Raw genomic sequence first — 57,671 nt, forward strand, 5'->3', positions numbered from 1 at the left:
TTCCACCGTGCAAAGGTAAAGACCAATACATCCAAAGAAGAAAAAAGAGCCGATAGATTATCAACAAACTATCAACAGCTAAGACGATTATGATACTTTTTTAGTCATAAACAACCTGAGTAGTTACTATTTACATGAAGCTAAAACCAAGTAGTTTATACAATAAGCATTTTGCACAGTGCAAAAATAATGATTTGTATACGTAAAAAGAAACCAATCGGTATGTTTTAAAACACCGAAACCCAATTTAACTTATATTAAAAAACTAGCTAATACAGATTTATATTTCTGATTTCATCCCTATTCTGCGCCATCACATAGCGCATGTTGATAATAAGGATAATATCTATCAGCTTTCGGTTACTCAGGGTAACTCAAGTGGAAAAATCAGTATATTTGTCCTAGTTTGTGCGTAGGAAAAAGAATCGTTCAGGTATCATCTGTGCGGTGGTTGTCAGTAAAGTTCGTGGGCGATCCCGAGAAATATTCGGGACAGCTAAATTTACGGAGGAGCCAACACCCTTTTTAGCAAGTCTCAATTATGGTTGAGCCCTCATATGGTACGGTGTCCAGTTCTACGTTCTCATTTTTGAGCACATTTTAACAAACAAATAAGCTGATAAGATGTAGACTTGAATCACATCTACCACTACATGGACAAGTTATATAGCATGCAGATGGATTTGGCTCAGCAGATCAGTGTGGTGCATACACGGCAAATTTTTGGTACTCAACTTGGTCTTATGTTCTACGATTTAGTCGCCTTTTACTTTGAAGCGGTTATGACTGACGTATTTCGTAAGCCAGATTTTTCCAAAGATGGTAAAACGGAGAGTCTGTCACAGGTTGTGCTCGGGTTACTTGTCAGCGAGGATGGTTATCCTCTCTCATAGTCGTTGTACAATGGTAGCCAGTATGATGGATTTGACATGATTCCAATGATAGATGACTTCAAACAGCGGATACACAAGGCGAGGACTTCATCATCGTTGCTGATTCCGGCTTGATGAACGGGAATGACGTTGCATTGCTGCGAAAGGACAACTATAAGTATGTACTTGGAGCGAGGATAAAGAGCTAGAGTGCAGAGGTGAAGAAATAGATTCTTCAGCAGGACAAAAAAGACGAAGACTACAACGAATACAGGCGTAGCAACGGGGAACGTAATGGGTCATTAGAATTTCGAAAGGATCACTGGAATGCGCCCCATGTTTCATTTTACCGAACGGAGGATAGTAGCACATATGTTTCTGTTTTATACCTATAATGTATATAAGGAGTTAGAGCGCATCATAAATTGAAAGGTATAGACATGAGTGCTGATAGGATACTGGATGTTGTAAGAACAACAACTACTATTGGGGTAAACATGTCGAAGAATGGAAAGGTATATACCAATTCCTGCCGGCAAAGTATCAGGTGGTCAAATCACTTTTCGAAGGCAAAGAGGCAAATGATTCAATTGAATGAGGCATTGAAGAGGTCTTTAAAATACTATTTGGTATTTTACCATTAAAAAAAGAGAGCAATGCAGCAAAATGTAAATGATAAAATATTAATAAATGGTATATTGGCATACAATTTAAACCAAGTAGCTATATAATAAACATCTTGTATGCCGCTAAAATAATGATTTCCGCATCGCAAAAGAGACTGCTTGGTATGCCTTAAACACCGAATGCAAATTTAATTTTTAATAAGAAATAAATCAATAAAGATTTATACTTATACGCTAAGTATTGACTTCACAAAAATGAAATGCATAAAAATTTAAACGAATATTATTTTTGTTTACATACAAAGAATAAAACAAGTGTGTTTTTCAAAAAACAATAATAGCCCTCAAACCGTATAGAACAGAGGGGATACAAAGCAATATGCATAATTATTTCGCAAAAAAAACAGAAAGATGAATGGCTAATGTTTATCTTGCTCTTGATCTTGATCTTACATTCACAATCTACGGTTACACTTTAAATGCTGCTCGTAGTCATAAGCATCCAGCTTCGGAACTGACTTATTGCTCTTATCGTTATAAAACAAGCGCAAAATAAGCACTGGCCAGAACAAGGGAATAAGACACATCAGCACTAAATTCCAATTAATATTGAATGAGCCGTCAGATGACCGTTCTACTTTCTTTTTCTCTCGACGCACCTCTTTCGGTTTCTTCTTGGATTTTTCAGATGTGCTTCCTAAAAAGCGAAGAATGCAATGAAAAGCATACCAAGCACTCGCTACCAAGCAAGCACCAAGTAGATTATCTTTCGCAAAAAACAGATAAGCAACAGCGACCCATGCCAGAATAGCAATGACTTCCTGAAGCTTTTGTAGAAGATAAACGATTCCCGCTACAATAATAATACCTATGATAATACTACTAATGATTTCCATGACTCTTATATCTTATTTCACATGCAATTTATCATGTCTTTTTCCAACAAGTACTCTATGGTACTTCTCTCTTTTTACATAGCTAATCCTTGAAGTGAATGCTTTTACAAATATAACAAATATTATTTATTTTCCAACCGCCTTACCGGTATTAATATCATTAAGTGTGAAATATCTGAGAAATTGATGCCTTTCTCATTCCAACTTTTCCAATGCTTCCATTTTTACATTAAACCGATTTTGTATATCAGCCAACCGACTATTCTGCTCTGTCTTATATTGCTCAAATAGCTCGTTAACAGACTCCCGAATCAGCGAAGCCCTGCTTTTAAGCAGTTCACTGGTGGGAGAAACAAGTTCTTCCTGCATAATTTCAAGAATAGACATCTTCTCATTGAAAAGCCGGTCCAGACTGATGTACGATGCGTAAAACTCCAATGCCTTAATCAAAAAGTCGGAGTTCATGCCTTTTCCATTCTCCAAACGGAAAATATAGGTTTGCGTAACACCTAGTCTTTCTGCCACTTCCGTTTGGCTCAACTTGAATATCTCACGCACCATCTTTAGTCTTTTCCCCAGTTGTTCACTATTCATCTTTTACTTGCATCTTTAGATTAAATACCAACACTCTCATTTAGTTTTCCATTCAGGAAACCGATAAATTCAGTGATACGCTCTTCAATATCATTCTTTGCCGGAATAGGGCTGTAAGCGAGCAATGATAACTCCCGTTCATACACTGGACTTATTTTTTTCCATATTGCTCCGAAATCAGTGAGCAATGGTGCTTCATGTAGCGAATGTTCCTGCCATCCTTCCGGCTGAGTGAACACCTTTTTATCATGTTCAGCCAGTTCTCGTAAATCGGCAACTAAATTATTCCGAGCATAATTCGCACACTCTATATCAGCCAGCAGAAAGTACAGATCATAGAAGTGCCGTATCTTTCCTGCAACCCCTTCCGCCGGGTTCTCCGAAAAAGAGAACCGCAGCAGGGATACTGTCTTTTCACAGAGTGTCCGCCTCTTATCCAATATATTCAATTCAAACGGTTCCAGTCCAAATTCCCGAATATAATTCTCCAATCCGGTAGATTGGAGATATTGAGTGATAAAGCTTTGTATTGGCTTTCTCTCATACGGGTAGGGGTTCGCAAATGAATTCACCTCCACAACAATTCGATTTGCCACCTCTTGGTAATTCGTATTTATCATTGCCGGATATTCGTGCAATGATTTCCGGTATCGTGAACCTTTGCTTGTCACCCCCTCTACATTGACTTCTTTCAATCCATTGGTCATTTGAAATACGATTTTCTTGATAGCCGTCTTAACCTGATTTCCATTCTGCTCTCCTGTAAGGATAGCCACATCGACATCTTCCGAAAATCGGCTAATTAACCCATACCCCTTAGACAAGGAAGTTCCTCCCTTGAAAACGGTCATATCCGCGTATTCGCATTGCGACAACTGTCTCAGCACCAGACTAATCCAATAATCTTTTTCGATATACTGGGTTTGAATATTCAGTTCATTCGATGCGGCACGTATTGCCTGGGAAAACAAATCCTTATTTTCATCAAGTCTCATTTAATCCTCCATTTCTTCATTTGTGGTAACACCGATCCATCTATACCGAACTGAAAATAAGACAGCGGGTTTAAAGAATCATACACACGCTTTACTGATTCCTCCCCCCATAATTTTTCTACCATAGCTCCGAATAGGGCTCTGGTAGCGGGAGGGTAATTCATCAAAAGCTCGACCAATGCTTCCAGTTCATTCTCATACTCTTTGAGAATGAACAATAATCGCCTGCACGACTGGCTTACATCAGCATCGGGAATCTCCTTGATCATCTTGATGGTATCAAGCAATTGCAGGAGGGGAATGTTCTCTTCCGTAATTTCATTGTGCTGCAAGAGGAACATCACGGGAACGATTCCTCGTTGCCGTCTGTTCTTTTTCACTCTTGTGCCAATCTGCACAACATTGGGTACCTGGGTTGTCAGCGCAAACTTATTAAATATAGCGTATCCAGTCACATATCCGATTCTCTTTCCATCCTTCAGCAGTAAATCCTTTACTATCTCTTCCTGACTTGGTTTCAGTTTTCCGAAAACCGACCGGATAGGCTTATAAAACTTACCTCTGGCAAATTTCTCAATATCCCCATGCTGAACCATTCGGTTTAACTCTTTAATCACTGATTCCGAATAATTCATAGGTATATTCAGATCTCGGTATGAAAAAATCATATCCGCCTGCATGACTGAGATCTTGCTTCTAACTTCACCTGTAATAGTCATATTACCTCCTTTTTTTGCAAAGCTACAAACATTCCAGTAATTAAGCCCTATTACTGGAATATTTTTTTGAATTATTCCATTTTACGATTCATCTACTTTGCATTTCCTTGATTAAATACTTCGGCAAGAAGTTGTTTGATATCCCAATCTACTTGAATGAAGTTGGTATATAATATCCGTTCTCGCGCATCTTTGGATGCAAAGGTATAGAATTTAGGTAATGCAACGTAGCCGGATTCCTCTTTTTTGATCTCTTCCATATCAAAATCCGTTTTACAGAAGAATTTGGAGGTCTGAAACTCTTCTGCTTCGAGAATATTCAAGCTGTCCCGCCTGCCGGTTCGTGTCTTGATAAAGTCACGGGCTACCTGTCCACAAATCCAGCCGGTGGCCAAATCCGCAATCTTTGAGGCGGGAATCAGGTTGTCCATATTCTCATTCAGGTTGATAGAGGTTTTATCCCGGTCTATCGTAACGCCTTTCTTCATCTGTACAATCTTGCCGAAGATGTCATTGCTTAACCATTCCAAGGTCTCTTTGCTTCGGGCGGAACCTGACACCACATTACCAACCGTAGTGATAATTTTCTGCATACCCACTTTCCCGTAATCAGCTTCCAATTGCGGTAACTCCTGAAAGCCCAAAGTCACCGCTACCTTGTTGGAACGGGCAGTGCCAATCAATCGGTCTATCTTATGGAAATAGAGCGTAGGCAACTCATCCACAATGATGCTCGTAGGGATATTCTTTCCCTGTCCGGTATTCACCCGGGTGACAAGGCGGTTCAAAATAAGGGCGTTCAACGCACCGATGATGCTCTCCATCTCCGGGTCATTGGCAATCAGCAAGTAGGAGGGGTCATCGGGGTCGGAAACTTTCAAATCGAAGTCATCGCCATCCTTGTGGAACACCCAGTAAGATTCTTTCGTAGCAAGACGCGAAGTATAAACACGCAGTGTACCAATCATACCTTCCAACTGCTCCATTGCCTTGTTCTGCAAAGCAGTTTTGAAAGGAGCCAGCAGCGGAGCAACCTCATTATCTGTTTGCAGCACATCGAAGATGGTTTGGTATCCCTCATTCAAGAACGAAAGGATATGCGGCATATCGGAGTATTTGCCGAGCCAATAGTCCGGTATCACTTCCAAGCCTACAGAGTTGAATACCCGCCCTGTCGGTGCATTCCGTTGCAGGGAAGGATTCCACTTGATTTCGGCACGCAGCTTGTTCCCGCTTTTGTCAAACGGATCTTTCTCATAATTTACAAAGAAATAGATGCAGGCAGCAAGGAAGTTCACCGCCGAAGTCTGGAAGAACTGGTCCGAACCGCCGCCGCCCTCTTTTTTCCCTTTCTGTAAGGATTCAAGCAGTGTTTCCGCCGTCTCGGAAGCAGCGGCCAGATTGTCGATGTATTTCTTTTGAATGGGATTCACCCGTCTGGAATATTCCACATCCACAAAGTTAATCACGTTGAACTTGCATCCTTTGGGCAACTGTCCGTTTCGTTTATTCTTCAAATAATGGTAATAGAGTTTTGTGGCGAGTGTCGGAAACTTATAGTCGTAGACCACCATCGCGAACCCCTTCGCACTGTGTTGCCGGATGAACGGCTCAATAATGGAGAATGTCTTACCCGAACCCGGCGTACCGACCACCCACGTGCCTCGGAAAGGGTTCATCACATTCACCCAACCTTTGCGGAACTTGCCTTTATAATAGAAGCGCATGGGGATGTTGACGGAGTACTCGTTTTCCTGCAAGAGCTTGCACTGTTGGAAAGACTCGTTTTCAAGGTTAAAACGGTCTTTGAGCAATCCTTCCTTCAGGAACTTGGAGATATTATCCAGTGCCACGTGCACCAGCACGGTGCCAATGACGGACACCAGCATGTAAAATAGAACGTTGGCACGGAAGCCGTAGAGGGTGAAACCCCAATCGTGCAGGAACAGCCAGACGGAAGTACCCAGCAACAGGAGTCCGCAAACCAGCGGATAGAACACCTGCCGGCGTCCGTCAAACTCGATATGCTTCTTGTTGCGTGTACCCACGCAGGTAATGCAAATCAAAAAGAAAGTAGCCAGTTTGCAGTAGACGAGGTTTCCGTCTTGGTAAATAAACCATTGCTTGATTCGCTCATGAATGTCGCAGAGCACACCGCCCCAGCTATCCAGTAGTGCTGGGTCGATGGCATACTCAAAAAACTCCAGCAGGACGGAGATATAAATCACCGCCCTGAATATCTTATAGGCTCCTTGCAGCTCCTTACTTTCTTCCATAATTTTGCAGATTAGTAATTAATGGTAATAATTGGTCGGGCTTTTTGGCAAAGGTTCTTCGGTGTTTCCTGTATAGCACCGCTTTTCAGCGAATACAGCCATGCTTTCTCCTTTTCCTGTCCCTTTACTTCCGTCGAAGTCCAGTACCAGCACGCATCCGCTTCATCAGGCAGAGTGTCGCCACCACAAGTTTCAAGAACTGGGTTAATGAGGGACTTCACCGCTTTCAGGTAACGCATTTGGGCGACGGATGGCACGTAGGCACTCTGCCCGTACCGCCACAATTCTACCACCTGTTGCGCCAGCGGAGACGAGGCATCCCGTCCGGAATACAAGGCATAGGTGTTGGTGTTCCCGTCCAACGCCTCGGTATCGGCGGAGGTGTTTTGGGCAATGCCTGTCGTATCGGAAAAAGCCGACGGCTCCAAGTCCCAGAGATAAACAGCGTATCCTTTCCCATCGATGCCCGCATCATAGTTCACGTGAAAGACTACGGCAATGGCTTCCTTGCCACTTGCCCGGTAGTTGTCTAAAGGAAGAATCTCCCCATCCGTACAAAGAATCTGGCACACCGCCAGTGAGTTGTCCGGGTATTCAATATGCCCATCGCAGCCAACCAGCATAGCTGCCAGCAACAGGAACGAAATTACAATCTTGTTCATACGCTCTTATTTGATTGGAAATTTAACACCAAGTACCAGACCGGTTCTGAACAAGTCTTTGCCATTTATCATCAAGTCGCTTTTTACTTGCCAGAACAGCACAAGCCCGCTCCGCATCGCATAGTTCTGCTCATAACCTACGTGGACACCGCCGAGGAACTTATCCCGGTCAGAACCAACGGAAGCACCCAATCGGATACGTCCCACCGAGTTTCGGGTACGGACAACCGCAGGCTTATAAGCCGCCCCAACGCCCCACGCACGATAACTTTTCCAGAAGGATTCGGGGCAAACATGCCCGCATGAAGAGCAATCCTCCCATTTCAGATACACATTCCCGAAATACTCCCACGCATTGTGGTAACGGGTTTCCTGTTCCAGCCCAATGGTCACATCCCACCCGCGCTGGTACAGCAACCCTGTACCGACCTGAACAAACTTATCACCGTCCGAAGCATTGGCCTTTACCGATAACCCAAACAGAACAATCCCTATCATCCATATTTTTTTCATTTTTCTTTCCCTTTAATTATTCCACCTTGAGTAGCGCATCATGAAAACTATCCGCACTCAGCACATCCTCATAATCAATATTGAGCGAAACCGTTCGCCCCGAAATCTGCTTTTCGTTCACCTCGATGCACAGTATCTTATCATTGGGAAAGGTCAGCTTCTTGATCGCAATCACGTTCCGGTATCCGGAGCGGAAAGTGGTCGATTTCTCCAGCATCATCTCCGGATACAACTCGATGGTCTGTGCATTGGTCGCCTTCGTAATCTTCTTGTCCGAGAGTTTCAACCGTATCTCATCAATATCGAAGCGGATATTCGTCCGGTTACTGATAGAAAAATCCAGAAAGAAGTAATCGCCCGCCGTATAGATATTGTTCAGCCGCATCCGTAAACGATTACCCCGTGAACTGACATCCCGGTAACGGGCCGGTGAGTTCCATATCTTCCGGGCAAAAGCATACATATCTTCCGTAGACAGACTTACAGCGGGATTGTGATAAGGCACCGTTTCTGGTTGCCGTATCTCCTTGTCCGTGACTGCCTCCGAGATGCGGGACGTGTAAACCAGCCCGTACTGAGCACGGTAACGTTCGGTCACAATGGTAACGACTCCCAGTATGTCCCCATCCACAGCCGCCTCTTTGGGTTTAAGGCGAATCACGTTGTTAATCGGCTGGTCGCCCACCACCTTGTTGGTCGAAATGTCCACAAAGCGGATATTCTCTCCGGCTGTAACCAGAGTGGTCACCTGTTCGTTGACCGTCAACACTTCCATTTCCATGAAAGTATCTTGCGCAAAGGCGGGAAAGGCAGCCACCATTCCTACCATCGCCACTAAAAGCTTTTTCATCTGATTCTTCATTGATACTGTTTTTTTAATCGTTTTTCTTTTCCCTTCCGTTGACAAGATAGACGAAGCTGCCATACTTCAGCTTTGCCTTGTTCCTCTTGACCGAAGACGAGAGGGCATTGGTCGTTTTCTGGTAGGCATTGTTCAGTGCCTGCATTCCCCACTGTTGAAGCATATTCCCTCCACCGGAATTATTATTCAGGTTCATCGTTCCGCCGATGGCTCCGCTGGCCACGTTCTGCGCAGTTTCGCGAAACTTGCTTGACGGCACGTAAAGCCCCTCCAACCCGTCCGTATCGTACACGGACAGGCTCACCTTCACCAGCTCGTCCGCCACAAGAACACTCTCCACTTTACCCTTAACCCGCTGTGAGCCGAACCCGGAAACGGTGGCGTACAGGTAAGAACCTTTGCTCACTTTGTAGTCGCCGATCATCACATCGTCTAGCAGCCGGAGGCGGACACGGGAACCATCCGTAGCCTTGATGTCCTCGTCGATGATGGCTTTTATCAGGTTGGGCTCCGGCTCGTTTTCGGCAATTGTATTGAAGTAGTCCGAAGTCTTGTTCACCGCCTTCACTACCGTTTTGGCTGCCTCGTTCTCGTCAATTCCTTTGACGGCACCATCGGTCGCATCTATCTTCCGTTCCGCAACAGGGGCGGCTTTCGGAGCAGCTTTTAGGGTTGCTTGCGAAGCAGAGGAACGGGAGTTCACCGTATCGGCACCCGCCGGCTCAAGCCCCTTTTGCCCCTTCAGACGGGCTTCGGCCAATGCCTTGTTCAGCTCCGCCATCGCATCATTCTGCCGTTTCTGGGTGCGGTCAAGCCGTTCTTCGTCGGTAGCAGGGAGGGCAGCTTCCCCGCCGTTCATGCCGTCGCCCTTTTCCGCTCCGCTCCGGATGCGTCCCTGCATCTCCCGCAACCGTTCCAGTTCCTGAGCCTTACGGTCGGTATCCTCATCCAGCAACGCCAGATCTTCATCCGTATATTTGGAAGAATAATCCTCTTTATTTTCCTCAGTTTTTCCTCGCTCAATACTCTCCACCGCACTGTAATCCTCAATACGCCCGTAGGATTTCAACATATTCTCGTAACGGTTACCAATGCCGTCGTCCTTTATCTGGGCTTGCGGTAGGTTGGAATTGAGGTATTCCGTCGTTTCCAGCGAGGTCGCTTCTTTGATCGGTTCGGTGTCGAACAGGTCGAAGATGAAGTAAGCCGTGGCAAGCAACGGAAGAAAAATAATCAGCGGAAGGATGTACTTCGGCTGTTTGAAATTGATCTTGTCTGTCAGCATATCACTCTTTTTTTAGGTTGTTTATTCGTACCAGTTGTTCCAGAAGGAACTTCACCCGCAGGGAGTCTTCATACGTCATCGGCTTGCCCGTACCGGTCAGGGCATCTACCTCGCGTTCGAGCAGTTGCCGTTCTTCCCCGTAAGGGTCACGTCCGGCGGCAGGCTTTTTGATCACTCCTTTCTGCCGAAGCCGGGAATCCTGCCGTTCGATGGCTGTCTGCGTCTCGCCTTGCTGGTTGTAGGCACCGAACATCCGGTACACGTTGTATCCCAGACAGACGACAACGAATCCGAAGACGATGGCAAGGAACGTTCGCGGATGCAGCAACGCAAACCGTTGAGTTTTGCCCGCTACCTTATCCACGCCCAGTGCCTTGGCGGCATCCCGTCCGGCTTTCACTTCGTTTTCGCGCTGCTTTTGGTATTTCGGATCATCCTTGTCAGGCATCTTCTCTCCGAGTATCAGGTTCTTCCATCCCATGTTAGTAGTTGCTTTTGGTTCGTTGTTCGATGTCCTTATTGAGCAGTGTCCGCCAGTTCACGATTAGCAGTCCGTGGGGGTTGTTGTCCGTGCGAGGCACCCGTTTCAGTTGTCCGGCAGTCACCAGTTCACGGGTCAGGATGGTGGTGCGCCGTTCGATGCGTTGCCGTCCGTAGTAGGTGAACTCCAACTTCTCCATGTCCAGCTTGATGCTGTCGCAAAAGATGGAGAAGACAGCCGACGTGCCCATGATGTTGCTGTAAAACCCTTTTTCTTTCAGGGTATTGTACTGGGCAAGCCCGGTTTCGTCCACCAGGTACATTGCCTTCTCCATCGTGTACTTGATGTACTTGTCGTCTGGTGCCAGCGTGAAGAAGTAGTGGTGAAACATCTCCACGTGCGAGCGGGCTTCCACGTCAATCGTTTCGTCCATTGTCGTCCGTGAGACGAGGATGGGCACGGTGCCGTCCAATACGTAGATTTTCTTTTGCGAGTCGATGACCATGTTCGTGGCAGTCACCATCGAACCGATGCAGATGACCACGCAGCCCACGATGACCGAGATGGCGATGATCATCACCAATTTGATTTTGTTTTCCAGATTCTTTATGAGCATATTCTTATATATATAGGTATAGTCGTTTTTAATTCGTTATCGCAGCATCCCGCCCGTGACGGTATTCATTGCCCCGCTGGCAGCCATCTTCGCCTGTTGAGCAACCCCTTCACCAAAGTTTCGGGTAGAGAAAGCGGTGTCCCCCTCCGGTATCATCCACGAAGCAAGGTCGGGCACAAGGTTCAGGCACTTCAACGCAACGATAGAGGCCGCCATCAGGTAACCCGCCGAGAAGAAGCTATTTTGCAGATACGATGCCATCGTATTCTCCGACTGAGTAATGGCGGACAGGTTTTCGTACTGGATGCAGAGCACAATATCAAAAAGCAACAATACGTAGAAACCCACAAAGTAGAGCATCGCCCCATAGAAATGCACGGTCAGGTAACGCGTCAGCCATTTCGCCCAAGAGCTTTCCCATTTGGGCAGCATCGAGAACGCCCACTGGATGGGGCCGAAGATGGTCAACATCCCCAATAGGATTTGTTGGCAGTAGATGGTCGCCCACCAACCGATGCGGAAGGTAATCAGTGCGATAATCATCACGATTTTATCAATACAGACAGTCACGCCACCCACCAGCGAGGTAAACCACAATTGGGAGGCATCCTGTTCCATTTTCGTTACGTTCTCCACCCCGGTCTGCTCCATTGTAGCTTCTACCAGCGAGCTTTCCGTCGTTCCAGTATGGGCAATGTCCGCTTGCGCCTGAAGACGGTTGTACATCGTATCGCGCACATAGATCAGTTGTTGTATCTCCCCGAACTTGTCCGATATTTGTGTCGCCTCGGCTTCGTACAGGTCGTGCGTGTACGAACCGATGCAGTTGGGAATGTACGAGAGAAAGTCCAATACGCACCAGCTTCCGCCCCGTGCCATGCCGGTGTCGGCTGGCGGGTACCACCAGCACATCACAATAGCGATGGCCAACGGACGGAACAGCTTCATGATTTCCAGCGGCTCGTTTTTCACCATCATCTTGTAAGCCATGCTCCCAGCCACAATCAGCGAGAACAGAGCCGCCAATGCCATACTCATCTGTAATATCCACCAGAACGGCCCTTGCGAACCCGTAAAGGTCGCATCGCACAGGAACTCGTTGGTTTGGAAAATCACATCATCAATCTCTTCTTCCAAGAGACCAATGCCAAAATCTGATAATATATTGTCTGCCATTGTTCTGTCAGTTTTGGAGGGGACGGCTACTCGTTCTCATGCCGGATGCTTTCCAGCGCGACATCGCCGCCTTTACAATGTCCGGCTTATTGGCGGTCAGGTTCTGGGTAGCCTGTTGAAGCAGTTCATCCACCTTTTGCGAATTGGACAACCGTACCAAGTAGTTCACCAGCAGTTCGTTTTTCCGTGACACGTCTTCATAAATCCGCAGGTACTCCCGCTTGCGTTGGGCATTGGGCATATACGCATCCTGCGTGGAGCGGATGGCGCAGGAATACACATTATAATACTGCATCCAGTAATCGTGTTCCTCCCCGCTGCCGCCAATCGTGCGCACCCTGCCAATATTCGTCAGGTAGCCGCTCATCTTTTCCGATAGCTTAGGACCTTCCGCTTTCCAAGCCAAGTCGAGCGCACCACCCGAACGGTCTGCCACGTTCAACGCTTCCACAGCCGCCCGCTTCACCAGTGCCGAATCAATCTGTTCCGCCTTGTCCTTCTGGTTGTACAAGTTGATACCCGCTGTGGTACGGAACAGGGTTTTGTTCTTGGATGCCGCACTCTTCCCGTAATTTTCATGGAGCGTGTTGTAATACCAGGCCGGGGATAGCGTTCCCGTTCCGGATTCCATCACCGTCACCTGATTCATCTTAGCATCATCATGTTCGTAAGAGACTTGGACACCTTGTGCCCACCCCGCCGGACTTCCCAGCAGGAGCATTCCACCCAATAATAAGTTTTTCGTTTTCATTGTCAATTCACTTTTATAGTTATACCTGATTTTCGCCATCTGCCGAAGGCATCCTCAATCATTTCTTGTTTGGTTTTCGTCCGGTACACCTTCTCTTTCCAGTAACCGATGCGCAACTGCACATAGTTCCATGTAGCGATGTAAGCCCGGTTCACCAGCCATCTGATTTTATCCAGCGAGGTATTGATGCTCTCCAGTACCACCATCAGGTCGGCGGTAGAGCAAGCAGCCGCACCCGTCACGTAGAGCACAAGGTCGTAAACCGACTTATACAGGTATCCGCACTCTTTCGACAAGTTGCGAATCGCCCGGTAATTGACGGACACCAGCAGCGTGTCCGCCAGTTCGAGCTTGCCCCGCCGGATGACTTTCTCGTTGAACTCATCCAGCAAGTTCCGGTAACCGCCCAGCCGTTCCGATACCTGGTCGTAGGTCGAATAGACATTCAACCCCAGCCGCAAGGACTGGTATATTATATCGATCACGTCAAAAGCCCTCGTGTAGCGGTCAAGGTTGAAGTTCAGCTCCTTGTAATCATTTATCTGGTCTTTGCTGTAATCGTGCAACAGTTGGTTGCCATACTCCAGTGTCGCCCGTGCGATAAGCAGGCTCCGCTGGTTCTTATGGTCACGGATATAGCTTTCCACCGACGTATAATCAAAGGTCAGTTGTGCCTCGGCGCACAGAGGCAGGTACAACAGCAGCCAGAGCAGGAGCGGTCGAATCAGCTTCATCCATCGAATCGGTTTCATTAATCTAATTGGTTTCATCATCATATTTTCCGTTGTAGTGGATAGAATGGCATTGCTCCGCCGCAAACCTCAGCCACCGCTTGCGGCACTTTTCCGCAAGAGTCTGTTTGCGTCCGTTGTCTTCGTTCACGTAGGGCAGGATGTCCTTGAACACATCCAGTATGGACATCTTATAGTTCAGCATCTTGTTCAACGATACCAGATCCGCATAGATTTTCATCAACCGGGTTTCCACTTGCCGGGCAATCGCCAAGCGGTCGGAAGCCCAGAGCAGGTGGTAAGTATCATCCGTCACATCCTCTTCGAGAGGGTCGGACTTGACGTATTCCGTACTCAGCCGGCAGTTCGGGTAGGCGACTGCCAGCTCCGCCAGTTTGCCGTTGACGAGTGCTTTCTTTTCCGCATCCGTCAGTTCGGGGTTCAGGGGTATGTTCTCCACCACCTGTGTATCAGAATAGGTGGCACTGAGTTGCCAACTGATTTTCAGGATGGCACGGTGTATTTTGATACCGAGGAAGTACTTCGGCTTGCGGGCGATGGAGAGGCTGGCACTGAATGTCACCGTCCCCTTAATATTCGGAGCCGAAGCGTATCGGTAGTAGGTATAACCACTCCACCAGCCCTCTCCCTGCCACGTCAGTTTATAAGCCGTCTTGCAGTCGTTCATAATGGCGGGGATGCGGTAATAGTCGTCCGCCTGCACGTCATTGTCCGCTTCTGCCTCCGCTTTGGCTTCTTGCAACTCATCCAACTGTGTTTTCACCTGCGCGAGCTGTCCCCGTTTCTGGGTAATCAATGCACTGTTTTCGTTGATTTGCCGCCTGTACTGTGCTGCTTGCTCTTCCGTCGCCCCCGGAATCAACCCCGAAAGTCTTCGGTTTTCCGCTTCCAGCGCATCAATCTCCGTTTGAAACCCCGCCTGTTGGCGTTGGTACTCCTTCTCCTGTTTGTCCAGTTCGGACAAATCCAGTTGGTCCGATTCCGTCAATGTAGTTTCCATCGCACACGCTTTGGAGTGCTCGTCAAGGGAACCGCCACACTTGCGGCATTTATATTGCGTGGCACCCTCGCCCAACTTGGCGTTGTCCGTACAAGTCATACTAATGATGACACTTTCGCACCCTTTCAACTTGACATCATCCGCCGCCTGGTAGTAGTTCTTGGCATCGCTCTTCAGTTGGTACACGTACCCCTCTTCGTTGTCGTTGTACTCATTCAGCAAGGCTTGCAGTTTCAGTTTGAAAGTTGTCAAATCCATCTTGTAGCTGTCAAAATATTCCTCATACACCTCTTCACTCCGGTGCCAGGACTTCCGGACAATAATCTGGTAAGCATACGCCTTCTGTGTCTGCTTACCGCCTTTCGATATGATATAGCCCAGCAACGATTTCGACATCGTATACGTGTACCCGTCGTTCTGTGCGTTCAGTTGCTCGATGCGCGAACGCGACCATCCGGCATAACGTTCCGAGTTGGACAATACCTGTTCCAACTGCGAACTGCTCGGCCAGAACGAAGGGTCATTCGTTCCGAACCGCGTCCATTGCGAACCGTTGATTACGTTGTTATCGTCCGTCGGCGGGTTATATTCTGCCACCAGTTCCGAACCCGATTCCGTCCGCCCGATGTACCATCGCTGCGTGTAGTACGTCCCTTTTGTTTCATTCAGGTAATCGTCTACCCAACCCGTCAGGTTGTAAGACGAGTAGCTGAACAAGTCGGCAGCGGTAGGATTCTCTCCGAGGTACTGCCTGAAAAGCCCCGCCACCTGTCCGTCACAATCGTGGTAAATGTCGTACACGTTCTTGCCCACCTCCGCTACTGCCAATGCTTTATCCTTAAAGTTTCCATTGAATTGGGAGCTTCCCAGAATATCCATGCTCAGGTTATTGAACCCCGAAGTCGCCAGTTGGGTGCCCAATTCGTAAATTGTGCTCAAGTCCTCTTTCAGGTTCTCTTTCGTAAAATTCCCCGGCACGGATGCCAGGTCATCAAACAACGTGTTCCAATCCACATCCCCGAATTTGGAGAACTGCATGAAAGCCGCCAGCCGAGGGTCTAATTCAAGAAATTGAATATCATTGAAAGACAACCGTCCGTTCGTCACTACCGCCTCGAACTGCATACAGAGCGATTTCACCTCGGAGCAGACCTTTGTCAGGTAGGAACCCCAATACAGGGCCTGATGCGGATAGCGGAGCAGTTTTCCCGAAGCATCCCACAGTTGCGGGAGAATCTTGGAAGCTACCAGCCGGTAGATTCTCCGGTAATAATGGTTCTCCGCCCCGTCACTCCATATCCCAAGGTCGGTTAGTGCTTTTCTATCCATATATTTCGAGGTGAAGATACCTGCCGCCGCCACCTCCGCTACCCCGTATTTACCGAGGATGTCTTTCACCTGCTCGTCGTAGTATCCCTCTGCCACGGCTGCCGCTGCGTATTCAGCGGCCATCGCCGCCACCGTCCGTGTGTCATAATTGATTTTCACGTATGATTGTGCCCGTAAGCACTGCCCCGTAGAAAGGAACAGCACAAACAGCAGCAACGTGAATAGCGGCAGGGGCAGATGATTCAACTTCATGCCAATCGTTTTTCAAGGTTCAGGACTTTTCCTGCTTTGTTCACCACCTGTGCGAACTCCAGCGATTTCTCAATTCCGGAGCGTTCCCAATCCCGGCAATAGGCTTCTAACGCCTCTTGAATCGTTCCGCCCAGTTCTCTCTTGTACAGTTTCAAGGCTTCCTTTTCCGCCCGTTCCGTCGTGTAGGTCATATAGCATTCACGGGGTTCTTCCACCCCGAATACATCTCCCACCGCCCCGCGACGGATATACACCTCACGGAAGAACGAACGCCCTTCCTTGTTCTCCAGCCGATTGATGGTGAATATTTTCTTCACCTCCACATCCGTCAACCCAAGGATCGCTTTAATCTCATTGTACCGCTCCTTGAACTTCGACTGGTCCAGCAGAATCACCACATCTGAATTGTTGATGATGGCCTCCTTCACAATCGCCGAGCCGATAATATCCTGAATCTCCTGCGTGACTACGCCCACCGTCCCCCAGAATTTACGAGCAGTTTTAAACAAATATTGAATGTATTCCGCCATCAGTGGGGAAGCGATAGCCTTCCATGCTTCTTCAATTATCAAGGCTTTACGCTTCTTTTTGATACGTAGTTTCTGTTGGAAAACGTCCATGATAATGAGTGTCACAATGGGGAACAACAAGGCGTGATCCTTGATCGAATCTATCTCGAAAACGATGAACGTTTCATCGAAAAGAGAACCGTCAAAATCCTCGTTCAGTGTCTTCTCGAAATTGCCGCCCCGGTAGAAATCTTTGAGCATGAGACGGAACGAATAAAGCTCAATAGTTACGTTGTTTTCTTTACAGATATCCGGCACACGCTGCATGGCGTACTCGTAAAAACTATTAAACGACAACGAAGTAACTTTCAACTCCCTCCGCCGCTTCTCAATGGATTCAATCTGATCATTGATGGAAGACAAATCTTTCCGTTCCTTCTCCTTGGCATAAATTTCTTCTTCCGAAAGCCTCATGTCCTCCAACGTCAGTTCGCTTTCCGTCTGCATCACTTTCCGCAGAGCAGTGGACGGACTGACTATTTCCCCATTCCCGCCATCTATTCCGTTCTCATCGTCCCCGCTACCTATGCCGAACCCGCCGTTCATGCGGTCACCCATCGCCGCTATTTGTTCCGGCTCAATATATTCCAACCGCTTTTTCCACTGCCCAATCTCCTTGAGTCGTTGATGCCGGGACTTTTCCTCTTCCCTTTCATCCTCCCGATTGCGGATGTCGATACGCAAACTTCGTTGCATATCCTCCCGTTGCTGTTCGGAAAAACCCTCAAAACCATCAAAGTATGCGTCATAATATTCGGCAAGCACCATGCTGATAATCTTGTCCTCTTCCTTGCTTACCTCGCCTTGCGCCCCTTTCCATATCAAGAAAATCAGGTTCTTCAAGAAGCCCATTTTCTCCACGTTACGTTCCTCCTGGTTGATGCGGAACGGGTTCATCGTAATGGGATTTTCGTTGGTGTACGAGATGTACTTCCCACCGAAATACTCGCATAATCCTTCGTAGGAGTGTCCGGTATCTACCATCACAATATCCGTATCCTGCTCGTGCAGTTGCCGCACCACCGAGTTCATGTGAAAGGACTTGCCCGAACCGGAAGGGCCCAGACAGAAGAAGTTGGAATTATCCGTCAGCTTCACTTTCCCCTCCTTGCCGGAGATGTCAATCGCTACCGGAACGCCCTGCCGATCCGTATAATAAATTTTAAGCGCAGCATCCTCGCTGTATTTAGAACGCTCCTTGTACATCATACAAGTGGCAGCATCCGCAAGGGTCAAGAAACGGTCATAATCGGGATTCATCTGGAAACAGTTTCCCGGAAAGGAGTTGACAAACAGTTCCATCTGGTTATAAGCCCGGCGGGACAGATGAATGCCCACCCTTCCGAAGCTGTTTTCCAAATGGTTGGTCGGCTTCTGCATATCCGTTGACCGGGAGCAGCACACCATCAGGTTGAAATGGGTATAGACCAGCGTTTTGTTCTCGCGGGCAACCACATCCTGCACTTGCTTGATGTCTTCCACCGCTATCAGGTTCGACGGGTCGGGCATAGAGGCATGGCGGTTTTTCTTTTTGTCCAGTGCCGCCAGCTCCCGCTTCTGACCTGGAATGTAGATAATCTGGTTATACACCACCGTTTCCGCCTCCGGTACGGAAGCGATGTGCGACATGAAATCGACCGGCATCGAAGTATTGTTCACCGTAATATCCGTATAGGGACGTACCAACTGGGGAAACGACACACTGTCCACATCCACCAGAGAGAACATTTTGAACTTCCGGTCACCCATGCTGATGCACTCTTCATCCGCTTTGTAGTTGCTCACCGAGTAGTTGCCCCGTTTGAAGTGTACGGCAAAGTAACGGTCGACAAAATCACTTGCCTCTTTCTTATTGAGGAAAGCCGCCTGCACCCCGCCATCCTTCAATTGGTCGGCCACCTTGCGGAGCTTCACCAGAAACTCGTTCCATTTTTTCTCATCGTACTGGGTGAACCGCCCTTTCTTCACCTCCTGCGTAATGGTCAGATAAGTATAGACTTCTGTATAGGGACGCCCCTCGAAATAGTCGAAGTAAGAAGCCGAAAGATATTCTCTCTTCTTCCCTTGCTCCGGTTCCATCTCAAAGTTCTGCATACAGAACACATCCTGTTTATGCAGCGCATACCCTTCTCCCAACGTCTGCACCAATGCCGTAAATAGGTTGGAATAGTGATAATAGGCATCAATATCGGCACAATACTGTTCTACCGGATTTTCGATCCGCAAGGTAGCCGAATAATCTCCACCTCTGGTATAAAAAACACCAATCCCGTCATCGGTTTCCTCAATGGAGTAATAGATCTCCCTGAAGAGTTTCTTCCGTTTACTTCCCGTACCGAATACCGCCACGGCAATACTCATGCCGACACACAGCGCAATAAAAAAGAGAATTACATACAACGTCATAATGTGAATATTTTAAAAGAGGTAAAACAGCCGGAGCTTGAGCCGCGCAAACTGCTTGGAGAAAGCCCCGGTCACAATACCGTGGCTAAACTCAAACATATAGAAATTAGAAGCCGAAGACTCGCAGCAGGTGAGGTATTCGCCAACGGGAAGAGTAAATTCCCCCGCAGTGAATGGATTCTCAGAGTAAGGTTGCACCAAGTAGTACAGCGTAGCCAGTTCCGCCACCGAAGGAACGAAAGCCCCCCGCACGGATGACAGTGCCGTAAGCATATCATCATTTTCCCTCTCTTTCGACTTGTCCAAGAGGCTCATGGACAAACTGCATCCGTTCTTGTAACCGAACGCGCAGTTATCCGGATAAAGGAGGGAGGGTTTGTACACCAACCGGCTCTCTTTCTCCACCCCATCCGTTTGGGACGGATTAATGAATCCCTCCTGTTTGGCTCCATCCACAGTCCGGAAAATCTTTCCCGAAGAAAGTCTCCGGGAAGAGAATCGCCACAGTCCGGGTTCATCCTTCAGGGCAACCGCTTTCCCGTGCTTCCCATCCGTCACATAGACAACGGCGATGGATGCGGAGTCGTAAATCTGGCTGATACTGCCGTCGTTCTGCAAGTAATGCCCCACCTTGACAGTATCCAATTTCGCTTCGTCCGAAAAAAGAAACCCGGTACGCTCTTCCACCCAGCTTGACGTGATTTTCAATCCCGTCCCCTCCAGTGCAAGGTTCAGTTGCGTCATCTCTCCCTTTCCTAACCGGGGCAACGTCGTGCGTGCAGTGTACTCCGCAGCATTCATTCCTATCCGTAAGGTTATATCACTCGGCTCATCCACCGGCGGAAGCAGTACATCCACGAACTGGTAATTATTCATGATCCGGTCAAACGGATATACAATCGGTTGGTTTGCCCCCGTAAGGCGCAACCATTGCCCAGTATAGGGCATGTAATCCGCTCTCGTAAAAATCCGTTGCCCCGACACCGACACCTTATGCAGGCGGTCGGTCATCTGGAGGCTTTCCAGCCGCAGCCGCAACAGCGAAGTGGAGTAATTCATCCGGAATCGAACAGAGAATTGATCCGAAAACGTCCGGGACAACTCTTCCCCGTACAGGTATTCCCGATAAGGTGCTTTCAACGATAAAGAATCATTGAGGTTCAGCCCAGCCATGTAAGGATAACACACGTAGAATCGAGAGAGGGAATCTCCCGTAAGGATCTCCCCATTTTCCGGCAAGAACTGTCCTTCCGGATGATACCGGAACGGAACGCCCGTCAGGGACAACTGCTCTTCAAGCGTCGCGTCACTCGGGACGGAGAATACGCCCAGCCGATCCATACGCTTCAAGAATGCCGATGGCATCCCGTCCATAGTGAATCCGAGTACCTTGCGGCTTTTCAGCCAACCGTCACGCACGGACTCCGCCGTACTGATGGTCAGGGGAACTTCATTCTTCTGTTCTTTCATCGAGCAGGATGAAAATAACAGAAGGGAAATTGTAATGTGATACAATAAGTTGTTCATGCTTGGTAATTAACTTAAAAATAGGCTCATTGCACCAACCGGGAATGAGCCTATTGTTGACGTTTTTCTAATCTGTAATAACCCCGTCATCTTTTCAGTGCAGGTTTAATTAAAACTTTACATCTTTTTGAAACTGGCATAGACAAAAATGCCTTTGTCTATCTTTTTGGTATGTAGCCCCCGCTTCTGTTTGAGGAAGATGGTGGAGGTTCCACCTCCGATAGCTATGACCAACACGATAAGACCGGCAACAAAGCCGAGAAGGCAATAAGCCAGGATGAAGCCGATAATGGCAGCACCGGCAGTCCCAGCCGCCCAATAGATGTATCTGCCCTGAATTCCCATAAATTCAAGAGGTCTTTGAAGCCCCTTGAAAATCGGGTATTCGGGATAAGTGGTTTCCTGTTTCTGTTCTGTAGTATTCATTATTAACTCGTTACACCAAAGAACAACGGAAGTGCTTGAGCAGCGGCAACCAAGAAGATACAGGCACCGACAATCATCATGATAGACTTCTTGACATCCTGTTCCTCGTTGTTCATCTTAATATACACACTAATCGCCCCGACCACGGCAACAATGCCGGCAATCGCATAGCAAAGCTTGACCACATAAGGTACATACTTGGCTATTTCTTCGGTCACCGTACTCAAAGCAGTCGTTCCCGCAGAATAATCACCGGCAGTATTTTGGGCTAAAACCGTCACTGTCCCACAAACCAGCAGGCCAACCAAAGTCTGTAGTCTTCGGGAGGTGATAAACGGTTTAAAAAAATCCTGATAATTACTTTTCATTTTTAAATTCATTTTTACTTGTTATATACTCTTCTGCAGTTGAGTTCACGTTGTTAAATCCGGTATCCGAAGAATGCCGGGAAGACAAGGGAGGCGCCAATCAGAAACAGGCAGGCACCGACGACCATCTCGATGGATTTTTTAATACCGTCTTCTCCATTGTTCATTTTGATATAGATTTGTACGGAAGCGATGATGGCAACGATAGAGGCAACGGCATAGATGATGTAAAGCACATAGAGCATCATCGTTACCACATAATCGTGCATCGTAGCCAATGAGTTGGCACCCCAGCTATAATCCACGCCCCCGCATCGGGCGGACAAGGACAACGGCCAGATCAATCCGCACAGGATAGCCATCAGGAGTTTTTTTCTACTGAAAATCATACGGTAGTGACTTGATAGGCATCCAGAAATAAAGAACCTTTCTTATCTGCCGCCAGCAGAAGTTCCTTAAAGAACTCCTTGCTCACGGTAGCACTGCCCTGCGGCTCAATCACCTCCAACTCATTTTGGACTTTCTCAATCACCGCACGGGTAGCAGAGTCCTCGCCGGGATTGAAACCGGCATCGGCATCTGAACTTGATTCAGCTTCACCAACAGAAGCAATACCGTCCTTGGAACCTGCACCGGAACCAAAACCCGAAGGGGGAGCCGTTTTTTTAGTAGTTGGAGCTTCGCAGTTCAGACCGAAAGTCGGAGAGGCAGCAGCCGTTTTCCGTGAAGAGTCAATCAGAAACCCATCGGAGGATTCCTGAACGCCAACAGCAAATTCTTCCTCTTCCAGCATGGAGACATCAAATTCTTCCTCTTCACTCTTGGCTTTACCTTTCTTACCGTAAAGGTCTCTGGAAATCTGTACTCCATAATAAAGAAGGTAAAGGACAACCAGTATCACTGTAAATATTCCGAATGGACTCATAACTATCTATTTTTATTATTTCATTTGATTGGATTGAAAAATCATTTTCGTCAGGTAATCAAAGCAGGGACTCACACAAGCCATTTCACCGGGAGTCAGGAAAAGCGTGTTCCGCCGTTGCAGACACGCCCGCAAGGGAATTCTCGGAGATTTGATACCGCCTACGGATTCGATGTTATTATCCCATTCGTCCCACGCCTTACGGTCTGAAGCCCGCCCGATTCGTGTATCTACCATATTAGGGACATAGATGACAGTACGATGCAATTTAGGAAATGCCTCTTCCAGCATTTTCAAGGCACGACCGTACCGTCCGGTCGTATCAATGGAAAAAGCCTCGTACTGGAACGGCACAATCACGTAGTCCGAAAACAGGATGATGTTCATAAACACATCACTGTCTGCCCCGCCGGGAACATCAAAAAGAACATGGAATCCGGAGTTTTTGAGTGTACGGATGTATTCAGGAAGCTTGTTCGCCTGATTGAACAGGTCAAATTTCAGAACGTCATATTTGGGAGACTCGGAATACTTTTTCAAATCTTCCTCACGGGCATAGAAAAGAGATTGCTGTGGGTCCACATCAATGATTCGCACAGGAATATCCTGTGCTGCCCAATAATTGGCCAGTGCTACACAGAGGCTTGATTTCCCTACGCCACCCTTCTTATTTGAAAAAGTCAGTATCATCTCTTTTCAATTTTCGAGCAAAGGAATAGAGATTATCAGCACAAGAAAAAGGAATACGCCAAAAGGTTTGATTATTTAATCTTTATTTTGCAATATACATTAATCAAACTATTAAATCAAACTTATAAATAAATTATATATCAATGCTATATACAAATACTGTAACATTAATCATACTTCTAACAAAACATCAATATATAATAGAAGAATGAGCGAAAACAGAGAATATATTATTAATTTTGCACAGAAATAAAATACTCGCCCAGCCATAACAGCCATAACTTAACTGGCAACCGGATGGACAGGTATTATGAAATAGGTAAATTAAGGATGGAAAAACAAGAAGACTTCGTATTGACAGCGAAAAATAGTTTCTATGTCAATCGCCCTTACGGAATGAGGGTGGATTTTGGGCAGAATGGCTTTGTCTTATTCAACAAGGCATTAAACACGTTAGGTGACGATTCTCCCGGCAAACTGGAAGAGTTGCCGTTGGAGCACTTTTCTGATTTGGAGGAACTGCCCATACAAGGAGCTGCCATACAAGAGCACGAAAAAGTCATCAACATGTTCTTCTATACCTGTCATACCGACCCATACCAACAAGAAGGATTCAGCTTTGAAAACATGAAGATGTATAACCAGTTTATTTACCCTTTATCTCTTCTTCTGAACCGCTCCTTATGACCTCTTATTAAGAAACCCTCTTCATAAAAGACAATGCAAGGCAACACCAATCTCGCTCTGCACCCAAGCATTCCAGAATATTCCAAAGTACGAACAATCTTCAAGTATAGGAAAACCAGTCCTTTAAAAATATATAATATGCTGAATATAAATAAATACTACTCTACTAAATTACTACTATTAGTCAAATAGTGTAATAGTAGTATGGCGAATTTGCAATAAGAGAGTAGGTTTATTTTAATACAACCTAACTACCGCACACGGCTTTTTCATTTAAACTTTGATTTTGGGGTAAGTTCTTAATAAGATTGGTATTTACCCTTGCATTGGCAGTTGTCCTTTACGTGCTATTCTATGCCCTTATCATCGGCAGAATATTTTGGATATTAATCTCATAACTCATTATGGATATGGAAATCAACTGAACAAAGGCAGTTGCCTTTACGGGACACAGGCAGGGGCGGATAACAACCGAACGTGATACCCTCTTTGCCAAGCTATACAACACAGTGAGCCAATTATACGCACAAGGTTATACCACTTTCCACCCGTACACGAGGCGAAGATTTCGACATCGGTTCCCTCTACGGGTTCAGCATCGTAGTCAAAACGGAATCGTCCAGCAGCAACTTGTTCGAACTTTCGCAGAACAAATTTTTCATCAAGGGCGAAAGCGGTATCAAGTACAGCTACAACAACGGAAACATCGCCGCCGACCCGCTATTGGCTTCAACGAATTTCCTCAATGCCCTCGAAAAGATGCCTACCCTGATTGAGAAATACGAAAAGGACAACGAGAAAATCTCCAAAGATATTCCCGTATTGCGAGAAGTATTGGACGGTAGTTGGAAGAAGGACAAGGAACTGAAAGAGCTAAAAGCCGAACTTGTTATCCTTGACTGCCAGATCCTCCTCTCCTTGAAACCGATTGAGCAAAGCGAACAGCCAACGGATAATGACCAAAACATCACTGAGCGTGAACACAGTGATGATATACCCCAAGAACAGATTGTCGTAGAATAAAATATTTCGGCTCCGGCGGTGATACCTGCGAGGTCATGGAATTTGTCGATAAAGAAACGTATCTCGCCGCCATTAAAAAAGGAACTATACTATAATCCTGATGGCTTCAGAGCAGAAACAATCCTCAAAGACCCGGAGCTACAGAAAAAGCGTGGACGACTTATATTATGACGAATATGGCACGGATAATCCAAAAACGATTGAGCATTATATTAAAGCGATTGCCGCAGAAACGGTTCCGCCGACCGAAACCGACAACACTCTCAGACAACCCCATCCGATTGAGCCGTCTATTTCGACCTCCGTTGTCGGTCAACCGCCGCCCCAAACCAATGGGCAGTCAGATACTATCAGGCAGAGTGCCGCACACGCCACACAGCCCTCGAACGATGCCGGGCAACCGTCATTGCCGGATAGTGTCGAAAAAGCCGCCGAACGGCTAACCCCACCAAGCCGAGGGTTCAGAATGTAACCCCTGTTAAACCGCCTCTATCTGTGCGAATGCAGGTAGAGGTGGTTTTCATTATTGGCATACACATAAATTGAAAGTCAGAATACAATTGTCGGGATATTGGGTGAGGTGGCTTTGTTATAAAAGAGATTGATATTGTTCGTCCATGCCTGCAATTGTCTGATTAAAAGATTTATTCAAAAAAAGACTGCAATCTCAATTATTTATTCTAAATTTGCGTTTTGAGTCAATTAAAAGCTTGTAACAATGAAAGAAATCAACAGGATAAAAGAGGTTTTAATTGAGCGAAGCAAGACTGGAAAATGACTGGCGGAGAATTTGGGCAAAGATGTAGCAACAGTATCGCGTTGGTGTACCAATAATGCCCAACCATCAGTCGAGACCTTCACTCGCATTGCGGAACTGTTGGATATTGACATAAGAAAATTATTTAATAAGACAAAGTAGAATATGGGTAGCATTGCTCAGTTAAAAGATATTATACAAATGATGTACAGGTAGGAAGTCGTTTATAAATAACTACATCCTATTTTACGCTGTATGCCTATAAAGAAATACAGGAAGAACTGTCGAAAGTCAATAGCGTAGATCTAATTATCAATCCCAATAAGTATGATAATTGTAGATTGTTTTGCCGTTGATTCGAAAGAAGAGCAGGAATTTGCCAAAACGCTTGATAATAGCGAGTGCGTAAGCTGTTCCATGGAGTTCGTTCATTGTTTAAAGTAGACACTCCACTAGGAGCATACAACCCCGATTGGACGGTATACGTGAAAGGTTTTGAGAATAAAGTCTACTTCGTTGTGGAAACAAAAGGAACGGACATTTTTAGTGAGCTTCGGCCTGCAGAGCAGGATAAAATCAGATGTGCACGTAACCATTTTGAAGTTGTAACTCCAGAGGTTATTGTCTCAGTTCCTGTCAAGAATGGTAGCAAGTGGCTGAAAAATTGTAACATAAATAAGAATAAATGGCAAATAGTGAAAATAATATAGAGCGTTATTGGTGTAGGACTTATAATGGTGTCCTTAATAATACTGGGTTCTTACTAAATCCGCAAAACAAATATTCTTTCACAGAGCAAAATATTGTTGATTTAAATGATATTTCTCAAAATGCGTGTATTCTTCTTTGTAATACTATTGGAGAGGTATCGTACGATTTCAGTATTATGCACCAAAGAGTAAGAGATAAATACAACGATACTTTTTGTATTTACCATGACCTTTCAAGCTATTGTAGTGAGAGTAGATTAGTTAATGATATTTTCAATTCTTGTCACATAAACACATGGAAAGAAAGCGATAAGGATTTATATCTATTTATATCCGGAATAGACTTGTGTTCAGTCAATATACATACCGTTTTTCAAATATTCATTAGCGAGATTAATGCACTCCATGAATACAAAGATAGGTTATATATTAGAGTGCTTTCAATTTCAGGGTTATGGGACATTAATTTAGAACGATTCCTTGATACGTTTTGGGGAGTAGAAAATAATATAAGGCTGTCAGTAGCACCATTAAGACAAGAAGATGTATCAACCATTTGTAAAAACAGGAACATTGATAGCGATGAATTTTTGAAAATTGTAATTGAAAAAGGACTGCAACCGTTAGCAATAATTCCATATTCATTAAGCCAATTATTAGAGACAGAATTGAGTCAGATTTACAGAGATGAACTCAGTAGTGATGAGTTGTACTACAATTCATGCATGATATTGAGTGAAAGCTCTGTCTCTAAAATTAAAAATAGAGATTTTATTTCTTCCAATAAAATGATCGCCATAGCAGCTCGTATTGCGGCAATAATGGCGTTTTGCCGAAAGGATTTCGTTACAATCTATAAATTGGACAGCAATAGAGTCGATACTCTTTTAGTCTCAGAAATTTTTGAAGAAGAAGAGACTACGGGAGAATATAATTTTACGATATTGCATAGAGATATTATAGAAACAATAATATTCTCTGGGCTTTTTTACAAGAATTCAGATGGGCGTTTTTCATTTTATCATCAAGCCTTTCAGGATTATTTAGCAGCAAAATTTATTATTAATCACGAATATGACAACGAGAAGGTTATCTCTTTATTGACAAACTCAAAAGACAGAGAAGGTAAGTTATTCGAATGGATAAGAGGGGTGAATACATGGCTGCAAAATATCACGCCCAGAATAGATATATTGAAATTCTTTATTTCACATGATCCATTAAAGGTTTTAAATGGGCGAATTATTAATGATGATCAAATAAAAGAAGAACTTGTAAAATCAATATTAGAAAAATTTAATAATGCAGAAATTATAGATAATGAATGGGGGCTATTATCTAATAATGGGCATAAACTACTTCACTCTAAAATGGCAGAGCAAATTTTGCCATATATATCAGGGAAAGAGAATCACATATTAGCTAGACGAAATGCAATGGAGATGGCAGAGGCCTGTAACTTAGTCGAGCTGCAAGAACCTTTGTGGAAGATTGTGTCTGATAATACTGAAGACATCCATGTTAGAGAGCAAGCAATGTCTTCTCTTTCTAAATTAGTTGATGATGACCAAATACTTTCAAAGTTGGTAAAAGTGGCTACTACTGATGACAAATCCGATGAGAATGATGGATTAAAAGGATACGCATTAAATATTACATGGAATAAGAGAATAATTTCAGTAGAAGAAATATTCAATAGCCTTACCAAACCTAAAAAGGATAGTTTCGTTGGTATATATAAAGCATTTATTGAATTCTTATTGCCAAGAGAATTAGACATTAAAGATTTTGTGGTTGCTTTAGAGTGGATGAGAAAAAACATCGACGAATTATACGATAGTTTATCTGTGTTTAGTAGATTGGTTTCACGTATTCTACAGTTAGGGTGGGAAAACTATAATTCCTTAGACAACAAAGACCAGTTTGTAGATACTGTGAGATTAATACTAATTCAACATCATCCCATTTTTCCTGTGCGAGATTCTTTTTTTGATACTGATGAAAATGTTTATGAAGTTCCAAAAGAAGTGAGATTTGAGGTTATTGACAAATTATTAGCCCATTGTAAAAATGATGAATTTTACAATTTTGATTTTTTTAGCTCTCGTTTAATTTTGCATGACGAATTTGAAAATGCAGTTCAGTATTGCAAAGGATCGAATAATATAGAACTTTGGAAGCGAATTTTGTGTTATTTTTCTTACGAAAATCAGGAGAGGGTAAGTTTTTTAAGAACGTCATTTCCTGAAGATGTAGATGGAGTATTCAGCTTCATTTTTACTCCGAGAACAATTGATATTAATAGAAAAATTAAAGAAAAAGCCCAACAAGAAAAAAGGGCTAAGGATGAAAAAGATGCTTTAGAATTGATTGAAAAAAAGATTTTAGAATGTATTTCCAAATATAGCGAAACAAAAGATCCATTATGGTGGGCAAGTCTCTTTAGGCATCTTGGAATGAAATATAGCAATCGTTATTATGAAGAGATTCTTAGCTCGGATATTACACATTTAGATAATTGGGCTTTATTACCTCAAGAAAAGCAACCTGAGGTAGTCGAGTTGTCTAAATATTACATTGAAAATCATAACGAAGAGAGTGATACATGGTTTGGTAAAAACATCTATTCATATATTGCATCAGCAGGATTTAAATCTTTGATAATCACTGAAATATTCGATAGTTCTTACATTGAGAATATTGATAAAAATATTCTTGAAAAATGGAGATATGTTATTATTAATTATGGGGAGAATTCAGAAACACAAGAACATCGAAATCGCAAAGAAAAATTAATAAAATGTCTGTTTGAAAAAAGCCCTCAAAAAGCCAATGAAGTTATTCGCGAAAAGATATTGATAGAAAACAATACCGGCCAATCATATCTGTTTGCTTTGCGTTCTTTAGAGCAATGTTTTGACATAAACTCTGAAACGATGTTGTTAGACTTATTGGAGCAGAAAAATATAAATAACAAATCACGGGAACAGATAATAAACCTACTGCTCGAAAAAGCTCCAGTCAGAACATTTGAATATATTAAAGAGGTATTTAGAAACCCTATTGATGATGAATTGAAAAAATATATTATTATCTCATTGTTAAGGCATAATAATGATTATGATGACGGAATGAAGTTCTGGTCATTTGCATTTCAATATATAGGAGATGATGAAAGTATTGAAAAGGAGTATTATCTTTCTCTAGCACCAGGTTGCATACTATATAGCTTTAATAATCCAGTTTTAAACGAGGAACATCTATCCTTTTTATTTGAACGATTATACAAACTCTTTCCGCCCGATGAAGATCCGAAGCACGAAGGAGTACATTATATTGGACAGAGAGAAGAAGTCGCTTCATTGCGAGATAGGCTTCTTGGTACTTTATCGAGTAAAGGAACTCCAGAATCTATACAAGAGTTAACCAGACTAAAGACTGCTCTACCAGACGCAGGCATAGAGTTTTCTATAGTTACAGCCAAAAATAATTTTAGGAATACATGCTTTGATAGGATATCTCCTGCTAATTTTCAACGTCTATCAAGAAATGGGCAATTCAGAATTATTTCCAATGGGGATGATCTACTTAAGTTAATTGAAGAATCTTTGGTTAGGTTAGAATACTTATTGCAAGGTGCTCAGCCATTATCTTCTTCACTTTGGAATATAATCACGAAAACGAAGAAATCTCAATACAGTACTAAGAAAGAGGAGTTTTTATCTGATTATATTGCATCTCATTTAAGGTATGACTTAGAAAAATATGCAATTACTCCATATCGAGAAGTCCAACTTAGATGTAAGAGAATTAATATAGATGATGGGCGTACAGGAGAAAATATAGATATTTTAGTAGATTGTAATTTAAGAGGAAAACGGAGTAGTGTCATTATAGAAATTAAAGGCAGTTGGAATTCTGAGATTCCTACTAATATGCAAAATCAACTCTATGAAAGATACATGAAAACATCTAAGTGCAATCATGGATTATACCTAATCGGCTGGTATGACAGCTCTCGTGATGTTCGGAATCGTACAGGGTGTAAGTCAATAGAAGAGACAAGAGATAAATACAAACAAAAGGCAAAAGAATTATCTGAAACCAATAATGTTAGTATTAGGTCATTTGTTTTGGATTGTAGACTAAAGAACTGATATATGCAACAAAGGCTGAGTGTCAGAGATGTAATTACTGAAACGGATATTACAACGCTGTAACTGCATATCAATAAACGATTCGCAACTCACAATCTTTTTGTTCAGACGAGAATAACAACGCTCATACTGAAGTAGGCTTTGAATGCTCTGATCAGGTACATAACTGTCACAAACCAAGCCTTTCATTAAAACGATTGCTATCCAATGGGCGTCTTTGACATCTGTCTTACGCCAGGAAGCTGTTTGATAAATAAAGGATTAACTAGTTTTATATCAAAATGACTAACCAGTAGTCGCCAAATAAAAATCCAGTAAATGCTGGTACTTTCCATGGCCACATAGCGAAATTCTGAATCAAGAAGAGCTTCACGCAAAAAGAAGCAAATCAGAGGTTAAAGTACTAAATTTGTGCTCTTTTTTAAAGCCAAATTCATCAATTATACACATAAATACACTATCTTTGTGTACATCAAGACCGCAGTATCGTTCCATAGGCGTCGATTTAGATGTTCCTTATATAAAGGTACAATATTATTTGAACTTAGAGTTCGTAGTACCAAATTTAAGATACGCGGTCTTGATTTTGTATGCAAATGAGGATAAATCAGACTATTCTTTTATAAGGCTCGCTTATAAATCGATATTTTTATCTAAGTTTGTAGTAGATAATACCGATAAGGAGAAGAACAAAACAAAGAAGCTACATTGTCTTTCCATTAGTTACCACCTTTGAAACTGGCAATGATGTAGGAATTGAACTTTGTCCGGACTTGGTATAAACCTGTCTTTCCGCTTCTTTCACTTCAAGAGGTCGTTTCTCGAAACCGCCTGACTTACTTACAGCGCAAACTCTATATTCTGCTTTTTTTCGTTGTTATCAGAGTTTTAAAAAAAAATAAATGTGTAACTTTGGGGCAATATGACGTATGCGTCATATTGCAAAGCTCTATTGATCGCAAATCATTTGAAAACTCAGATCTATACTAAAAGGAACGGCTCTTGAAACACGTTTTTTTTCATTTAAGCTTTGATTTTGGGGTACAATGCCCCCATAACATTGCGACATGGAGGTCAATTCTGTTATTGGTAATCAATAATTTACAAATATATCATATCTGAATTTTTCTCATTTTTAAGCCAGAAAATGTAACACAGTAAAGCCCACCGATAGTCCCCTTATTATCTCAGCCGTACCTTTTCGCTTGCCTGATATTTTTTTCCTTCCGTTCTTCCAAACGGCAATCAGCGCCAACACCATCTTTTGAATTGTGTCGAGGTTCCTGGCCGCCCGTTCAGCTTTACACTTTATGCTGTCCTGTCGGAGGTTGCGGTCAAGATTCCAGCACATGCTTTCAATAGCCCAATGCTGTTTGGTTACCTGCCTAAGCTAAGCCGTTCTGCACGGCAATTCAGGCTTGAAATGTACAGTCGCTGCTCAGATGTACTCCTGCCATCAGACTTTTTCTGTCCGGCAACTTTTCTCCTATCTCATAAGTGAAGATATGCGGTCTTATTTGTATTGAATAACCTGTATTGGAACTGGAATGTAATAAATCACGATTGCAAAGTTCAATAACTCAAACATTCTAAATTGCAAAATGTCAGATAATACAGCAAATAGCACACAGGCATTATGATAATAAATATCTATATATCAATATATACTACTATACTAAAAGACTACTTGTAGTATAGTCGCATAATAGTCACAACTATTTGTAGTATAATGAATCCAAATAGAATATTGTCAAATCAGAGCTTTAGCACATGGTAGCAGCGGCATGTTTGATAATAGCCGAATACAAACAGTTCATTTGAAGACTAAAGTACAACCCACCAAATCCAATCCAAAAAGTAGGGTGATTTCATTCAAATCGCCGGAATCGCCAAAATCGCCAAAGGCATGAGTATAAAAAACACATCAAAAAAACAAGCTTTTTACACCCCATCTTTTCACCCGCCCCATTGCCATAAACCAATATACAAAAAAATAAAATACTAAAAAGTAGTAAAGTAGTATTGTAGTATGTACTTTTTTACTATCTTTGTATAACCAATTAACAATCAGTTCATATAAACATTACGAATATGAATAAAGCTATTATTATCAGTGTCGCAAATCATAAGGGTGGGGTTGGAAAAACAGCAACCACGGTTGGTTTAGGTGGAGCTTTGCAGAGCAAGGGCTTCCGAGTATTATTAATTGATGCGGATGGGCAAGCGAACCTGACCGACTCCTTGGGCTTCTCTATGGATATGGATAAGACACTATACGAAGCCCTAAAAGGCAAGGAAGAGTTACCAATTTGCAAACACGAGGATGGAATAGACGTAGTGCCTGCCTGCTTGGATTTGTCAGCTGCGGAAGCAGAACTTATGAATGAGCCCGGACGAGAAACAATTCTCTCATCCCTTCTTCAACCAATCAGAAAAAACTATGATTTCATTTTGATAGATTGTCCGCCATCACTATCTCTGCTAACGTTGAATGCCATGACAGCATCCGACAGTTTAATCATACCAGTTCAGGCTGAATATTTAGCTATGCGGGGAATGGGCAAATTGGTTAACGTGATCGACAAGGTGAAAAAGCGCTTGAATCCCAATCTAAAAATAGAGGGCATTTTGCTAACCATGTACGATGGACGCAAGAACCTTCACCAAAGTGTTGCTGAGACAGTACAGGAAACATTCAAGGATGACGTATTCGCAACCATGATACGCACCAATGTAGCAATAGCCGAATCCACATCCGCCAAACAGGATGTATTCCACTATGCACCCAAATCGAACGGCGCACAGGATTACCTGAAACTTGCAGATGAAATAATAGCCCACCATAACCTCTAATTCAAACACAATGAAAAAAGGAGATTTAAAGAACAATATCCGTGGCGGACTTGACAGCCTGATCAGGTCAACAAGCGACACCAGTAACGTCAATGATGCAGTCACGTCTAAAAGTGAAGATACAACCGAAAAAAGAGTAGTTCACTGTAACTTCGTCATGAACAAACAATATCACATCAATTTAAAAGTGATAGCTGCAAAAAAAGGAAAAAAGGAGAGAGAAGTCTTAAAAGAAGCCCTCGATGACTTCTTTCTCAAAAACAAAGACTTATTAGAAGGTTAACCTCATACAAGCCCAGCCAACTATTTAATCTGAAAGGCTGGGCTTAAATTATCATACTCTGTTTATCATCCGAATTTCCCAAAACACCATTTAATAGAAACAAGTTCGCTAATCAAATGGAAATAAAAGTATTGAACTATACCTATATGTACATTGCCTGCAAGGATTTGTCCGAAGGCTAATAGCGGTAAAATTACTATTAGTCTTCGGTAGCAAGTTAGTGACAGTGGTTTGTTATTAAATTGAATGATTTTTTGTATCAGTATCTTTGATTAACTCATTACTTTGGTTGATAGTTGTAATATTCAATCGTTGGGCTGCCTGTTCCATCAAAGGATTCACAACCTTTGTATAACGTAATGTGGTACTTTCCTGCTTGTGACCAAGAATATTCTTGATTGTAACAATATCAGTACCTAATGCCAGAGACAAAGTAGCACATGTATGGCGCGTACAATGGTAGTGAATGTTCTTATTTATACCAATATCTTTCAACCATTTTTTCAGTGGATAAGTCATCATATACGAGGATAATCCTCTGAAAACCAACCCGTCTTTTCGGGGACCTATAAGCTCTATTAAGTCTTCTCCAATACGTACGTTCACCAAACTCTTGGTTTTTACCATCCGCTTATTGACACACCATCCTCCTGTCGGTAATTGCTTGATGTCATTCCATTGCAAAGTGAGAACATCACTGCGCCTCATTCCTGTTATGCAGGAAAATATGAAGGCCTTCTGTAATACAGGATAAGAACATTTACTGTTGATGACCAAATGAAGTTCGTCTAATGTCAGATACTCAATCTCGGTTTCTTCTTCCGGTATCCTATCTAAGAAATCGTTGATATTCTCTTTTAAGAGCCTCCGTTTGTAGGCATCCTTTAACATGCCACGGAAGGTAGAGAAATATCCCGCTGCCGAGTTTTGTTTCAACTTTACTTTTTTATCCTTCAACTTAGTAGCATTCATCAGGTATTGACGAAACCTATCGCATAAAGTCACATTTACGTCCGCAAAGGTACACTTGTTATTTGTAAACGCTGCAAAATGCTGATATACAAATAACCACTTTTTGTTATGCTTCAGGGCCTCTTTATGGAAATACTCAAGAAAGTCCGTTTTTTCAATCACTTTGTCGTAGAAATCATACTTCTCATTAATAAGTTGTTCCAAAACTCTGAGGCGTATTATCTCTGCTTTCGCCATAATACTTTTTACTTGCTCACGCTCTGCAAAGTTTTTCGGTTTCGCTGGTAAATGGATCCCCAGGAAATATCGTCTTGTCAATTTGTTTGTATCTGGAATGCGGATAGGGGGATAGAGATCCAGATACAACGATACTTTTCCATCTTTCAATTTCTTCTTTCTCAAATATACTTTGGTGTTCATACGTTAATTTATTATTGATTATTTATTCGTTTTATTTATCACCGTTTGTTATCTCATCATTGTTGTTTTAGAGAGCCTCATTAACATTATTTATGCTTACATTTCCTGTCCCAAAGACTTTTCGGAGCCCTTCAACACTTATTATGACGAACTTTCCCTTATTTATTTTGGGGATATTGTACGACTGACATCGGTTGTATATGGTATCTCGATCAACGTTGAACATGGAGCATGCTTCAGGTATGGTGATGTAACCATCTTCACCGATTTGAACATTCTTTATTTCATCTACATGCTTTTTTGAGTATAAGGTGGTGTTACCGGTCTTTTCTTTCATCTTGGGTATCTTGTGACGAGAGGTGAAGCTATGTACGGCTTTTACTGTCATCTGGAATGTTTTCTGTATATCCTCAATGGTGTACCATTCTGTTATTTCTTCAGCTTCTGTATAACCCATTTTCAGAAAGTACTTGTCGATGTGCTTGACACTATAGTATTTGTGTCCGGCAATGGTGACAAAAGGAATGTCGTTCTCTTTTACGATAACATATATACGGGTGTATTGGATGCGGTACTTTTCTTCAATCTCTTTGACGGAATAGAAGTCAGTGAGGTGTTCCAATGCCTTGACTGGATTCTCCTGTTTAGCTTCAATGCTTTGAATAAGTTTATTCATAATCTTATCAATCTCTTTACGTTCTACAATAATTCTGCCGCTCATTCGAGAAAAAGGTATAGAATATTTACGCAGATAGGTATAAACACTTTTACGACATATTCCAAGATAGATACCCATTTGCTTTAGGCTGATAAATTCTTTGGATTGTATGAATTCCACTTCATCTACCGACAGCTTTATACGCTGTTTTTTTTCTTCTTTTACCTCTTTAGTAATGACGTTGTAACGCCCGTTCCGAATCATTTCTTTGTAGTGTCTGCTGTTGCACGCATGACTACAGAAACGTGTTTTGCATGTTTGGGCAAGAAAACTTTTGCCACAATGCTCGCAAATCCGTTCAATTTTGACCTTATTACTCATAATGAGCTCTCCCTGTTTTGTGTGCAATAGTGTGTAATGGTGTGTAATGATGTGTAAATACCTCTACTACTTCGCACGGGTTCAACTTAATTCATTCAAATGAGTTGAAAGGTACACCTGGGGTACAAATATATGCAAAACGGTACAAAAAAAGCAATGTTAGCAGTTGCGCTAACATTGCTTAATATATTGATTATTAGATATTTGTTTATTATCGTTTGCCGGCGTTTATCACCGTTTCTCACTTCTCATTTCCCGATGCAAAAATTCCTAAATATATTCTGCAACACCATATCATTCGTAACCTCTCCCGCAATATCCGAAATATGAAAAATAACCTCTCGAATATCTTGGCTTAAGAAATCACCTGAAATCTGCATATCTAATCCTTCTTGTACCCGATGTATTGCTTCCAATGCCTTAGTTAAAGCTTCATAATGCCGGACATTCGTAACAATAATATCATTCTGTGTAATATTTGGTAAGTGAGCAGCATTGACTAACATCTTTTCCAATTCATCAGTGTGTAACTTTTGTTTTGCAGAAATAAAGATCATATCCGTATGTTTCTGCGAGAAGTTTTGTTGAAAAAAAGTTCTTAGAGTATCCTTTTGAGTCTCGTGTATGATATCGGCTTTGTTGAATACCACGATTAAGTGTTTACCTTCGCAACGAGGTAGTATTTTTTCAGAAAGTTGAGTAATCTGAGAAGTAGCATCCGTTGCATCTATCATCCAGAGTACAATCTCAGCTTGATCTAACTTCTGGAAAGTACGTTCGATACCCAGACTTTCAATCGTGTCGTTCGTTTCACGGATTCCTGCAGTATCTATGAAGCGGAAAGTGATTCCACTTATATTGATGGTATCTTCAATTACATCGCGAGTGGTGCCATGTATATCGCTTACGATCGCTTTATCTTCATTCAATAATACATTCAAAAGAGTGGATTTTCCAGCATTTGTCTCACCAATAATAGCAACAGGAATACCATTTTTAATGGCATTACCTACATTGAAAGAATTGACCAAACGGGAAATGACTTTCTCTATTTCATCTGCTAATAAACGCAATGCTTGGCGGTCGGCAAATTCCACATCTTCTTCACTAAAGTCAAGTTCCAGCTCTACCATCGAAGTGAAATTTAACAACTTACCCCGTAAGTCCGTTAATTCTTTACTGAAACCACCCCGCATCTGACTCATTGCCAAACGGTGAGTTGCAGCAGATGATGAGGCTATTAAATCAGCTACTGCTTCTGCCTGACTTAGATCCATCTTTCCGTTGAGGAAAGCCCGTTGTGTATATTCTCCCGGTTGTGCCATGCGGCAACCATTCTTAATAAGCAATTGCGTTACTTGTTGAAGAATGTATGAAGAACCATGGCAAGCGATTTCGGTACTGTCTTCTCCTGTATAGGAATGAGGAGCACGGAAGAGGCTTACAAGTACTTCGTCAATGATTTGATCTCCTTCGTAGATATGTCCGAAAGTTAAAGTATATGGTTTTTGTCCATTAAGCTCCTTGTTGGATTTTGCCGGTTTGAAGATGCGACTGGTAATAGAAATTGCTTCCGGACCAGAAACGCGAATGCTTCCAATAGCTCCTCCTTGGGCGGTAGCGATGGCACAGATAGTATCTTGGTTCATTGTTTTTCTCTTTGGTCGGGCAAAGATAGTTTTTTCTAAGTAAAAAACAGAGGATTAGAAACAACTTATATTTTATTTATCTATATTTGCTGCGGTTCATAAACACACAACAATACAAAACGTAAAATATGCCTATGGAGCCAAATACAAATTTATATTCTCTAAATGAAAATAGTGGAATTATACGAGAAAACTCTCAGAAAATACTTTCTGTTCTTGCAGCACATGAGATAGCTTTATGGGAATATGATATACCTACGGGAAAGTGTAGTTTTACCGATGACTATTTTCGTACGTTAGGGTTAAAGGATGCGGGAATTATTTTTAAGGATATTGATGACTTCTATCGGTTTGCCCATCCCGATGATATTGATACTTATCAGAAAAATTTTGCAGAAATGCTTGATTCTGAGTCGAAAACGTCTCAGATGCGGGTTCGTTGTGTGGGTGAACATGGTGAAGTTATTTGGTTGGAAGATCATTTTTTGTCTCATAGGGGGAGCATTGATGAAGGACATCCTGATAAGTTGTTGGCTTATACTGTCAATGTGACTTTACAGTGTGAAAAGGAACAACAAATAAAGCGTCTTGAAACGTACAATCGTAAAATAATAGAAGCGTTACCAGAATTCATATTTATCTTTGATGATAATTTCTATATAACGGATGTGCTAATGGCACCCGATACAATTTTGCTCCATCCGATAGATGTGTTGAAAGGAGTAAATGCACGGAATATCTATTCGCCGGAAGTGAGTGATTTATTTATTTGTAACATTAGGGAATGTTTGAAAGATGGAAAACTGAAAGAGATTGAATACCCATTGGAGGTAGATGGAAGAAAATTCTATTTCCAAGCGCGGATTGCTCCATTTGAATCAAATAAGGTGCTGGCATTGATTCATGATATAGGTGACCGGATTCGCCGTTCTCAAGAATTAATAGAGGCTAAACGTCGGGCAGAAGATGCGGACCGGATGAAATCTGTTTTTTTGGCAAACATGAGTCATGAGATTCGTACTCCTCTGAATGCTATTGTTGGCTTTTCGGAAATTATGGCTGTGACCGTAAATGAAGAAGAAAAGCATGAGTATCTGGAGATTATACAGAAAAATAGTAACTTGTTGTTGCAACTGATAAATGATATTCTCGATTTATCACGTATTGAGTCCGGTAAGTCTGAGATGCACTTTCAGCAAGTGGAAATCTCCGGTTTAATAGATGAAGTCGAAAAAGTGCATCAGCTCAAAATGAAGTCAAATGTTGAACTGAAGATTATTCGTCCGCAGGAGGAATTTTGGACTTCTACTGATCGTAACCGTGTAATGCAAGTGCTTTTCAATTTCTTGTCGAATGCCATTAAAAATACTGAGCGCGGAAGTATCACATTGGGGTTGAAACATGAAGGAGATTGGTTGAATTTATTTGTGAGTGATACCGGTTGTGGCATATCAGAGGAGAAGCTACCACGAATTTTCACCCGATTCGAAAAATTAAATGACTTTGTACAAGGCACAGGTTTAGGATTGTCTATTTGTAAAAGTATTGTAGAACGCTTGGGAGGTAAGATTGAGGTTACTTCAGAATTAGGAAAAGGAAGTACGTTCTCCCTTTACTTACCTTATCTTGAAGTGCCGAGAGAAGTGGCTGAAAGAATTATTACATCTAAGAAAGATTCACAGTTTGAGCAGCATAAGAAAATATTAATTGTTGAAGATATTGAGTCGAACTTTGCTCAGTTGAATATTCTGTTAAAGAAAGAGTACACAATTCTGTGGGTACGTAACGGGCAGGAAGCTGTGAATAGTTTTATCCGTGAGAAGCCGGATTTGATACTGATGGATATTCGTATGCCAGTAATGGATGGTATTCAGGCGACAGAGAAAATCCGTACAATCTCTCTATCAGTACCTATTATTGCAGTTACAGCGTATGCTTTCTATACAGAGCAGCAACAAGCTATCCAGGCTGGATGTAATGCAGTAATATCCAAACCTTATTCTTTGGAACGATTGAAGGAAACTATAGAGTCTTATATTGGCTAACTAATCTTCCTTTGAGATACCAACAAAACTTTGATTGTAGTGTTATTAGGATAGTAATAACATTCTTAATCTTGTTGGAATATGAAGAAAGTGAAAAAAATTGTCCTTATAGGTGCTAGTGGTTTTGTTGGATCTGCTCTCCTGAATGAGGCTTTAAATCGCGAATTCGAGGTTACAGCTGTAGTTCGTCATCCGGAGAAGATAAAAATAAGCAATGAGAAACTGAAAGTGGTGAAAGCAGATATGTCTTCTTTCGAAGAGGTGTACAAAGTTTGTAAAGGAGCTGATGCTGTGATCAGTGCATTCAATCCGGGATGGAACAATCCTAATATATATGAGGATACCATAAAAGTGTATTTGACTATTATTGATGGAGTGAAGAAAGCGGGAGTAGAGCGTTTTCTGATGGTAGGCGGAGCTGGTTCATTGTTTATTGCTCCGGGATTGCGATTGATGGATTCGGGAGAGGTGCCGGAGAATATTTTACCGGGTGTAAAAGCTTTAGGCGAATTTTATTTGAAATTTCTGAAAAAGGAAAAGCAAGTGGATTGGGTGTTTTTCTCTCCGGCAGCTGATATGAGACCGGGAGTGCGTACTGGACGTTACCGTTTAGGGAAAGATGATATGATTGTGGATATTGTAGGCAATAGTCATATTTCTGTGGAAGACTATGCAGCTGCAATGATTGACGAATTGGAATATCCTCAACATCATCAGGAACGTTTTACCATTGGTTATTGATTGAAGAAGTCATTATACAGTATATTTCGATTAATCCGCATTAAGTTGAAACTGAAAAAGGATGAGACTGTCTGAAAAGTTCCAAAGCATTGATAAAGTATTCAACAGCTTTGAAATTCTCAGACAGTCTCATTTTTTTATTGATAGAAACTTTTAAGATAATTTTTTTATCTTTTGAAATCTAGTTGAGGCTAAATACAAAAAGTTGAGGCTGTTAAATAATCCCTTCATTTGTGCATATCAACAGTAATCCTAGCAATCTTTTCGGACTTTATACGTCAGTAGTTAGCTCTAAATTCTATCCAAAACTGTTTTTACTAATATGTCGATTGTATTCTTATAACCAGTATTCGCCTCTTTTATCAGTCGGTTGGCTATTACCATACAAACAGTCATCGCTTTATGTCCCATTAAGCGGCTGAGTCCTGCTAGTGCTGAACTTTCCATTTCGAAATTAGTAATCTTAAAACCTTTGTATTCAAATGCTTCAATCTTATCGTTTTGCTTAGGATCTGCTAAAGGGATACGTAACTCACGTCCTTGCGGACCAAAGAATCCTCCAGCAGCAATTGTGACGCCACGCACCATATCGTCTTTTGCAATTCGTTCAATCAATTCAATATTAGCATCAATAACATAGGGAGCGGGAGCGCACATATTGCCCGACCATCCCATGTGGTTGATGAAAGCACGTTCAAAAGGAAGGTCGCATACAGCATTACGTCCGGCATAGAAATTCAAAAGTCCGTCAAACCCGATGGACTTCTGTGAACAGATGAACGTTCCTACCGGAGTATTAGGCTGTAAACCACCACAAGTACCGATACGTACTAATTCTAGCTGGCGGAATTCATCCTTTTCTTCCCGAGTTTCAAAGTTGATATTCGCGAGTGCATCCAGTTCATTCATCACAATATCTATGTTATCGCAACCGATACCGGTAGACACTACGGTGATTCGTTTTCCCTTATAAGTACCGGTAACAGTTTTGAACTCACGGCTTTCCACTTCGCATTCTTTATTTTCGAAATGAGAAGCTACAAGTGCTACACGTCCGGGATCGCCTACCAGGATAACTTTGTTGGCCAGCCATTCAGGCTTAACATGAAGATGGAACACTGAACCGTCTTCGTTAATAATCAGTTCTGAGGATGGAAAGTACTTTTTCATAATGCTATGGTTTAAGACTTTTGAGGGAAAAACAAAAGTAAAATGTGCTATCTTTATTGTAATATTTAGGCACGGATTACACGGATTTCGGAAATATTATCAAAGGTAAAACCATATATTACGTATAATCAGTACCTAAAAAAAATATCAAAGGACTTCTGTAATACCTTCAAAGTTTTGATTTATAATCTAGTAAAACTTTTACCTGTGTTATTTCAAATAAGAACAATTCTAGTCGGAAAAAGTTTTGTTAAGATATCAACAGAGGGTTTTGATGGGGCTGACTAAAAAATATGAAAAATCAATTTTACCTTTGCTACAGCTATCTGCAATAGTTATTATGGTAGAAAGTTCCTCCTTTTTTAGTCAGCCTCAGTTTTTTTATTTACTCAATGGCTGATTTGTGTTGCCGTTGGTGGTCGGTTTAGCAATATTTTCGCGCATGGAAGTATCTGCTTCGATATTTTTCATCCGGTAATAATCCATGATTCCTAAATTACCACTACGGAAAGCTTCAGCCATTGCTTTCGGTACTTCGGCTTCTGCCTCAATAACTTTAGCACGAGCTTCCTGAGCTTTAGCTTTCATTTCTTGTTCGGAAGCGACAGCCATAGCGCGACGCTCTTCTGCTTTTGCCTGTGCAATATTCTTGTCAGCATTTGCTTGGTCAATTTGCAGAGCTGCACCGATATTCTTACCTATATCAATATCAGCGATATCAATAGATAGAATTTCGAAGGCAGTACCAGCATCCAAGCCTTTACGAAGTACGAGTTTAGAAATAGAATCCGGATTTTCGAGCACTGATTTGTGACTTTCGGAAGAACCGATAGAGGAAACAATACCTTCACCTACACGAGCAAGAATCGTATCTTCACCGGCACCACCGACTAATTGCCGGATATTGGCACGCACTGTTACACGTGCTTTTGCAATTAACTGGATACCGTCTTTGGAAACTGCTGTAACAGGAGGAGTGTCAATGACCTTTGGATTTACAGACATTTGTACAGCTTCGAAGACGTCACGTCCTGCCAAGTCAATAGCTGTGGACATTTGAAAAGTCAATTCTATATTGGCTTTTGATGCGGATACTAAGGCATGAACTACTCTTTCTACATGTCCACCTGCCAGATAGTGAGCCTCCAATTCGTCACGGGTAATATTCTTCAGTCCCGCTTTATGGGCTTCGATCATTACCGGAACGAGAATATGAGGAGGGACGTTACGGATACGCATTAAAAATAATTGTATCAGCGAGATATTAACCCCGGATACTTTAGCCGACAGCCATAGGAAAAACGGCACATAGTGGAAAAATATTATCAGGAAGATAATACCTCCGACTATCAGCAAGATAGGTAAATAAAAGGATGTGTCCATTGATAGTTTTTATTAAAGTGAATATTTAATTTTTCAGTTTTTCAACCATAATTGTACCGTCACTAATCCTAATGACGATGATCGGAGTTTTCTCGTTGAGAAAACCGTCGATTGATTTTACTTCTACAATATTGCCGTCAATATCTGCATAACCGATTTGTGCCAGTCGAGTGGTACTGATTCCTGTGGCACCCACTTTAATTCTTTTTTCCGCACTACGGTCTACAGTCGAATCGATATCTTTTTTCAATGCCAGTTTATCCAGAACCTTCGAGCGCATGAACCAAACTAGAGATCCGATACAAGTTACTGCCGATATTCCTAAAGTAATAACTCCACCTGTCATACCTAAATTAGCAAATGCATAGTAGTTAGCATAGAGTATGCAGACAAGTGCGGAAATACCTGCCAAACTGATACCCGGGATCACAAACAGTTCTACTAAAAATAGTATTACTGCGGCAATAATAAGGACGCTGATAATCAGTATATCCATAATTCTGTGTTATTTAGAGTTTGTTTTTTCTGCATTTCGAATACTTATCGCAACCGTCTCCAATTCTCCCGACATTTGTAGTACTCTTTTCTCCAAGTCGAGGATTGCCGGAGCTATCTTATCTTTTTCTTGTTTACTTGCTTGTGCATATTGCTGGCGTTGGCTTTCCAGTTTGTCTTCCTGCTGCAAATAATCTTTTTCAAGTTGTTGGTAACGTTGGAAAAGCTGTTTAGCTTTAGAAGACTTAAAGTCGCTCAGAAGATAATACGTCGTGTTGTCATCAATGACAAACTCGAAATCTATTTTCCGGTGTTCCTGAGGTTTATGACTAATAACCTCTTGTAGTCGTTGCAATGCTTCATTAACTTCATTTTTATCTTTCCAAGTCTCCTTTAGCGAATTAATTCGAGCCAGGCGGATAATTTGTTGTGAATCCATGGCTTCATAATTATATGTTTTTTTGGAAGAGTTCGGAATAAATACGTAAATACAAACTTTACCTTCCGGTTGGAAGCGGTCGGAAGCAAACCATCCCAAGTTATTGTATTCATCAATAACATACATATAATCATTGTAAGGAGAGTTGAATGGCATACCTACATTTTCCGGAGTCAGGTAAGTATCGGTATTAGTGTTGTAGCGAGTGACGAAAATATCATATCCCCCCAATCCTTCACCGTCTGTGGCATAATAGATGGTGAGACCATCTGCCAACACGAAAGGATAATTGGTGTTCCCGGATTCGTTAATGCTACCGGGCAACGGTCGTCCATTACTCCATTCATTGGCGAGCTTATTTTTCGAAAAGATATCCAGATGCCCATTTCCTGCCTGTTCGCTGTAATAGATTTTATTCCCTATTTCAGTCTCGTATACAGTTCCCGGATGCTTTCCTTCAGTTTGAAAGAATTCATTGAAAGTGAATAATTTACCGGACTCTTCACTGATTTTGTATGTTGATAGAAAGTTGGTTTTATCCACAACAAAACTGTCGATAATACATACTTCCTCAACACCTTTTAGCATACGTAGGTCAGATCTGCTCTTTTCTAAAAGTGCTTCGATGTCTTCTGTCGATTTCTTGCGTTTACTTAATTCTTCAATATACTCTTCAAAGCAGTTTACTGCATCTTCAAAACGATAGCTTTCATTATAAGCCTGTCCCAAATAAAGTTGTCCGCTAGTAATACGTTTTTTGACAGCAGTTTCCAAATATGGGATTGCTTCTTCGGCCTCTCCGGTTTTCAAGCAACAGACTCCATACCAAAAGTTATAATTTCCATTAGAAGGTTGTGATTTGGCGAATTTCTTAAAAACTGGTTTGGCTTCCTCATAATTACCTTTAGTATATAAGGCACGAGCTTGTTCTATTGTTTGCGCATAGATTCCACTAAGGAAAGAACTGCAAATTAAAAGTAGAATATATTTTCTTTTCATCATTTTTATCGTTATTGAATGATGGATTCTTTGAAGACAATTATATGTCAGTTACTCAATAATCCATCAACTGTTCAAAAATACAAATTTATTAGAAATAAACTCTTTTTTAGAGAATCTATTATGTTAATTCTTCTTTAAATCATTCTTTTCGTTTACTTTTGCAGCCGATTTTTGAAGTTATGACACAATTTACGGAAGAGGAGAAGATAATTCGTCGTATAGAACGGCGTTTTAATAAAGGAATGGTGCAATATAACCTGATAGAAGAAGGGGATAAAATCCTAATCGGACTGTCGGGTGGAAAAGACTCATTGGCACTTATCGAACTGTTGGGTAAACGTGCCCGTATCTATAAACCACGTTTCTCGGTTGTGGCTGCTCATATTGTAATGACGAATATTCCTTATAAAAGTGATATTGAATATTTAAAAGCACATTGTGAAGCTTATGGAGTGCCTTTTGTAGAATATGAGACAGCTTTCGATCCTGCCACAGATACACGTAAGTCTCCTTGTTTTCTCTGTTCCTGGAACCGCAGGAAAGCTTTGTTTACCATTGCCAAAGAGCAAGGTTGCAATAAAATAGCTTTAGGACATCATATGGATGATATTCTTGAGACTCTTTTGATGAATATCACTTATCAGGGAGCATTTAGTACTATGCCACCCCGTTTGGTGATGAAGAAGTTTGATATGACAATTATTCGTCCCATGTGTATGATACATGAATCCGATTTAATAGAATTGGCTACTCTTCATAATTATAGGAAGCAGGTCAAGAACTGCCCTTATGAATCAGAATCCAGCCGAAGTGATATGAAGGGGATTTTGCGGCAATTGGAAAAAATGAATCCGGAGGCTCGATATAGTATTTGGGGGAGCATGACAAATGTACAAGAAGAATTATTACCGGATTAAACAGATTAATATAACTTTTTCGTTATGAAAGCAACTTACACCATTTTATTACTGATCATCTCTAATGTTTTTATGACATTTGCCTGGTATGGACATTTGAAATTGCAGGAAATGAAAATTATTTCGAATTGGCCCCTCTATACAGTCATTTTGTTCTCATGGTTTATTGCACTTGCTGAATATGCCTGTCAAATTCCGGCGAATCGGATCGGTTTTATAGGCAACGGTGGACCGTTTTCTTTGATGCAGTTGAAAGTAATTCAGGAAGTGATCACTCTTATCATTTTTACAATATTTACTACTGTACTTTTCAAAGGGGAAGCATTGCATTGGAATCATCTGGCGGCATTTGTCTGTTTGATTGCGGCAGTGTATTTTGTATTTATGAAATAGTTTTTGATGATTTTCGGGTGTAGACTCTGTTGAGGTATAACGGGGGGCATTTAAGTAAAATTAAAGATGTGTCAAAAGCTTATGATTACTATTTTTTAGACGCAGATGACGCTGATAACGCGGATTTTAAGAATTTAGATAATAAATTTAATCTTAAAAATCCGCGTTATCAGCGTCTAAAAGTTTTATATTGATAATTTGTTTAATCTATGATACTCTTTATTTCATTTGGTTTCTTTTATATACTTCTTCATTCCTTCCGTGAAGTAGGTTTTAAACTCTCCATCTTTTCCACTATAAATAAAGTAAGCATCTATCCTAGGATCAGCTTTGCAGAATTTCTCGGCTTCTTCCAGCCCCATTACCATGAAAGCAGTGGCAAGTGCATCGGCTGTCATGCAATCTTTAGCTATCACCGTAGAAGATAGAATGCTGTGCTGCACAGGGTATCCTGTTCTAGGATCAATGGTATGAGCATATTTTTTGCCATCCTTATAATAATAATTGCGATAGTTTCCCGAAGTCGCCAGCCCAACATCCGTCAGCTCCATTATCGTCTGTATATCTTGTTGTCTGGACAGAGAATCGTCAATAGGTTTGTTTATTCCGATACGCCATAATCCATCTTTGGGATTCTTGCCTTTTACAACAACTTCCCCACCGATATCTACCATATAATTCTTGATGCCTTTTCTGTCAAGGAAATGTGCTACCACATCTACAGAATATCCTTTGGCTACGGCACTGCAACTTAACATGATACGCGAATCGTCTTTAACTACTTTACCGTCTACCAGTTTCACTTTCTCATAACCTGTGATTTGCAATAAACTGTCTATCATTAATGAATCCGGGAAAGTACCTTTTTTAAAACCGAATCCCCAGGCATTTGCAAGAGGAGCTATTGTAATATCAAATGCACCTTTAGTCTCGCGGGAGATTTCCATGGAACGATTGAAGCATTTCTGAAAAAAAGTATCTGTCACTAATTCTTCGTTATGATTGACCCGGCTGATCACTGAACTGTCATTAAATGGAGATAAAGAAAAATCGAAACGTTTTAATTCTGCTTCAATCTCCGGTTTTAAATCACCCTCATATTGATAAGTGATGTGATATACAGTACCGAATACCAATCCGGTAATACTATTATAGTCTGACTGCTGGTTACGTCTGGTCAATATCCAAATCGTAGCCAAAATCAGGAATGCCAGCCAAATGAAACTTTTTTTTGTTTTCATACGTTTTTCTATTTAATCTAGGTACGCTTTACTTCTACTAAAGGTATATATGTTCGATCAATATTTTTATTCCGATAATAATAAGAATGATTCCACCCCATCGTTCGGCTTTTAATTTTCGTGCACAACCACAACCACACCGGATGCCAAAGATTAGTCCGACAAGAGACATGACAAACGATACAAATCCAATGATAAGAATAGGGGAGAGGATAGCTCTATAATCTTTTATTCCCAAAAAAGCGAATGAGACACCGATTGCCAATGCGTCGATGCTTGTTGCTATTGCCATCGTAAGCACTACTTTTAGGCTTGCCGGATTTGATTCTTCTCTACATCCTTCTTCTTTAAAGGATTCAAACACCATTCGTCCGCCAAGAAAAGCCAGAATAGCAAAAGCTATCCAGTGGTCTACACTTTCTATCAAATGGCTGAATGTATTGGCACACATCCAACCAATAAAAGGCATGAAAGCCTGAAAGAAGCCGAAGGCAAAGGCCATGATCAACATCGGCTTCCATTGGGTACGTTTTAAAATAATACCACTTGCAATCGAAACAGCGAAACAATCCATCGCTAAACCTATTGCAAGCAGCCAAATCTCTAGTCCTGTCATTGTTATTTAAAGAGGTAGTTTGTAAATGAGGGAATAAGTGATTCCCATATTATTTGATTTGAATTTTCCATAGCCGGGCACATACCAAGGATTACCAAATTCTCCTGTAGAAGCACTTGTTTTGTACTTCATACGTACAGACCAGCCCATATTAAAATTCTTATAAATACGTACTTTCACACCTAATACAATTTCGATCCATTGAACGGAGGCTTTCATGCCCGGATGGTCAAAAGGAACACTTCCTCCCCAATAGCCATCCTCTAGACTAGGATTACTGATGTTGTCTCCCCAGATCGGATCGTGGAAAGGCATAGTCGATACATCATATTTGAAGGAACTGAATGCATAGCGAAGACCGGCATACAGATAACTGTTCTTCTCCTTTTTTTTAGCCATCGTGTTATAGTCTACCCCAATGCGAAAAAAAGGAGACATTTTACTTTTATAATGTATTCCTGTCTCGTTCCATGTATCTGTTCCTCCCATACCAAATTCTATAGTCGGGATAAATTTATTTTTAAGATTTACTCCGATACTGACTTCAGAACTCAAAAAGTCGCCTCCAAGAACTTTGCTTCCGATGCCATATAAATCCATACCAATATATGTTCCGTTGTATAACGGAATGGTATCGACTTTAGCGGCCTCTTCTTTTTTCTGTTGCTTCTGACTTTTCTGAGGTGTCGGATTTGGATTGCGTTGTTGTGCCGCTATCGGGAGTCCGATACAAAAGAGCAGAAGCAGACTACTCAATCGTAGGCGTGCGGTCACGATATTTATAGAATATCTGCAAGTTCTGAATTTCATTTGTATTGGCTTCTTTGTTTCGTAAATATAGAGAATCTATACGGTCAGGTTGGGAAGGTCTTCCCGGTTTGCCGAATTTGGCACTGAGAATGTTCTGTTTCATCATATAACCACATTCCATTGACTGAAAATAAGGAGTGTTTTGTTGCACAATATAGATTGTATCAACATTTTTAGGCTGACGTTTGGGGTCGTAATGGAAGATGAATATGGTAGAATCATTTGTATAACGCAACGGAAGCATCAAAGTATGCACTTTTTTTTCGTTGTTGAGAATGATAGAATCGGTTCCGGCAGCAGTGATAGTCAATGAATCGAGTGTGTCATTCTGCATTTCTCTGGTATCCGGATTAATCGTGTAAAGTGTGCAATACATCATAGGGCGTCCCGCTAACGAACAATCATTTTCATCCGAGCATGAACTGTAGATGCTGATAGCACCACCGGCAATAATTAATAATAGAAAGATGCGAATTAAATTCTTCATAATCGGTTATTGGAGTGTGAATCAAACTTTCTTTTCTATTTGATAGTTATTCCGCTCTGGCGCATTACGTGAGATTAATTCGCCCAAGAACCCGGCAAGGAATAGTTGGGTACCTATAATCATCGCTGTAAGCGATAGATAGAAATAAGGAGAATCAGTTACCAATCGGTAGGGTAGCCCATTGTACATGGCGTATAATTTGCTGACACCTACAATGATAACAGAAATCATTCCGACTAAAAACATCAGTGATCCCAGTAAACCGAAAAAGTGCATGGGTTTTATTCCGAATTTAGAAAGGAACCAGAGAGAAATCAAATCCAGATATCCATTAACGAAACGGTTTAATCCGAATTTGGTTGTGCCATATTTACGGGCTTGATGATGTACAGCTTTCTCGCCTATTTTATTAAACCCGGCATTTTTTGCCAGATACGGGATATAACGGTGCATCTCGCCATATACTTCGATATTCTTTACGACTTCTTTACGGTATGCTTTTAGACCACAGTTAAAATCATGCAGATTTTTAATTCCGGATACTTTGCGTGCTGTAGCATTAAATAGTTTGGTCGGCAGTGTTTTTGATAGTGGATCATATCTTTTTTGTTTCCAGCCGGATACTAGATCGTAACCGTCTTTTATGATCATCCGGTAAAGTTCCGGGATTTCGTCGGGGCTGTCTTGAAGGTCAGCATCCATTGTGATAACTACATCGCCCTCTGCTTCTTCAAATCCGCAAAAAAGAGCAGCCGACTTACCATAATTACGGCGGAACTTAATTCCTTTTACACAGTCCGACTGGGACTTGAGCTTTTCAATCACTTCCCAAGAATGGTCAGTGCTTCCATCATTAATGAAAATCACTTCGAAAGAGAAGCTGTTAGCCTTCATTACACGTTCGATCCATGCATAAAGTTCGGGCAGCGATTCTTCTTCGTTAAACAATGGGATTACTACTGATATATCCATTTTATCTTAGTAACTAAATATTGATTATAAGTTATAACTGGGACGGTACATTATTTTCAGGTTTAGCTTTTTTCATCACCATCAACCCGGTGGGAATTGCTAGAATGCTTCCCCAGAAGACATCCCATGACAGTAGTTGCATGGTGATATTGATAGCAGACCATGATTTGACCGAATCTATTGTTGCAATTATAATTTCTTTATTTTCTATTAAGGCAGAATTCTGCTTTAACAACTCTTCCCATTGTTGCGTGTAATAGTTTATAATAAAGCCATGGTCTATAAACTGAAAATATGCATAATGTGCTACAGCTACTAAGAGTGAGGCGAACATATACATAAATATAGAGAAAAGAACTGCATGTGAAAACTGAATACTTCCTCCACATATTTTATCACGATACATTTTAGTATAATAGTATCCTATGATAGGTACGGCTAATGTCAGAATGACGAATAAAAATGAGAGGAATGGGATATGAATAGCCAATGGAAATAAAATGAATTTCAATATCCAATAAACTCCCATATATGTGCCAAAATGCATGGCATATTTTTGTAGATAGTTTCTGTTCTCTGTCATCTTTGTTTATAAATAGTGCACAAAGGTACAAATAATATCGGTTGATGTAGGGAATATGGTTGTTAAAGTTAATAAAGCAATAAAAACCATACTTTGAATATTTTTTTTGCAGATTTAATTGCTTGAAAGGTAGTATGTTAATGATTGGTGAAAGAAAAAAGTTATTGATACCTATTGCAGAATCCATAAAAATATCTACCTTTGCAACCGCAAAACGGGTAAGTCCTATACGGCCAGCTCCCTTCGAATCCTCCAGGGCTTGATCGCAGCAAAGGTAGTTGGTTGTAGCGGCGCGATATAGTAAGCTTACCCACCCGCCTCTTTAGCTCAGTTGGCCAGAGCACGTGATTTGTAATCTCGGGGTCGTTGGTTCGAATCCGACAAGAGGCTCAAAGTAAAAAAGCATTCAGGTAATTCCTGGATGCTTTTCTCATTACTATAATACCAATTCGATCCTTTGATTATTTACCTTTTCAGGTAGAAGTAAGATGGCGGGAAACCAGAAAAATGCAATGGCTTTTTTTGAATTTCCCGCTTCTTTTTTGAGATTATTTATCTTTATACGTTTGGAATGTTTCTTAAACTTTCCATTTGTATCCATTTCTTTGTTCTCTATTCTGAATTTTCCGGAGGTATTGGTTCTGATTTTAATAAATACAAAACATTGGATAGGTGGTGTTCAAAGATACCCAATGCTTGTGTGATGTCTGCAATTTCTCTTTCCTTATTTATATTCGTTAAGTTTTTGGATAAAAAAAGCGTATTTTATCTTTTAGGAAAGTGTAAATCGAAGTTGAAGATGATATGTGAAATAAGTAGGAATTTGGAAATCAATGCAAATATCGTATTGTGGGTCTGTGATTTGAGTACATAAGTAAAAGACAATCTATTGTATTCCATTATTAAGATATCCTTATTAGAGTTTATATAATATGCTATTACTTTAGGGAGAAAACTTCTTCTCTGTTGATAGTAAATTTGTTTTTTATTAGAAAAAAACTATATCCGCAAGTTCTGATTATATAATCAAAGCTTTCGGATATGTAATCAAAGACTCAGATTATATATTCAAAGCCTTCGATTATAGATTTTACTTAATAAATAACCGTTTTTCTATTAAGGGAAATGTAGTTTGCAACTGGGGGAGTGGTTTTTCTCTACTAAGTTATTATTTTCATAGATAACGCTTAGATAAGAGAAACACTTGCATATTAAGTAATGTATCTTAATAAAATGATAATAAGTAAGAGTTCCTGTCAGTCAGAATGCAGTGAAATATCTCCTTTCTTGATATTAAAACGGAGAATTAAAAGTGATAATAGAATTTGAATTTTAGTCTATTGTCATGGTATTATCACTATCTATTATCACTTTTATTGCGTTGATATCTAACTGATTAGAAATGAAAAGTGACAAGTGATAATAAAAATAGTGTTTCAAACTCATATGTATATCCCCCTTAACTCCCGTCCTTCTGTGAGAAGAAAGAATAGGGTGAGTGTAAGGGGGATAAGATTCAATTAGATTTTTTTATATCCATATACAGCCAAATCACCGAGTTCCTCTTCAATGCGGAGTAACTGATTGTATTTAGCCATACGGTCTGAACGACTCAATGAACCGGTTTTGATTTGTCCGCTATTGGTAGCTACCGCAATGTCAGCAATTGTAGAATCTTCTGTTTCACCAGAACGATGAGAGGTAACGGTAGTGTATCCGTGGCGGTGAGCCATTTCGATAGCATTCAGAGTTTCAGTCAGTGAACCGATTTGATTTACTTTAATCAGAATAGAGTTAGCGCATCCTTTTTCGATACCCTTTGCAAGGAAATCAACATTCGTCACGAACAGGTCATCACCTACCAACTGGCAACGGTTGCCAATACGTTCTGTTAATTTCTTCCAACCTTCCCAGTCGTTTTCACTCATACCATCTTCGATAGAGTCGATAGGGAATTTGTTAATCAACTCTTCTAAATAGTCGATTTGTTGGTCGGCAGTACGTTTCTTGCCTTTCTCGCCTTCAAATTTGGTATAATCATAAATTCCATCATGATAGAACTCGGAAGAAGCACAGTCCATTCCGATCATTACATCTTTACCCGGTTCGTATCCGGCTGCTTTAATAGCGGCAATGATAGAATTCAAAGCATCTTCGGTTCCTTCCAGTTCCGGAGCAAAACCGCCTTCGTCACCTACAGCAGTAGTCAGTCCACGGTCTTTCAATACCTTCTTAAGTGCATGAAATACTTCAGCACCCATTCTCAATGCTTCTTTGAAAGAAGGTGCTCCTACCGGGCGGATCATGAATTCCTGGAATGCGATAGGTGCATCGCTGTGCGAACCACCGTTGATAATGTTCATCATCGGTACAGGCATTACATAAGTATTTGTACCACCGATATAGCGATAGAGAGGAAGGTCAAGATAATTGGCAGCAGCTTTTGCTACGGCAAGTGAAACACCCAGAATTGCATTAGCACCGAGTTTCGATTTCGTTTTAGTTCCGTCCAAAGCTAACATTGCATAGTCAATGCCTCGTTGATTAAGAGAAGACATACCGATCAACTTCGGAGCGATGATTTTATTTACATTTTCAACAGCTTTTTGTACTCCCTTGCCACCATAACGTTTCTTGTCACCATCGCGAAGTTCCAATGCTTCGTGTTCGCCGGTGGAAGCACCTGACGGAACGGATGCACGTCCCATAATGCCTGATTCCAAAACGGCATCAACTTCTACTGTGGGATTACCTCTTGAATCGAGAATTTCTCTAGCTACAATTTTTTCTATTTTCATTGTTTCTATTGTTTATAAATAAGATTTCTGCAAAAATACGGACTTAACGGGGAGCGGAAAATCACTATAAATAGGTATTCTTCCTGATCTGTTTCCCTAAATGTCATTAGCCCTCTTTATTTAATAACAAAGAGACAATGTTTTTTGTTTGAATGGGATGCGATGAATTTTGTGAAAGCTTAGTCTTCGATAATAACCCCTAACAAGGGGAGTAAATCCATAGCTTGTAAGGAGGTGATGATGGCCCCTTTGAGATCACTGATGTTTATGGTTAATCCGCTGATACGTGACGTACGTAAATCTATTCCCCGGAGTGAAGTATGCGAAAAATCTGCTTCTACTAGATCGCAACTTTCAAAAGCTATGCATGACAAACGGCAATCATGGAAAATACCGCTCCTGAAAAGACTGTTTGTGAAACGAACCTGATTCATTTTGCTCATAGCAAGATTGATATAACCGGCATTACAGTCGTGCAATAATACATGATTGAGTGTTGTTCCTGATAAATTGGTTCCTAATAATTTGCAGGAAATGAATTCTACTCGATAAAGGGAACTTTCGGCAAAGGAGATATTGGATAAGTCGCAATTTTCAAAGCGTACGTCTGTCAGTTGCGAGGAATTGAATTGGCATTCAATAAATGATTGATATTGAAAGGTACAGTTCTTAAAACTTTTATGAGATACGTTGATATCTTCTTCTTTACCCCTACTGAATAAAAAGTCGGAAATGGTTTCTTCTTTGTTTAGTAATTCTTGCAATGTGTACGTGCAGGGCCTTTGCTCTTCTAGCATGGGAGGTACGACACGGACAGACTTGGAACAATTTTTCTTTATCATGTGGTAACGATTGGTTTCTTTATAAAATTAGAAATGTTTCCCTAAATATCCCCCTGCCATTACAGTCACTAATCCAATAGCTATACTTAATAATGTATAGAGTATAAAAGTGCCATAAAATTCTCCTCTAAGTAAACTTAATCCATCATTGGAAAAAGTGGAAAAGGTGGTAAAACCACCACAAATACCAACAGTGAGAAATAACCGGATTTCCATGGACAACTGCCAACGCTCGGATAAAGAATAGAAAAGTCCGATTAAGAAACAACCGATGATGTTTACGGAAAATGTTCCCCAGGAAAAAGGAAAACTAATCCCCGAAGTTCGTTCGTTAATGGCTATTTGACCTAAGTAACGGAGTACGCTTCCAATTCCACCACCTATAAATATATAGAGTATTTCTTTCATTCTTTACTTTTGGTTGATTCTGCAAAGGTAGTGATTTTGAAATTTGCATGATAGTTAAAATATTATTTCTTTATGAATGGAATAGCTTTATTTACCTGTTTGATGAGGATGATAGCCTATTTCTTATCAATTAATAACTGATTTACTGATTGTTAATAGTTTATATTTTGGACGCTAATGTCTTGAAAAATATTGTATGCATCTGAAAAAGATTACTTAATTTGCTAGATAAAATTGAATGTATAATAAGTTCACTGCAAAGAAAAATGAAACTTTGCCAGAGACTTTTTTTATCGGACGGATTCTTTTTTGTAATTTTGCAAAATCTTTTTTTAAACATTACCAATAAAGAGAACAACATGGGAGGTTTTTTCGGAACAGTCTCGAAAACGAGCTGTGTGACTGATTTATTCTACGGCACAGATTATAATTCACATTTGGGAACGAAGCGGGGAGGACTCGCAACTTATAGTCAAGAGATAGGTTTTATCCGTTCTATTCACAATCTGGAGAGTACTTACTTTCGTTCCAAATTTGAAGGAGAACTTGACAAGTTTAAAGGGAATGCCGGAATCGGCATCATTAGCGACACAGACGCACAACCTATCGTTATCAATTCTCATCTTGGGCGATTCGCCATTGTTACTGTAGCTAAAATAGTCAATATCGAGGAACTGGAAAACGACTTACTCAATAAAAATATGCACTTTGCTGAATTGAGTTCGAGCAATACCAATCAAACGGAACTTATTGCACTTCTTATTATACAGGGTAGAACTTTTACAGAGGGTATCGAGAATGTATTTAAACATATAAAGGGATCATGCTCTATGCTTCTTCTCACAGAAGACGGAAGTATTATTGCTGCCCGTGACTATTGGGGACGTACTCCGATTGTCATTGGTAAAAAGGAGGGAGCTTATGCTGCGACCAGCGAATCCACCAGCTTTCCCAATCTTGATTATGAGATTGATAAATATTTGGGACCGGGAGAGATTGTACGTATGTATGATGATCACATTGAGCAACTTCGTAAACCGAATGAAGAAATGCAAATTTGTTCGTTCCTGTGGGTTTACTATGGTTTTCCAACCTCTTGCTACGAAGGGAAGAATGTGGAAGAAGTACGTTTTACAAGTGGAATGAAGATGGGACAAAGGGACGAGTCGGAAGTAGATTGTGCCTGTGGCATTCCCGATTCTGGTGTCGGTATGGCATTGGGGTATGCGGAGGGAAAAGGTGTCCCTTATCATCGTGCCATTGCTAAATATACACCTACTTGGCCTCGTAGCTTTACACCGAGCAATCAGGAGTTGCGTTCATTAGTTGCAAAGATGAAATTGATTCCTAATCGTGCGATGCTTCAAGGAAAACGCTTGCTGTTCTGTGACGATTCAATTGTCCGTGGAACACAATTGCGTGATAATGTGAAGATTTTGTTTGAATATGGAGCAAAGGAAGTGCATATGCGTATTGCTTGTCCGCCATTGATTTATGCTTGTCCGTTTGTCGGATTTTCGGCTTCAAAAAATGCGTTGGAACTAATTACCCGCCGGATTATCAAAGAAATGGAAGGGGATGAGAATAAGAATCTGGAGAAGTATGCTACTACCGGTTCTCCTGAATATGAAAAAATGGTGAGTGTGATTGCAGAACGTTTTGGATTGACTTCCTTGAAATTCAATACATTGGAAACTTTGATTGAGGCTATTGGTTTACCTAAATGCAAAGTTTGTACACATTGTTTTGATGGCAGTAGTCATTTCTAAAGAATATTATACAATAAAAAAGAGCCGTGAATTGCTTTGTAATTCACGGCTCTTTTTTTACCTTTACGGCACTATAAACTATCAAATTGTAATTTGTAATTAATAACTAGTAATTAAATAGCATGACTTTAGTAGACAGATTTTTAAAGTATGTGAGCTTCGATACACAATCTGATGAATCGACAGGTCTTACTCCCAGCACTTCCAAACAAATGATCTTTGCCGAATATTTGAAGGATGAGCTGGAATCTTTGGGATTGGAAGATATTACGTTGGATGAGCATGGTTATCTTTTTGCCACTCTTCCGGCTAATACGGATAAAAAAGTACCTACTATCGGATTTATCGCTCATATGGATACGAGCCCTGATATGACGGGCAAGGATGTGACTCCACGTATTGTAGAAAAATATGATGGTTCGGATATTATACTTTGTGCTGA

The 57,671-nt window shown here is 41.5% G+C and carries 52 protein-coding genes, 1 tRNA gene and 1 pseudogene (1 of these 54 running past the window's edge); 15 read left to right on the forward strand and 39 right to left on the reverse strand.

Annotated elements, in window-relative coordinates:
- Nucleotides 1–1,953: 1,953 nt before the first annotated feature.
- From PHO71_RS05380 to PHO71_RS05485, 22 genes are all read right to left on the reverse strand, one after another.
- Nucleotides 1,954–2,394, reverse strand: coding sequence for a hypothetical protein (locus PHO71_RS05380; RefSeq protein ID WP_300200050.1), 441 nt, complete (start codon nt 2,392–2,394; stop codon nt 1,954–1,956).
- Nucleotides 2,395–2,589: 195 nt separating this feature from the next.
- Nucleotides 2,590–2,988: a helix-turn-helix transcriptional regulator gene (locus PHO71_RS05385; RefSeq protein WP_300200053.1), complete on the reverse strand. Its 399-nt coding sequence runs from the start codon at nt 2,986–2,988 to the stop codon at nt 2,590–2,592.
- A 20-nt stretch (nt 2,989–3,008) separates the two neighbouring features.
- Complete coding sequence (locus PHO71_RS05390) at nt 3,009–3,983, reverse strand: nucleotidyl transferase AbiEii/AbiGii toxin family protein (RefSeq protein ID WP_300200056.1); 975 nt, start codon at nt 3,981–3,983, stop codon at nt 3,009–3,011.
- Nucleotides 3,980–4,702: a DUF6088 family protein gene (locus PHO71_RS05395; RefSeq protein ID WP_300200059.1), complete on the reverse strand. Its 723-nt coding sequence runs from the start codon at nt 4,700–4,702 to the stop codon at nt 3,980–3,982. Before PHO71_RS05395 ends, PHO71_RS05390 begins: the two co-directional genes overlap by 4 nt.
- Nucleotides 4,703–4,794: 92 nt before the next feature.
- Nucleotides 4,795–6,978 (reverse strand): type IV secretory system conjugative DNA transfer family protein, encoded by a 2,184-nt coding sequence (locus PHO71_RS05400; protein WP_300200062.1) that lies wholly within the window; start codon nt 6,976–6,978, stop codon nt 4,795–4,797.
- Between the two features lie 11 nt (nt 6,979–6,989).
- On the reverse strand, nt 6,990–7,601 hold the full coding sequence (locus tag PHO71_RS05405; RefSeq protein WP_300200493.1) for a DUF1566 domain-containing protein: 612 nt from the start codon (nt 7,599–7,601) through the stop codon (nt 6,990–6,992).
- A 45-nt stretch (nt 7,602–7,646) separates the two neighbouring features.
- Nucleotides 7,647–8,153 (reverse strand): hypothetical protein, encoded by a 507-nt coding sequence (locus PHO71_RS05410; protein ID WP_300200065.1) that lies wholly within the window; start codon nt 8,151–8,153, stop codon nt 7,647–7,649.
- A gap of 16 nt (nt 8,154–8,169) precedes the next feature.
- Nucleotides 8,170–9,003, reverse strand: a complete 834-nt coding sequence (gene traN / locus PHO71_RS05415; RefSeq protein WP_300200495.1) for a conjugative transposon protein TraN — start codon at nt 9,001–9,003, stop codon at nt 8,170–8,172.
- Between the two features lie 25 nt (nt 9,004–9,028).
- On the reverse strand, nt 9,029–10,300 hold the full coding sequence (gene traM / locus PHO71_RS05420; RefSeq protein WP_300200067.1) for a conjugative transposon protein TraM: 1,272 nt from the start codon (nt 10,298–10,300) through the stop codon (nt 9,029–9,031).
- A 1-nt stretch (nt 10,301) separates the two neighbouring features.
- Complete coding sequence (locus PHO71_RS26160; RefSeq protein ID WP_367279882.1) at nt 10,302–10,781, reverse strand: hypothetical protein; 480 nt, start codon at nt 10,779–10,781, stop codon at nt 10,302–10,304.
- Nucleotide 10,782: 1 nt separating this feature from the next.
- Entirely contained in the window at nt 10,783–11,397 is a 615-nt protein-coding gene (traK, locus tag PHO71_RS05430) for a conjugative transposon protein TraK (RefSeq protein WP_300200070.1), read from the reverse strand.
- A gap of 36 nt (nt 11,398–11,433) precedes the next feature.
- A complete protein-coding gene (locus PHO71_RS05435; protein ID WP_300200074.1) occupies nt 11,434–12,573 on the reverse strand; it encodes a hypothetical protein in 1,140 nt (379 codons plus the stop codon).
- Between the two features lie 7 nt (nt 12,574–12,580).
- Nucleotides 12,581–13,294 (reverse strand): DUF5045 domain-containing protein, encoded by a 714-nt coding sequence (locus PHO71_RS05440; RefSeq protein WP_300200498.1) that lies wholly within the window; start codon nt 13,292–13,294, stop codon nt 12,581–12,583.
- A 32-nt stretch (nt 13,295–13,326) separates the two neighbouring features.
- The gene (locus PHO71_RS05445; RefSeq protein WP_300200501.1) at nt 13,327–14,058 is read right to left on the reverse strand and encodes a hypothetical protein; all 732 of its coding nucleotides are present in this window, start codon (nt 14,056–14,058) and stop codon (nt 13,327–13,329) included.
- Nucleotides 14,059–14,080: 22 nt separating this feature from the next.
- Nucleotides 14,081–16,657, reverse strand: coding sequence for a hypothetical protein (locus PHO71_RS05450; protein ID WP_300200077.1), 2,577 nt, complete (start codon nt 16,655–16,657; stop codon nt 14,081–14,083).
- The gene (locus PHO71_RS05455) at nt 16,654–19,632 is read right to left on the reverse strand and encodes a TraG family conjugative transposon ATPase (RefSeq protein ID WP_300200079.1); all 2,979 of its coding nucleotides are present in this window, start codon (nt 19,630–19,632) and stop codon (nt 16,654–16,656) included. The genes PHO71_RS05450 and PHO71_RS05455 overlap by 4 nt, the downstream gene beginning before the upstream one ends.
- Before the next feature lie 12 nt (nt 19,633–19,644).
- Nucleotides 19,645–21,102, reverse strand: a complete 1,458-nt coding sequence (locus PHO71_RS05460; protein WP_300200082.1) for a hypothetical protein — start codon at nt 21,100–21,102, stop codon at nt 19,645–19,647.
- A gap of 174 nt (nt 21,103–21,276) precedes the next feature.
- Nucleotides 21,277–21,585, reverse strand: a complete 309-nt coding sequence (locus PHO71_RS05465; protein WP_300200085.1) for a VirB3 family type IV secretion system protein — start codon at nt 21,583–21,585, stop codon at nt 21,277–21,279.
- A gap of 2 nt (nt 21,586–21,587) precedes the next feature.
- On the reverse strand, nt 21,588–21,953 hold the full coding sequence (locus PHO71_RS05470) for a DUF4134 domain-containing protein (RefSeq protein WP_300200088.1): 366 nt from the start codon (nt 21,951–21,953) through the stop codon (nt 21,588–21,590).
- Nucleotides 21,954–22,006: 53 nt separating this feature from the next.
- Complete coding sequence (locus PHO71_RS05475) at nt 22,007–22,315, reverse strand: DUF4134 domain-containing protein (protein ID WP_300200504.1); 309 nt, start codon at nt 22,313–22,315, stop codon at nt 22,007–22,009.
- Between the two features lie 23 nt (nt 22,316–22,338).
- Entirely contained in the window at nt 22,339–22,878 is a 540-nt protein-coding gene (locus tag PHO71_RS05480; protein WP_300200091.1) for a hypothetical protein, read from the reverse strand.
- Nucleotides 22,879–22,893: 15 nt separating this feature from the next.
- A complete protein-coding gene (locus PHO71_RS05485) occupies nt 22,894–23,568 on the reverse strand; it encodes a ParA family protein (RefSeq protein WP_300200093.1) in 675 nt (224 codons plus the stop codon).
- 330 nt (nt 23,569–23,898) lie between these two features.
- Here PHO71_RS05485 and PHO71_RS05490 point away from each other — a divergent pair, with 330 nt between their 5' ends.
- The 6 genes and pseudogenes from PHO71_RS05490 to PHO71_RS05515 all read left to right on the forward strand — a co-directional run bounded on the left by PHO71_RS05490 (nt 23,899) and on the right by PHO71_RS05515 (nt 30,902).
- Nucleotides 23,899–24,255, forward strand: a complete 357-nt coding sequence (locus PHO71_RS05490; RefSeq protein ID WP_300200096.1) for a hypothetical protein — start codon at nt 23,899–23,901, stop codon at nt 24,253–24,255.
- A 528-nt stretch (nt 24,256–24,783) separates the two neighbouring features.
- A pseudogene (locus PHO71_RS05495) lies at nt 24,784–25,197 on the forward strand (hypothetical protein); the annotation flags it as partial.
- A 232-nt stretch (nt 25,198–25,429) separates the two neighbouring features.
- Entirely contained in the window at nt 25,430–25,750 is a 321-nt protein-coding gene (locus tag PHO71_RS05500; protein WP_300200099.1) for a hypothetical protein, read from the forward strand.
- A gap of 318 nt (nt 25,751–26,068) precedes the next feature.
- Nucleotides 26,069–26,197 (forward strand): helix-turn-helix domain-containing protein, encoded by a 129-nt coding sequence (locus PHO71_RS26165; protein WP_367279883.1) that lies wholly within the window; start codon nt 26,069–26,071, stop codon nt 26,195–26,197.
- Nucleotides 26,198–26,466: 269 nt separating this feature from the next.
- Nucleotides 26,467–26,745: a hypothetical protein gene (locus PHO71_RS05510; RefSeq protein ID WP_300200101.1), complete on the forward strand. Its 279-nt coding sequence runs from the start codon at nt 26,467–26,469 to the stop codon at nt 26,743–26,745.
- Nucleotides 26,721–30,902, forward strand: coding sequence for a hypothetical protein (locus tag PHO71_RS05515; protein WP_300200103.1), 4,182 nt, complete (start codon nt 26,721–26,723; stop codon nt 30,900–30,902). Before PHO71_RS05510 ends, PHO71_RS05515 begins: the two co-directional genes overlap by 25 nt.
- Here PHO71_RS05515 and PHO71_RS05520 read toward each other — a convergent pair.
- Nucleotides 30,891–31,091, reverse strand: coding sequence for a hypothetical protein (locus PHO71_RS05520; RefSeq protein WP_300200105.1), 201 nt, complete (start codon nt 31,089–31,091; stop codon nt 30,891–30,893). The two genes, PHO71_RS05515 and PHO71_RS05520, sit on opposite strands and share 12 nt — an antisense overlap.
- Before the next feature lie 1,902 nt (nt 31,092–32,993).
- Here PHO71_RS05520 and PHO71_RS05525 point away from each other — a divergent pair.
- Nucleotides 32,994–33,755, forward strand: coding sequence for a ParA family protein (locus PHO71_RS05525; RefSeq protein ID WP_300200108.1), 762 nt, complete (start codon nt 32,994–32,996; stop codon nt 33,753–33,755).
- Nucleotides 33,756–33,765: 10 nt separating this feature from the next.
- Nucleotides 33,766–34,038: a hypothetical protein gene (locus PHO71_RS05530; RefSeq protein WP_300200111.1), complete on the forward strand. Its 273-nt coding sequence runs from the start codon at nt 33,766–33,768 to the stop codon at nt 34,036–34,038.
- Nucleotides 34,039–34,275: 237 nt separating this feature from the next.
- Here PHO71_RS05530 and PHO71_RS05535 read toward each other — a convergent pair whose 3' ends face one another.
- The 3 genes from PHO71_RS05535 to mnmE form a co-directional block, all read right to left on the reverse strand.
- On the reverse strand, nt 34,276–35,430 hold the full coding sequence (locus PHO71_RS05535; RefSeq protein WP_300200114.1) for a site-specific integrase: 1,155 nt from the start codon (nt 35,428–35,430) through the stop codon (nt 34,276–34,278).
- Between the two features lie 67 nt (nt 35,431–35,497).
- A complete protein-coding gene (locus PHO71_RS05540) occupies nt 35,498–36,469 on the reverse strand; it encodes a helix-turn-helix domain-containing protein (RefSeq protein WP_300200116.1) in 972 nt (323 codons plus the stop codon).
- Between the two features lie 248 nt (nt 36,470–36,717).
- Complete coding sequence (gene mnmE / locus PHO71_RS05545; protein ID WP_300200118.1) at nt 36,718–38,118, reverse strand: tRNA uridine-5-carboxymethylaminomethyl(34) synthesis GTPase MnmE; 1,401 nt, start codon at nt 38,116–38,118, stop codon at nt 36,718–36,720.
- 134 nt (nt 38,119–38,252) lie between these two features.
- Between mnmE and PHO71_RS05550 the strand changes: the two genes are divergently transcribed.
- Together PHO71_RS05550 and PHO71_RS05555 are read left to right on the forward strand one after the other, a co-directional pair.
- Entirely contained in the window at nt 38,253–40,163 is a 1,911-nt protein-coding gene (locus tag PHO71_RS05550; RefSeq protein ID WP_300200121.1) for an ATP-binding protein, read from the forward strand.
- An 81-nt stretch (nt 40,164–40,244) separates the two neighbouring features.
- Entirely contained in the window at nt 40,245–40,904 is a 660-nt protein-coding gene (locus PHO71_RS05555) for an NAD(P)-dependent oxidoreductase (protein WP_300200125.1), read from the forward strand.
- A 291-nt stretch (nt 40,905–41,195) separates the two neighbouring features.
- Here the strand turns inward: PHO71_RS05555 and PHO71_RS05560 are convergent, their stop codons facing one another.
- The 4 genes from PHO71_RS05560 to PHO71_RS05575 form a co-directional block, all read right to left on the reverse strand.
- Nucleotides 41,196–42,074, reverse strand: a complete 879-nt coding sequence (locus PHO71_RS05560) for a nucleoside phosphorylase (RefSeq protein WP_300200128.1) — start codon at nt 42,072–42,074, stop codon at nt 41,196–41,198.
- A gap of 381 nt (nt 42,075–42,455) precedes the next feature.
- The gene (floA, locus tag PHO71_RS05565) at nt 42,456–43,457 is read right to left on the reverse strand and encodes a flotillin-like protein FloA (protein WP_300200130.1); all 1,002 of its coding nucleotides are present in this window, start codon (nt 43,455–43,457) and stop codon (nt 42,456–42,458) included.
- Between the two features lie 25 nt (nt 43,458–43,482).
- A complete protein-coding gene (locus PHO71_RS05570; RefSeq protein WP_300200133.1) occupies nt 43,483–43,953 on the reverse strand; it encodes an NfeD family protein in 471 nt (156 codons plus the stop codon).
- Nucleotides 43,954–43,962: 9 nt separating this feature from the next.
- Nucleotides 43,963–45,390: a tetratricopeptide repeat protein gene (locus tag PHO71_RS05575; RefSeq protein ID WP_300200506.1), complete on the reverse strand. Its 1,428-nt coding sequence runs from the start codon at nt 45,388–45,390 to the stop codon at nt 43,963–43,965.
- 182 nt (nt 45,391–45,572) lie between these two features.
- Between PHO71_RS05575 and PHO71_RS05580 the strand changes: the two genes are divergently transcribed.
- On the forward strand, nt 45,573–46,310 hold the full coding sequence (locus PHO71_RS05580; RefSeq protein WP_300200135.1) for an ATP-binding protein: 738 nt from the start codon (nt 45,573–45,575) through the stop codon (nt 46,308–46,310).
- Nucleotides 46,311–46,334: 24 nt separating this feature from the next.
- A complete protein-coding gene (locus PHO71_RS05585) occupies nt 46,335–46,703 on the forward strand; it encodes a DMT family protein (RefSeq protein WP_300200137.1) in 369 nt (122 codons plus the stop codon).
- Between the two features lie 224 nt (nt 46,704–46,927).
- Here the strand turns inward: PHO71_RS05585 and PHO71_RS05590 are convergent, their stop codons facing one another.
- The 6 genes from PHO71_RS05590 to PHO71_RS05615 are packed head-to-tail and all read right to left on the reverse strand — an operon-like array spanning nt 46,928 to nt 51,412.
- A complete protein-coding gene (locus PHO71_RS05590) occupies nt 46,928–47,944 on the reverse strand; it encodes an FAD:protein FMN transferase (protein WP_300200140.1) in 1,017 nt (338 codons plus the stop codon).
- A gap of 37 nt (nt 47,945–47,981) precedes the next feature.
- On the reverse strand, nt 47,982–48,560 hold the full coding sequence (locus PHO71_RS05595; RefSeq protein ID WP_300200142.1) for a manganese efflux pump MntP family protein: 579 nt from the start codon (nt 48,558–48,560) through the stop codon (nt 47,982–47,984).
- A gap of 6 nt (nt 48,561–48,566) precedes the next feature.
- Nucleotides 48,567–49,370, reverse strand: coding sequence for a DUF6048 family protein (locus PHO71_RS05600; protein ID WP_300200144.1), 804 nt, complete (start codon nt 49,368–49,370; stop codon nt 48,567–48,569).
- Nucleotides 49,309–49,857, reverse strand: coding sequence for a DUF6452 family protein (locus tag PHO71_RS05605; RefSeq protein ID WP_300200147.1), 549 nt, complete (start codon nt 49,855–49,857; stop codon nt 49,309–49,311). Before PHO71_RS05605 ends, PHO71_RS05600 begins: the two co-directional genes overlap by 62 nt.
- A gap of 21 nt (nt 49,858–49,878) precedes the next feature.
- The gene (locus PHO71_RS05610; protein WP_300200150.1) at nt 49,879–50,829 is read right to left on the reverse strand and encodes a glycosyltransferase family 2 protein; all 951 of its coding nucleotides are present in this window, start codon (nt 50,827–50,829) and stop codon (nt 49,879–49,881) included.
- 31 nt (nt 50,830–50,860) lie between these two features.
- Nucleotides 50,861–51,412 (reverse strand): DUF4199 domain-containing protein, encoded by a 552-nt coding sequence (locus PHO71_RS05615; protein ID WP_300200153.1) that lies wholly within the window; start codon nt 51,410–51,412, stop codon nt 50,861–50,863.
- Nucleotides 51,413–51,728: 316 nt separating this feature from the next.
- Between PHO71_RS05615 and PHO71_RS05620 the strand changes: the two genes are divergently transcribed.
- A tRNA-Thr gene (locus PHO71_RS05620) sits at nt 51,729–51,802 on the forward strand.
- Nucleotides 51,803–52,932: 1,130 nt separating this feature from the next.
- Here the strand turns inward: PHO71_RS05620 and eno are convergent.
- The 3 genes from eno to crcB form a co-directional block, all read right to left on the reverse strand.
- Entirely contained in the window at nt 52,933–54,210 is a 1,278-nt protein-coding gene (eno, locus tag PHO71_RS05625) for a phosphopyruvate hydratase (RefSeq protein WP_300200156.1), read from the reverse strand.
- A gap of 179 nt (nt 54,211–54,389) precedes the next feature.
- Nucleotides 54,390–55,052 (reverse strand): pentapeptide repeat-containing protein, encoded by a 663-nt coding sequence (locus PHO71_RS05630; protein WP_300200159.1) that lies wholly within the window; start codon nt 55,050–55,052, stop codon nt 54,390–54,392.
- Nucleotides 55,053–55,079: 27 nt separating this feature from the next.
- Nucleotides 55,080–55,460, reverse strand: a complete 381-nt coding sequence (gene crcB / locus PHO71_RS05635; RefSeq protein ID WP_300200162.1) for a fluoride efflux transporter CrcB — start codon at nt 55,458–55,460, stop codon at nt 55,080–55,082.
- 359 nt (nt 55,461–55,819) lie between these two features.
- Between crcB and PHO71_RS05640 the strand changes: the two genes are divergently transcribed.
- Together PHO71_RS05640 and pepT are read left to right on the forward strand one after the other, a co-directional pair.
- On the forward strand, nt 55,820–57,229 hold the full coding sequence (locus PHO71_RS05640) for an amidophosphoribosyltransferase (protein WP_300200165.1): 1,410 nt from the start codon (nt 55,820–55,822) through the stop codon (nt 57,227–57,229).
- A gap of 122 nt (nt 57,230–57,351) precedes the next feature.
- Nucleotides 57,352–57,671, forward strand: the 5' end (the start) of a protein-coding gene (pepT, locus tag PHO71_RS05645; protein ID WP_300200168.1) for a peptidase T. Its footprint extends 904 nt past the window's final position; 320 of the gene's 1,224 nt are visible here — the first part of the coding sequence; its start codon is at nt 57,352–57,354; the stop codon falls past the right edge of the window.

The sequence above is a fragment of the Bacteroides sp. genome, from assembly GCF_028690125.1.
Classification (GTDB): Bacteria; Bacteroidota; Bacteroidia; order Bacteroidales; family Bacteroidaceae; genus Bacteroides.

Coding starts and splice junctions, on each gene's coding strand:
- PHO71_RS05475 (WP_300200504.1), bottom strand. CDS start 22,315: ATGGCTATCCTGTGCGGATTGATCTGGCCGTTGTCCTTGTCCGCCCGA.
- PHO71_RS26160 (WP_367279882.1), bottom strand. CDS start 10,781: ATGGGATGGAAGAACCTGATACTCGGAGAGAAGATGCCTGACAAGGAT.
- PHO71_RS05440 (WP_300200498.1), bottom strand. CDS start 13,294: ATGCTCCTGCTGGGAAGTCCGGCGGGGTGGGCACAAGGTGTCCAAGTC.
- PHO71_RS05410 (WP_300200065.1), bottom strand. CDS start 8,153: ATGAAAAAAATATGGATGATAGGGATTGTTCTGTTTGGGTTATCGGTA.
- PHO71_RS05550 (WP_300200121.1), top strand. CDS start 38,253: ATGGAGCCAAATACAAATTTATATTCTCTAAATGAAAATAGTGGAATT.
- PHO71_RS05405 (WP_300200493.1), bottom strand. CDS start 7,601: ATGCTGGTTGGCTGCGATGGGCATATTGAATACCCGGACAACTCACTG.
- floA (WP_300200130.1), bottom strand. CDS start 43,457: ATGGACACATCCTTTTATTTACCTATCTTGCTGATAGTCGGAGGTATT.
- PHO71_RS05610 (WP_300200150.1), bottom strand. CDS start 50,829: ATGGATATATCAGTAGTAATCCCATTGTTTAACGAAGAAGAATCGCTG.
- crcB (WP_300200162.1), bottom strand. CDS start 55,460: ATGAAAGAAATACTCTATATATTTATAGGTGGTGGAATTGGAAGCGTA.
- PHO71_RS05575 (WP_300200506.1), bottom strand. CDS start 45,390: ATGAAAAGAAAATATATTCTACTTTTAATTTGCAGTTCTTTCCTTAGT.
- PHO71_RS05480 (WP_300200091.1), bottom strand. CDS start 22,878: ATGAGTCCATTCGGAATATTTACAGTGATACTGGTTGTCCTTTACCTT.
- traM (WP_300200067.1), bottom strand. CDS start 10,300: ATGCTGACAGACAAGATCAATTTCAAACAGCCGAAGTACATCCTTCCG.
- PHO71_RS05630 (WP_300200159.1), bottom strand. CDS start 55,052: ATGATAAAGAAAAATTGTTCCAAGTCTGTCCGTGTCGTACCTCCCATG.
- PHO71_RS05615 (WP_300200153.1), bottom strand. CDS start 51,412: ATGACAGAGAACAGAAACTATCTACAAAAATATGCCATGCATTTTGGC.
- PHO71_RS05525 (WP_300200108.1), top strand. CDS start 32,994: ATGAATAAAGCTATTATTATCAGTGTCGCAAATCATAAGGGTGGGGTT.
- PHO71_RS05600 (WP_300200144.1), bottom strand. CDS start 49,370: ATGAAATTCAGAACTTGCAGATATTCTATAAATATCGTGACCGCACGC.
- PHO71_RS05390 (WP_300200056.1), bottom strand. CDS start 3,983: ATGAGACTTGATGAAAATAAGGATTTGTTTTCCCAGGCAATACGTGCC.
- PHO71_RS05450 (WP_300200077.1), bottom strand. CDS start 16,657: ATGAAGTTGAATCATCTGCCCCTGCCGCTATTCACGTTGCTGCTGTTT.
- PHO71_RS05520 (WP_300200105.1), bottom strand. CDS start 31,091: ATGAAAGGCTTGGTTTGTGACAGTTATGTACCTGATCAGAGCATTCAA.
- mnmE (WP_300200118.1), bottom strand. CDS start 38,118: ATGAACCAAGATACTATCTGTGCCATCGCTACCGCCCAAGGAGGAGCT.
- PHO71_RS05530 (WP_300200111.1), top strand. CDS start 33,766: ATGAAAAAAGGAGATTTAAAGAACAATATCCGTGGCGGACTTGACAGC.
- PHO71_RS05555 (WP_300200125.1), top strand. CDS start 40,245: ATGAAGAAAGTGAAAAAAATTGTCCTTATAGGTGCTAGTGGTTTTGTT.
- PHO71_RS05385 (WP_300200053.1), bottom strand. CDS start 2,988: ATGAATAGTGAACAACTGGGGAAAAGACTAAAGATGGTGCGTGAGATA.
- eno (WP_300200156.1), bottom strand. CDS start 54,210: ATGAAAATAGAAAAAATTGTAGCTAGAGAAATTCTCGATTCAAGAGGT.
- PHO71_RS05400 (WP_300200062.1), bottom strand. CDS start 6,978: ATGGAAGAAAGTAAGGAGCTGCAAGGAGCCTATAAGATATTCAGGGCG.
- PHO71_RS05490 (WP_300200096.1), top strand. CDS start 23,899: ATGGAAAAACAAGAAGACTTCGTATTGACAGCGAAAAATAGTTTCTAT.
- PHO71_RS05605 (WP_300200147.1), bottom strand. CDS start 49,857: ATGAAGAATTTAATTCGCATCTTTCTATTATTAATTATTGCCGGTGGT.
- PHO71_RS05585 (WP_300200137.1), top strand. CDS start 46,335: ATGAAAGCAACTTACACCATTTTATTACTGATCATCTCTAATGTTTTT.
- PHO71_RS05590 (WP_300200140.1), bottom strand. CDS start 47,944: ATGAAAACAAAAAAAAGTTTCATTTGGCTGGCATTCCTGATTTTGGCT.
- PHO71_RS05445 (WP_300200501.1), bottom strand. CDS start 14,058: ATGAAGCTGATTCGACCGCTCCTGCTCTGGCTGCTGTTGTACCTGCCT.
- PHO71_RS05535 (WP_300200114.1), bottom strand. CDS start 35,430: ATGAACACCAAAGTATATTTGAGAAAGAAGAAATTGAAAGATGGAAAA.
- PHO71_RS05460 (WP_300200082.1), bottom strand. CDS start 21,102: ATGAAAGAACAGAAGAATGAAGTTCCCCTGACCATCAGTACGGCGGAG.
- traK (WP_300200070.1), bottom strand. CDS start 11,397: ATGCTCATAAAGAATCTGGAAAACAAAATCAAATTGGTGATGATCATC.
- PHO71_RS05560 (WP_300200128.1), bottom strand. CDS start 42,074: ATGAAAAAGTACTTTCCATCCTCAGAACTGATTATTAACGAAGACGGT.
- PHO71_RS05435 (WP_300200074.1), bottom strand. CDS start 12,573: ATGGCAGACAATATATTATCAGATTTTGGCATTGGTCTCTTGGAAGAA.
- PHO71_RS05455 (WP_300200079.1), bottom strand. CDS start 19,632: ATGACGTTGTATGTAATTCTCTTTTTTATTGCGCTGTGTGTCGGCATG.
- PHO71_RS05540 (WP_300200116.1), bottom strand. CDS start 36,469: ATGAGTAATAAGGTCAAAATTGAACGGATTTGCGAGCATTGTGGCAAA.
- traN (WP_300200495.1), bottom strand. CDS start 9,003: ATGAAAAAGCTTTTAGTGGCGATGGTAGGAATGGTGGCTGCCTTTCCC.
- PHO71_RS05640 (WP_300200165.1), top strand. CDS start 55,820: ATGGGAGGTTTTTTCGGAACAGTCTCGAAAACGAGCTGTGTGACTGAT.
- PHO71_RS05570 (WP_300200133.1), bottom strand. CDS start 43,953: ATGGATATACTGATTATCAGCGTCCTTATTATTGCCGCAGTAATACTA.
- PHO71_RS05465 (WP_300200085.1), bottom strand. CDS start 21,585: ATGAATACTACAGAACAGAAACAGGAAACCACTTATCCCGAATACCCG.
- PHO71_RS05380 (WP_300200050.1), bottom strand. CDS start 2,394: ATGGAAATCATTAGTAGTATTATCATAGGTATTATTATTGTAGCGGGA.
- PHO71_RS05395 (WP_300200059.1), bottom strand. CDS start 4,702: ATGACTATTACAGGTGAAGTTAGAAGCAAGATCTCAGTCATGCAGGCG.
- PHO71_RS05485 (WP_300200093.1), bottom strand. CDS start 23,568: ATGATACTGACTTTTTCAAATAAGAAGGGTGGCGTAGGGAAATCAAGC.
- PHO71_RS05595 (WP_300200142.1), bottom strand. CDS start 48,560: ATGACAGGACTAGAGATTTGGCTGCTTGCAATAGGTTTAGCGATGGAT.
- PHO71_RS05515 (WP_300200103.1), top strand. CDS start 26,721: ATGGCAAATAGTGAAAATAATATAGAGCGTTATTGGTGTAGGACTTAT.
- PHO71_RS05470 (WP_300200088.1), bottom strand. CDS start 21,953: ATGAAAAGTAATTATCAGGATTTTTTTAAACCGTTTATCACCTCCCGA.
- PHO71_RS05580 (WP_300200135.1), top strand. CDS start 45,573: ATGACACAATTTACGGAAGAGGAGAAGATAATTCGTCGTATAGAACGG.